This window comes from Nocardia sp. NPDC019219 (assembly GCF_040632645.1).
Taxonomy (GTDB): Bacteria; Actinomycetota; Actinomycetes; order Mycobacteriales; family Mycobacteriaceae; genus Nocardia; species Nocardia sputorum.
This window is the reverse complement of sequence record NZ_JBEYCG010000017.1, coordinates 1-57,671: the sequence shown is the minus strand read 5'-3', so window position 1 is coordinate 57,671 and position 57,671 is coordinate 1. Positions and strand designations below refer to the sequence as shown.

Sequence of the window (57,671 nt, the reverse complement as noted above, 5' to 3'; positions counted from 1 at the left end):
GGTGATGGACGTGATCGATCGGGTGCCGACCCTGCGCGAGCGGGCCGCGGGCCTGCGACAGGAGATGGTCGACGCGCGGTGGACGGCCCGGGCGTGGACCAGGGAACACGGCGCGGACATCCCGGAGGTCGCCGACTGGAGGTGGCCGTACCAACGGACGTGAGCCTGCGACCGCGGCGACGCCCGTACGATCGACCGTATGGAAAGTGGCCCGCAGATCGCCGAGATCACCGACAAGCGTCTGCTGCGTGGTGCGCGAACGCGCGCCACCGTGCTGCGCCAGGCGGTCGACATCGCCTCACTGGACGGATTGGAAGGCCTGAGCTTCGGCAGGCTCGCCACCGACACGGGGCTGAGCAAGGCGGGCATCCAGACCCTGTTCCGCACGAAGGAAGCGCTGCAGCTGGCCGCGGTCGACTACGCGCGCGACCGGTTCGTGGAAGCGGTGGTCGAACCGGTCGGCTCCGCGCCGCGCGGCGTCGCACGCCTGCGCGCCTTGGTGGACCACTGGATCGTCTACGCCACGACGCCGCTGTTCGCGGGCGGCTGCTTCCGGGTCGCGACCATGGCCGAGCACGACAGCAAGCCGGGACCGGTTCGCGACGCCCTCATCCGCGATCAGCGGACGTGGGTGCGGCTGCTGGCGCGCGAACTGCGCGCGGCGGCGTCCGCCGGTGAGATCGGCGAGCTGGATGCCGATCTGACCGCATTCCAGATCGATGCGGTGCTGTGCGCGACCAATATCGCACTGCGGATCGGCGATCCGGATGCCGCCGACCGCGCCCGCCGCATCGTCGAGGGCTTCTTGCGACCGTCCTGACCACGCTTGATGCCTTCCGGGTATGACGCGCACCCAATTGTGAATACGGCCAGGGCATTCGGAAATCTCGGACAGAACGAGCCGCGACCTTGTATCTTGCGGATAACGCGTTCGACGCGTTTCGGTAGCAACTCCCCCATCCGTCGCCGTTGCCGGAGGGCGCGCAGAAGGGCGGTTCCCCATGAACCACACAGCCGGGGCGACCGGGATGGAAATCCTAGGTGCGATCTTGATGGTGGCCTGGATGGTCGTCATGTGGGCGGCGGTCGGCGTGCTCGTCGTCGCGTTGCGTAAACCGCTGCGCCCATGGATGTTCCGCACCGCGCTCGGCGTGATCGCACTGGGCGTGGTCGCCCAGATCGGTCACTTCCAGGAGCACGTGGCACAGGTCGGCTATTGGATCCAGCATCCGAACTCGCCCGCCTGGATGACCCCGTGGGGCACCGGCCTGGCCAACGGGTTCGGTCAGGTCAACCACATGAAGCCGGCGCTCGGGATGGAGATCCTGCACCTGGTCGGCAATTTCCACTTCCTCGCCGGACTGGTCGGCGTCGCCCTGGTGACCCACCACGCCTTGGAGAGCAAGGCGCGCAAATGGGGTCGCATGGGCGTGCTGATGCAAGGCATCCACGGACTCGAGCACCTCGCGCTCACCCTGACGGTCGCGTTCGGCACCAAGGCGATCGGACTGTCGACCATCTTCGGTCTGCTGGATCCCGGGCCCGGCGCGGCGACCTACCGCATCTGGTGGCACTTCTTGGCCAACGTGATCGGCACGAGCATCTTCGCCATGGCGCTGTACTACCTGTGGCGCGAGCGCGCGGTGATCGAAGCCCCGTTCCGCGAGCCCGCCGCCGCGAAGCCGAGTCGGGTATCCGCGGCCAAGGATCCGGTGGCTCCGGCATACGCGGCGGTCACCGAAGCCTGATCGCGAGACCGATCCCGCACCTTCGCCGCGGCGCACGACGGCGTCGGAAGGACGGACCGAGACTTCCCACATCGCCCGCCGCGGTTCGCACAGGACCGTAGCGGCACATTCAGCGAAAGGGCGTCCGCCAGACGGCGGGCGCCCTTTCGCTATGCCATGCCCGGAGAACGCGCCGCGGCATGCCTGGCATCAGAGGCAGATGGCCTCCCGCCGCCGGAAGTCTCCACGGTCATGTCGGCCGCCACGAAGGAGGCGTGCGTACGTCGACGGGCCACCAGCGCGAGGTCATCGCCCAGCAACGAGTCACGCCGACAAGTCATCCGCGCCTCTCGAGCATCCCGCCCTCCGGCCGCGACCGCGCGCCAACGGGCCACAGTCCGCACCGGCCGGTAGCGCAGCCTGCGTCACAGTCGGCGGGAATCGGTATCACTGCGAACTCTCGCATCGGTCTCGCCTGCGCCGATCACACGCGCTCGCCTGCGCGACGACTCGAGCTCAGCGCATTTCCCGCCGCACTGCCACCGCTATGGCGGGGACATCGAGGCTGGTGACGGCCGCAGACCGCACAAAGACACAGAGCATCCTTCCCAACTGCGGGAAAGTGCTCGACAAGACATCGACCCGTCGATTAATGTGACGTTATCCAACGGCACGATAGATAGGGACCCGCCGATCGGACCACACCGGACCGATCTCCGATCCCGAGGTGGCGAGATGAACGGACGCGAACGATGACCGGCATCACGCCGCACCAGCGACGGACACAGACCTGGCTCGTCCGCCCGCTGATCGTGAGCGCGATAGCGGCCACGCCGGAAACCCCGGCACCGGTCGAAGCGCTGGCCGGGCCCGACGCGACCGTCGCGGCACCGCGCCCCGCAGACCCGGGCCGCCACGGATACGACAGGCCGGGCTCTTCCCATCCCGACGACCGGGACCGAGCCGACCGGCACCGCCCCGCGGAAGACACCTCCGCGACGGATGCCGCCCCGATCCCTTCCCCGCCCCCAGCTCGCGCGGCAACCCCGACCATCGACGTTCGCCGCACCGCCGCCGCTCGAACCGTGCTGCCGCGCACGGCTCGAAATCCGAACGGAGACTTACGATGACCGCCACCACCCACTCCGCCGCACGGCGACTGTTCGCCTGTGCCGCGATCGTCGGCATGCTCACCGCGGGCGCCGCCGGTATCGCGGGCGCCGAGTCGCACTCGAACCCCTCCGACCCGCGCAACGGCACCGGGGACACCAACGGCTGGCACCACATCGATCCGATGGGTTACAACCACCGCGACAGCGACCCGCGCCGCGCGGACGAGCACGACGACGCCATCCGCGACTACCACCAGCGCCAGAGCCGGCCCGCACCGGCCGACACCCCCACGGGCGACACCTCCGTCAGCCCCAGCTGGTCGCGCGTCGGCCGCCCGGACGGCAGTGGCTACACCGTCTGCCGCCCGCAGGCCCGCTGGTGCCAGTGATCGCCGGATCGGCTCGCTCACTCGCACCCACGACCTTCCGTGACGTCCTCCGGGACTGACCATACCGCTACTCAGCGGCACATTACTTGAAGCATCACCATCCCGGAAATCCACTCCGGCCGGGATAGCGCACGAAAGAGAAAAGCACATGTTTAAGATCAACGGGCTTCGCCGGACGACCGCGTGTAACGACAAGCGCGGCGGTACGGCACGGACGCTCACCCTGCTGGCGGCGGCAGCGGTGGCGGCGGGCGGCCTGAGCCTCGGCGCGGGCACCGCCGAGGCTCAGGGCGCTGCCTGCCTCTGGGCCGGTGGCGCCTACGGCCAGGGCACCACGGTCGTCGCGGGCGGCTGGGCCTTCAGCTGCGGAACCGACGCGGTCGGCGCGCCCTACTGGCACCGCGGCAACGCCGTGCGACAGGCCAGCACCGTCCCCAACCCGGGCGCCTACGCCCACCCCGCGGGCCTGTTCAGCCCCGGCGCACGCCAGTACGGCACGGAATACAACGACTACTGCGTCGGAAGCCAGCTCATCGAGGGTTCCGAGGATGTCTACCAGGTGGTCTCGGACGGCCGCGGCTCCCTGTGGTGGAAGGCCGCCGGCTCGATCGACCAGTGGTCCTTCGACCCCGGCACCGGGCCGCAGCGGTCCTGGCGGTCGTCGAGCCTGTGCTACGACGGCTCCCTGACCTGACCCGACCTCGCTCCCGCACGCCCGTAACCGTCGCGACGGCTACGGGCGTGTTCGCGTTCGCGCGGGCCGCCGCTCGGATTCCAGCTTGATCCGCTCCGCGAGGTGGTCCGGGACGTGCCGGCCGATGTCGGCCCTGGTGGCCGCCATCAGCTTCCGGCGCACGGACGCCACCTGGGCGTCGACGGTCCGGATGGAGCTACCCCGGCGCGCGGCGATAGCGCTGTTGGCCCAGCCGGCCGCGGCCAGCACGGCGACCTCCCGTTCCGCCGGCGTCAGCTCGTCCCAGCGCGAGGCCGTCGGCCTGGTCTGCGGACGCGGGCTGGGCAGCTGGTCGACCGGCAACCTGCCCAGCAGCAGCAACTGCAGTTCGTCGCGTTCGGGACGCAGGCGGGCGCCGCGCTGAACCGCCGCCGAGTGGGCCTGCTCGCCGATGACCGCGGTAACCGCCGCGACAGCTCGAGCGGTGCCGCGCGCCACCAGCGTCACCCGGTCGGCGACGATGCCCATCGAACGGTGCAGCGTGGCGATCCCGCCTTGCAGATGGGCGATCTCGGTGGCGGCGGCGATCGCTTCGGCGCTCCCGGTGTCGCCCGCCTCGAGCCGGGCGGACAGGAGGTAGGTCAGCGCCATCATGATGAAATGCGCGACCCAGCCCGCCGTCCAGGTGTCCCCCGTGACCAGCAGGCGTTCCAGGGTGGACTGCCCGAGCTTCACCGCTTCCCGTGGATCGCCGTGCCGGGAGACCGCGATCATCCAGGCCAGTTCCGCCCAGGAGGTCGCCCAGCCCGCGTCGGAGGCGACGGCCCGGTCCAGATGTTCTCGCGCGGCCGCGAGCGCGACATCCGCGTCACCGAGGTTCGCGTAGGTGAGTGCCTCGAACAGTTCACTGCGCTGCTCTCCGGCGCGGTCGCCCAAGGCGGCGAATTTCTCGCGCGCTCTGGACAACACGTCGACCGCGCGCAGGTCGAGATGGATCAGCAGCAGTTCCAGACCCCAGGTGAACTCCACCGCGGCGGGCAGGCCCGCATCGATCGCCGTCATCTCCCGCCAGCGGTGCCGCAGCTCCGGATCGAGGCACTCCGCGGCACATTCGTCCAGTAGTTGCGCGGTGTAGGCGTGCCTGCCCTGCCAGATGGCGATCCAGCCGACCAGCGCGGTCGCGTTGATCCGCAGCCGGGTCGGCGGCGGATCGACCTGTGCGGTAACTTCCAGGGCCTGTTCGGTCAGGCTGGTGATGGCCCGGTTCGACCCGGTGATGAACGGCACGCGCAACGCCATCAGCGTCGCGGCGGTCTCCAGCCCGACCACGGCCTCCTCCGGGTCGGCGAGGCTGGTCTCGACGGCGATGAGGATGTTGTCCCAGGCCGCACGCGCCCAGTCGATCCACTCCTGCTCCCGCGGGCCGTACCAGGTGGCCGGGCCGGCGGCGACGCGATCGCGGTAGTGCCGCCGATGCCGGGCCAGCAAGCGCGCCTCGTCCAGGTGGTCACCGCGCGTGGCCAGTCGGTCGCGCACGAACACCCGGACGCTCTCCAGCAGGTAATAGCGCACCGTGGCCGCGGTGAGATGGACCGAAAGCAGCGACCGTTCGACCAGGCGCTCGAGCAGTACCTCGATCCGCTCGGCGGGCAGCGCCGCGTCCGCGCACACCGCGACGATCGCGTCCACCTCGGCTCCGCCGCACTGCGTCTCGTCGTTCTCGGCGTCGCAGCCGGTGGCGAACACCGACAAGCGGTCCAGCAGCAACTGCTCCGGCGCGGTGCACAGGCCGTAGGACCAGGCGATCACGTCACGCACGCTGCGATGCCGCTCGCCGACGCCGCCTCTGGCTCCGTGCGTCCACTGCAGGCGCCGATCGGCGGTGTCGCCGGACAACTCGCGCAGCACGATGGCCGGTGGCCGGTGCAGCAGCCGCGCCGCGGCCAGGCGGATGAACAGCGGGTTGTTGTCGACGTGCCCGCAGATCCGGGTGGCGATGGCGAGTTGGCCGGGATCCTCGGGAATCGGCCGTCCGGTGCGCTCGGCTCGCCGCCGGAACAGCTCGAGGGCGTGCACGCTGGACAGCGGCGGCACGGTAACCAGATGCTCGTCGATCCAGCCGATCGGCTCCCGGCTGGTCGCGACGATGGTCAGGCCGGGCACCTCCTGCAGCAGGCCGACGACGAGCGGGCCCACCCCGCCCAGCACGTGTTCGCAGTTGTCCAGCACCAGGATCGTGCGGTGCGTGCCGTCGTCGGTGAAGATCTCCAGCAAGCCGTCCCACGCGGAGCGGCCCACGATGCCGTTCTTCTCGACGGACAAGAGCACTTCCTCGGCGACCGCCCCGGTCTCCGCGCCTGCCGCGAGCCGGGCCAGGCGGGTCCAGTACACCGTGTGCCGCGCCGCGCCGCGATACCGCCGCACGGCTTCGACCGCCAGCGTCGTCTTGCCGATGCCGCCGGGCCCGACCAGGGTGATCAGCCTGGCGTTCGACGAGTCCAGCAACGCGTGGATCCGCCGCAGTTCGGCCTGCCTGCCCACGAACTCACCCAGCGCGGCGGGGCCGTTGCCACCGCCGCCGTTCACCTCCGACATGCCGACGCACCTACCGATCCGGAAAACCACCGCTCGAGCAGCCTAATGGGCGCGAGGAGACCTCCCTCTGCGGCCACGGCTGGGCCGCCGCTCGGATTCGTAGCGGACCCGGTCGGCGAGGTCGTCGGGGATGTGGGCCGCGATCTCGGCGCGGGAGGCGATCATGAGCTTCTGCCGGATGGCGGCGACCTGCGCGTCGACCGTCCGGATGGAACTGCGCCGACGGCCGGCGATGGCGCTGTTGGGCCAGCCCGCCGCCGCGAAGACGGCGACATCGCGTTCGGCCTCCGACAGGTCGTTCCAGCGCGAGGCGGGCCGTCGCGACACGGGCCGGGAAGCGGCCGGTCGGTCCGGCCGCCGGGCCGTCTGCCCCTGCTCCGGGGTCGGGGTGGGACACCACAGCGCGTCCAGCTCGGGGCGCAGTCGCGTCCGGCGTTCGGCGGCGGCGTAGGCCCGATCGCCGAGTACCGCGCGGGCGAGTTCGGCGGCGCCGCGCAGCTCGGCGGCGATCAGCGGAACCCGGTCGACGGAGATCCCCATCGAACGCTGCCGCGCCTTGAAACCACCGATCAAGTAGGCGATCTCGGTCGCGACGTCGGCGCACGCGGCGGGATCACTCCCGTCGGCCCGCCGCGCGACGAGTATCTGGGCCAGCGCGACGATGTGCGCGCCCACCGCCCAGCTCGCCGTCCAGGTGTCCCGCTCGCCGCGGTAGCGGGTGAGCACACCGTGGGTCAGCGTCAGGGCCTCGGCGGCCGACCCGTGCTTGGCCAGCGCCACCGCGCGCGCGATCTCGGCCCAGGCCAGCGACAACGTCGAGCCGGTCGACATCGACCGCTCCAGGAATCGCGCGGTGTGCTCCAACGCCTGCCGCCGGTCGCCGACGAGGGCGGAACAGAACGCCGCGAAGACCTCGCTGCGTTCGGCGCCGATGCGATCGCCCTGGTCGGCGAACTTGCGGCGGGCCCGGGTGAGGACGGTGATCGCGCGTGGATCGCCGTATACGAGCATCAGCTCGAGTCCCCACATCCACTCGACCGGAGCCGGCAGACCGAAATCCGTGTCGGTGTACCGTGGGCCCGCCCCCGGAGGGAGGGCGGCGCGACCGGCGAGCAGTTGCGGGATGTGCTCGGTCCGTCCCTGCCACAGCGAGATCCAGCCGAGCAGTGCGGTGGCCAGGTCGGCGAGCCCGGAGGGACCGAGTCCGGACGCCCGGGTGGCTTCCAGCGCGCGCTCGGTCAACCGGGTGAGCGCGCCCGCACCGGACTTGACGTACGGCACCTTCATCGACAGCAGAACGGTGGCGATCTCCAGCGCGACCACGGCCTCCGCCGGGTCCGACAAGCCGGATTCGATGGCGAGCACCATGTCGTTCCAGGCCGACCGCGCCCACGCCAACCATGCCTGATCCTGCGGGCCGAGCCAGATGGCCTGCCCGGCGACCACCTTGTCCCGGAAGTACCTGCGGTGCCGCGCGGCGAGCCGGTCGGCCTCGCCGCGATCCCGTCGGCGCAGCCGGTCCCGGGCGAACACGCGGACGCTCTGCACCAGGTACCAGCTGACCGTGGTGGCGGTGAGATGCGCCGACAACAGCGACTGCTCGGTAAGCCGCTCCAGCAGGCGCTCGATCTCGCTCGCGGGCAAGGTGTCATCGGCGCACACCGCGATCGCGGCGTCGAGGTCGATACCGCCGCGCAGCGACTCGTCGTCGGTCTCGTATCCGGCGGCGAAGACCGACAGCCGCTCGAGCAGCAACTGCTCCGGCGCGCTGCACAGATCGAAGGACCAGGCCACCACGTCGTAGACACCGCGGTGGCGCTGCTCGGCGCCCGCCCGTGCCCCGTGGTTCCAGTACAGGCGTTTGTCGTCCGCGTCGCCGGTGAGTTCGCGCAACACCATGGCCGGCGGCTGGTGCCGCAGGCGTGCCGCGGCCAGGCGGACGAACAGCGGATTGTGGTCGACCCGCAGGCAGATCCGCGCGGCGACGTCCATCGGCTCGCGCTCGTCCGGGATCGCGCGGCCGATGAGCTGGGCCCGCTGCCGGAACAATTCGAGCGACTGCCGCGGCGACAGCGGCGGTACGGGCAGGATGTACTCGTCGGCCCAGCCGATCGGTTCGCGGCTGGTGGCCAGGATGGTGAGCCCCGGTGCGGCTTCCAGCAACTCGGCGATCATCGCCGCGACCGCGCCGAGCAGGTGTTCGCAGTTGTCCAGCACCAGCACGGCGCGCTCGGTGGAGCGGTCTCCGCTGCTGAAGGTGCGCACCAGCGCGCTGTGGGTCGGCGGTGCGTCCAGGTCGGCGCGCACGGCCGACTGCATCACATCCTGCGCGGTGGCGGTGCTGTCGGCCTCCAGTCCGGCCAGGCGCGCCCAGTACACCGGCCTGCGCAGGGTGCGCGCGCCACGGCGCAACGCCTCCGCGGCTAATCGCGTCTTCCCGATCCCACCTGGGCCGACCAGGGTGATCAGGCGGGCGCCGCCGTCCAGCAGCGTGCCCAGCCGGTCCAATTCCGTTTCCCGGCCGATGAATTCACTGGTGGATGCAGGCAGCACGTCGCCACGTGCCTGAACCAGGGACATAAAACGAAAGTTAGCCGACGACGCGGCAACGCGCTCGACAATCACAGGTTACGGCGTGGTCAAGCCCCCGTTTACCTGGGCAACGGACCCCGTTTCGCGGTTCCCCGCGCCGGTTGCTACCTGGCGGAGGCCATCTGCTGGTAGTGCATCTGGACCACGGCGCTGTCGAAGGTCATCACGTCGACCAGTTGCAGCCCCGAGACCACCGCGGGCGTCGGGAACAGCGGAATCCCGCCACCGAGCAGGATGGGATGCACGAACAGCCGGTACTCATCGATCAGGTCGTGCTTCATGAACTCCGAGGCCGTCTCCGCGCCGCCGAACAGGACCATGTCGCAGCCCGGCTGGGCGCGTAACGCGGTGATCTCCTCGACGAGGTCCTCCCTGACCACGCGCGTGTTCCAGCTCGCGGTGGACAGGGTGCGGGAGAACACCAATTTGGGCGTCTGTTTCCAGCATCGCGCGAAATTCACGTAGAACTCCGAGATCGCGGGATCCACGTCGGCGGTCGGCCAGAACGACGCCATGATCTCGTAGGTCTTGCGGCCGTAGAGGAACAGGTCGGCCGAGCGTAATTCGTCGAGGAACGACTCGCACAGTTCCTCGTCCACCACCGGCCAGTGGATCTCCTGATCCGGCCCCTCCGCGAAGCCGTCGAGCGACATCTGCATCCACAGTGTCACGCTTCCCATGTGCCCACACCCATCTGCTGCCCTTGTGCGACTTCCAGATTGTCGGGGGGAGCGACACTTCGGCGCATCGGTAGGTTGCCTGAGACATACCTAAGTAGGCGAGCGTAGGTAGGTTCGCGGCGCCGCGAACGCGCGCCGGATGTCGCCCAATATACCGTTGAACAACGGCACGTTACTGCTACGTATCACCAACTATGGGAATCTGAAACGTAAACACTTCGACCAGGCGGGATACGCGCCGCGCGATCAGCCCTCCGGCAACGCGTCGCTGAGCTCGGCGTCCTGGTCGAGATACCTTGCGACGAGCCGGTTCACGAGTTCGGCAGCGGTCTCCGCGGGGATGGCCTTGGTCGCCGCCAACCGCTGCGCGAGTTCGGCGGACTGTGCCGGGCCGCGATCGGACGCCTGAAACGACGCCCAAACGGTTCGCCGGAACAGGTCCACGTAACGCCGGGCGATGCGCTCCGCGTCCGCGCGCAGCTTCTCCAGCTCGCCGAGCACCTCGTCGGCCGGGACGCCGGCGGCGGTCAGCTGATCGAGGCTGTGCGCCAGGCGGCGATCCGCGATCCGGTAGGTCGCCGCGTCGACGGGCTCGTACAGACCCGCGGCGACGACCCGGGCCAGGCCGTTGGGCACGTCGCGATAGAGCTCGGCCAGTTCGGTCGCCGCGATCGTGTCGCCCGCGTCGACGACGGGCGCCTCGGTCACATCCGGTTCGGCGACGCCGAGGATGTCTCCGAGATCGTCGCCGCGATCCCAGGCGTTGAGCAATTCCTTGATGCCGTTGAGTTTGATCCCGCGGTCCAGCAACCTGCTGATGGTCCGCACCCGATTGAGGTGGTCGGCGCCGTAGAACCCGGTACGCCCCTTCACCTGCGGGGGCGGCAGCACACCGCGTTCGTGATAGACGCGCAGGCTGCGCACGGTCGTACCGGCCTCCCGCGCCAGCTCGTCGATCGTGTACTCCACACCCGCAGTCATACCTCAAGGAAACCACATCGCAACACGGAGCGACCGCCGGTGCGCGGCCATTGCCGGGGCGACCGACCGGTCTCCAGCGACATAACAGCAAACATCGGCGGCGCGGGGCGGAAACAGCTCGCCACGCACACCCGCCGACCGCTTCTTCCCGCCCCTGGAAATCCCCTCGGTGCCCGGTTCCGCCGTCGCGCCTATCCTTCCGGCATGGGTGAATCCGCGGGCACTCCGGCCGGTCTCGCCGACCGCGAACGCGCGATGCGCGAGCTGACCCACCATCTGGGCACGGGCCGGCTGAGCCTGGCCGAGTTCGACGAACTGAGCGCGGCGGTCGCCGCCGCGACCACCAAGACGCAGCTGGCGGAACTGTTCGCCGACCTGCCCGGCAGCACACCACCCCCCGCCGAGATCACCCCGGTCAACCCGCTGCCTCGCCTGGTCGTCCTGGCCGGCGCGGCGGTGGTCTTCTCGGTGGTGCTCGCGGTGACCACCGGCAACTGGCTGTGGCTGCTGGTGATCCTGGCCGCGCCAGCCCTTTTCATGTTCACCGCGCGCACGACCTGAGACCGGTCACCACCTCGACTTCGGCCGGACGTAGTTGGCCAGGTCGACCAAGCGGTAGCGGTGCAGCCGATGCGGGGCGATCCGGGCCAGCGCGCGCAGGCTCGACTCCAGTCCGCGTTGCAGGCCCAGCAGGGTGAACGGGAAACCGAGCAGGGTCGCGTCCGGATCGGCCGCCGCGCCGCCCGCTCGCACCCACTCCAGCGCCGCGCCGACCACGATGACCTGGAGTTGCAGCGCCCGCGGTTCGTCCGGCGCGGCGTCCAGCCGCGCGGCCGCCTCGAGCAGGTCGGCCTCGGTGGTCTCCGGGATGGGTTGCGAGACCAGCAGCAGACATCCCGTCATGCGCGCCACGCTCTGGTACCGCGACGCCTCCGGCACCTGATCCAGGACTTCCACCGCCTCCAGCAAACCGCCGTCGGCGGCGAGCCTGCGGGCCAGGCCGAAAGCCGCGCTCACCAAGCCGTGATTGGTCCGCCACACCGTGCGGTAGTACTCCTCGGCGAGCCGATGCCAGCGGTCACCCGCGGCGTCCCCGAGATGCTGGAGGGTCAGCTCCGCGGTGGCCGCCAGCGCCAGGGCCGGGGCGATCTCACCGGGCAGCATGCCGTGCACCAGGTCGAAGTACTCGTAGGCGCGTTCGTACTGCCCGTCCAGTAGGGCCGCGACGGCCGAATACCACTCCAGCCGCCAATCCGTGCCGTAGTCCGGCCGCAGGTCGGCGAGCCGATCGCAGGCCGGCACCACCTCGCCCAGGTCCAGGTGGGCGCGGACCGCGGTCAGCGTGCCCTCCAGTTCGAACGTCTCCGGCTCCGGAATGGTCCCGGAGACGATCCGGTCGGCGGTGCGGCGCAGCGCGTCCAGCGCGTGCCTGGGATCGCCGTGCAGCAGCGTGGACAGCAGATCGGCGCTGGGGTCCTCGCCGTCGATCAGCGGCACCGGCAGGGCCGCGACGACGCTCGGCGCGTCCAGCGCGGGCAGGCGGTGCCGGCCGTCGGTCATCCCGTCGGTCTGCCCGATCAACGTCTCGATGCCGAAATCGCCGCGCATGGCACCGAATTCGAGCGACGCCTGCGGATGTTCCTTACCGGTGTCGTAGGCGAGCACCATGCGCAGGACGCCGGCGAGCTGGCCGTACATCGCGTAGGCGGTCGGGAAGCGACGTTTGGGATCCGGATCGGTGGCACGGCACAGCAATCGGTACAGCGCCGGATAGTCGCGCAACAGCGGCTCGTCGTCCGGCGACGGGATGCCGGGCAGCTGGTGTCCGTCGGCGTTCTTGGGCATGTCCAGCACCAGCGCGGCCAGCGTTCGTCCGACGGTATAGATGTCCGAGGCGACGGTGGGCCCGGTCTCGGTGATCTCGGGCGCTTGATAACCCGGGGTGCCGTAGATGCTGCCGTAGGACTCCATCGCGGCCACCGCGCCGAGATCGATCAGCTTGACCTCGTCCTCGCTGACCATGATGTTGTCGGGCTTGAGATCGTTGTAGGCCAGCCCGAACGAGTGCAGATAGTCCAGCGCGGGCAGGATCTCCATCATGAAGGCGATCGCCTCGGAGACCGGAATCCGTTCCGGCGCACGCAGATCCAGCATCCGCTTGAGCGAACGCCCGCCGACGTACTCCATGACGATGTAACCGTCGGCCACGTCGCGCCCGGAACGGTGCTTGACGAAGTTGTGGATCTTGACGATGCCGGGATACGCCACCTCCGAGAGGAATTGGCGTTCGGCGAGGGCGACGACATGCGCCTCGAAGTCGAGCGGGTTCTGCAACCCCTTCAGCACCACCCAGCGATCGCTGACGTTGCGATCGACCGCCAGGTAGATCCATCCGAGTCCGCCGTGGGCCAGGCAACCCTGGACTTCGTACTGGTCGGCGACCATCTCCCCCGGCTGCAGCAGCGGCCGGAAGTTGAACGGGGAGGCGCAACGGCCGCACTCACCCTCCACGGCGCCGGGCCCCGCCGCGGTGGTGCGGCCGACCGGCTGCTGGCATTTCCAGCAGAACCGCTTGTGCTCGGGCACTTCCGGGTTCTGCATCACCGCGGTGCGCGGATCGAGCGGGCTCACCTTGGGCATCGACACCAGCCCACCGCCCAATCTTCGCCCGCTCGGGCGCGAGCGTGCGCTGCGCCCGGAATCCGATTCGGACTCGAGTGCGCCGAGCAGCAGCCGCTCAGCGGTGCCGATGGTTTCCTCGCCCCCGTCGTCGCGGCCGGTCGGCGGCCCGCCGTCGCTGGGCACCGAGTCGACGGCGACGCCACGGCGTTTGTCGACCGTCCGCGGTGTCGACCACGGATTGGGAAGTCGCGGGGGCACCTCGGTCTTGAGCAGGTGCCGAGTTGCCCAGGGGTGAGAAGTTCGCCGAGGCACCTCGGTGCCGCGCATGCGCCGATTCGCCCATGGATGCGCAAGTGGACGGTCGGATGCGCTGGGGTGCTCCGGCATACGAACCTCTCAGACCCGCCGTTGAATCGCGGTTTCATTCTGGTCCGCCGCCTGTCGATGCGCGCGTGTATTGTTCCCGGCATTGGGAATAGTTCCGCCCCGGGCGAACGGCCCGGGGCGGATACTGCCTTACTCTTCGTCGTCGGGCTTGTCGAGGATCACCACCGGGTCGGCCGTCGCGCGGAGCGGCCGCTCGGCCAGGACCGGGAACTGGCCGGTGATGCCCTGGCGGATCTCCGCGATCTGCAGCACTCGCTTACGGGCGAGGAACCAGCCGCCCACCAGCGCGGGAACCATGATGACCAGCATCGCGATCACCGCACCGCGCTGCACGTGGTCGTCGCTGAACGCCATCAGCAAGACCACGGTGGCCAGGAACACCAGCGTCGCGAAGCTCGTGTACGGCGCGCCGATCAGCCGGAACGACGGACGCTCCGCGCGGCCGGTGCGCGACCAGCGCCACAGCTGCAACTGGCAGACCACGATCGCGGTCCAGGCGAAGATGGTGCCCAGCGCCGACATGTTCAGCACGATCTCGAAGGCCTGCTCCGGCACGACCGCGTTCAGGCCGACGCCGATGAGCGCGACCGCGCCGGTGGCCAGGATGCCGACGTAGGGCACGCCGCCACGGGACATCCGCGCCGCGATGGTCGGCGCGCTGCCGTTCATCGACATCGAGCGCAGGATGCGGCCGGTCGAGTACAGGCCGGCGTTCAGGCTGGAGAACGCCGCGGTCAGCACGACCAGGTTCATCACCGAGCCCGCGCCTTCCACACCCAGCCGCGAGAAGAAGGTGACGAAGGGGCTCTCGCCGTTCTTGAACGCGGTGTAGGGCAGCAGCAGCGCCAGCAGGACCAGCGAACCCACGTAGAACAGCGCGATCCGGGCGATCACCGAGTTGATCGCGCGCGGCATGATCTTCTCCGGGTTCTCCGCCTCACCGGCCGCGGTGCCGACGAGTTCCACTGCGGCATAGGCGAAGACGACACCGGTGGTGACCAGCACCAGCGGGAGCAAACCGGTCGGGAACAGCCCGCCGTGGTCGGCGATGACGCTCGGCCCGGTGACCTGGCCATCGATCTTGAAGCGGCCCGCGAGGAATACCGTGCCCACGATCAGGAAGGTGACCAGCGCGATCACCTTGATCAGCGCGGCCCAGAACTCGAGTTCGCCGAACCACTTCACCGACACGAGGTTGATGCTCACCACGACCGCGAGGGAGACCAGGGCGATCAGCCACTGCGGGATCGCCTCGAACGCTCCCCAGTAATGGACATATGTCGCGATGGCGGTGATGTCTACGATCCCGGTCATGCACCAGTGGAAGAAGTACATCCACCCGACCGCGAAGGCCAGTTTCTCGCCGTAGAACTCGCGGGCGTAGGAGACGAACGATCCCGAGGAGGGGCGATGCAGCACCAGCTCACCGAGCGCCCGCAGGATGAAGAACACGAACACGCCGCAGATGGCGTACACGAGGAACAGACCAGGGCCCGCGCTGGCCAGCCGGCCACCCGCGCCGAGGAACAGGCCGGTGCCGATCGCCCCACCGATCGCGATCATCTGCAGCTGACGCGGGCGCAGCGACTTGTGGTAGCCCGAGTCCTCGTCTTCGAGCGCGGCAGCCTGCGCGGGCGCATCCGCTGGTGGTCGAACTGTGGTCATGGCGATGGCCTTTCAGGTGACGGCGATCATAACTTCGCTCAATGTACCGTTAGATAGCGGCACGTTCAATAGCGAGTCGCGACTTGTAACACGCTGGACATCAAAGACTTTGGAAAAACAGCGTCCGAGCAGCGGCGATCGGCGCGGGAGTCGTTGATCGCGCCACCGCATATCGGTACGCTCAATGTGACAAATAGGACGATGAGGGAGCGCAGATGGCCTGGTTCGAGCGGGAATTCATCGCGGTCCCCGAGGACCGCAAGAACCAGCTGGTCTACAAGTGGCCGGATGTCAACATCCGCCGCTACAGCCGCGCGCTGGTCAACGCCGACCAGCTCGCCCTCTTCGTCAAATCCGGGCGCGTGGTGGCCGCGATGGGCCCGGGCCGCCACCGCATCGACGCCGACGAGCTGCCCGTGCTCGGCGCGCTCGTCGACACCCTCACCGGCGGCAACTACTACCGCGCCGAACTGTATTTCGTCTCCACGCGGGAGTTCCCGGGAATCCGTTTCGGCGGCCGGCTGGACGACATCCTCGACCCGGTCAGCGAGCAGGTGGTGACACTGCGCGTCTTCGGCGAATTCGCCCTGACCGTGCGCGACCCGGCCGAGCTGCTCACCGCGCTCGCGGGCACCGCCGATCTCACCGACCAGGACCGGGTGCAGAACTGGTGCGCCGACTTGCTGCTCAAATCCATGAAGATCGCGGTGACCCAAGGGGTCGCGCGCGGCGACTGGCCCGTGCTCGGGCTCTCGGCGCAGCTGCAGCCGATCGAGCACGCGGTGATGCGCCAGACCAACACCGCGCTCTACGAATACGGGCTGCGCATCCCGCGCATGGGCAACTTCGACATAAGCCTGGCGCCGGAGGACGCCGACCGGCTGAAACGACTGGCCAAGGACGTCAAGTACATCCGCCTCACCGGTGATTTCCAGCGCTACGCCGCCGGCGAGCTCGCACTCGGCGCGAGCCAGGGCTTCGCACGCGGCCACCACGGTATGGAAGGTGGATTCCTGGGAGCGGCATTGAGTCTGAACGCCATCGGCCATCAGGTCGGCCACTCCCCCGCGCCGCAACCACCCGCCGCGGCGCCGGAGACCGCCCAGACGACCTGCGCCGCCTGCCAGGCCGCTAATCCGGCGGGCGCCAAGTTCTGCATGAACTGCGGGGCGCGTCTCGCACCGCAGCCACGGCACTGCCCGAGCTGCGGCGCCCCGTCGACGCCCGCCGCCAAGTTCTGCGGCGACTGTGGAACGCCGATGCCCGGAGGCTGACGCCGAGCGCCTGCCTCCGGGCATCGTGCGGCCGGATCAGCCCGCGACCGTCGGCGCCAAGGCCGTCGATTCGCCGCCACTCACCATGCCGCGAACCTGCCGCGCCGCCACCGACAGCGCTGCGAGATCATGGGTCTCGGCGGCGAAGATCTGCGCCAGCGACGCGCCCGCGCGGGCCAGCCGCGACCGGTTGGTCGACTCCCAGTACGCGATCTTCTCGGCGGTGCTGTCCTGCGGCTCGCTCGCGGTCAGCACGTCGAGGGTCAGCGATCGCAGCGAATCGTAGAGGTCCTCGCGGACCGCGAGGCGCGCCAGTGCCCGCCACCGCCCGCCGCGCTCCAGCTTGCCGACCGCGGTCAGCAGCCGTTCGATCTGGAAGTGCTCGTTGAGCGCGTAGTACAGCACCGCGACCTCCGCGGCGTCGCGCTCGGCGATGTCGGCCAGGTCGATCACGTCCAGCAGCGGGAAGCGATGGATCAGCCCGAACGCCTCCTCGGCCAGCTCCCGCGGCGCGCCACGGGCGATCGAGCGCCGCGAACGCTCGGCGAGATCGTCGGTGAGGTAACCGGTCAGCCACGTGGGCACCTGACCGGACAGGGCGCGCACGCCGTCGCGGTACCTGGCGATGTCCGCGCCGATCGCGATCGGCTGCGGCCGGTTGGACAGCAGCCAGCGCGACGCCCGGTCCAAGGTGCGCTTGGTCTCCAGCTCCAGCTCGTTGCGCGCCGCCGTGGACATCGGCGTCTCCCGGATGCGCTGCCAGAGCGTGTGCAGATCGAAGATCTCCACCGCGGCCTTGTAGGCGCGCACCGCGTCGTCGGTGGTCGCCCCGGCCTCTTCCGCGAGCCGGAACGCGTAGGTGATCCCGCCGTAGTCCACCATCTCGTTGACCACGACGGTGGCCACGATCTCCCGCCGCAGCGGGTGCCTGCCGATCGCGGCGGCGAACCGCTCCCGCAGCGGGGCGGGGAAGTAGGCGGGCAGCACCGACGCGAACGCCGCGCTGTCGAGCAGATCGCCGGCCAGCAGGTCGGCCTTCAGCGAGAGCTTCACATGCGCCATGAGATTCGCCAGTTCGGGCGAGGTCAGCCCGGTCCCATCGGCGGCGCGGCGGGCCAGCTCCGCCTCGGTCGGCAGCGCCTCCAGTTCGCGGTCCAGACCGCGCCGCTGCTCGAGGTCGTTGATCAGCCTGGCGTGCACGCCCGACATGCCCGCCGCGTCGGCCCGCGACATCCCGAGCCGGAAGTTCTGCGAGATGTTGTCGCGCAGCACGAGATCGGAGACTTCGTCGGTCATCGAGGCCAGCAGCGGATTGCGCTCGGCGACGGGCAGCTCGCCGCTGGAGACGACGGCGTCGAGCAGGATCTTGATGTTGACCTCGTGGTCGGAGCAGTCCACGCCCGCCGAGTTGTCCAGCGCGTCGGTGTTCATGCGTCCGCCGTTGCGGCAGAACTCGATGCGGCCAAGCGCCGTCGCGCCCAGGTTGCCGCCCTCACCGATCACCTTGACCCGCAACTGGTCGGCGTTCACCCGGACCGAGTCGTTGGACTTGTCGCCCACGTCGGCGTTGGTTTCGGTGCTCGCCTTGACGTAGGTGCCGATACCGCCGTTCCACAGCAGATCGACCGGGGCCAGCAGGATGGCCTTGATCATCTCCGGCGGGGACAAGGTGGTCACGCTCGCGGGCAGGTCGAGTGCCGCGCGCACCTCCGGCGTCACCGGAATCGCTTTGGCGGAGCGGTCGTAGACGCCGCCGCCGGGGCTGATCAGCGAGGTGTCGTAATCCGCCCACGACGACCTGGGCAACGCGAACATCCGCTGCCGCTCCCGATAGGAACGCGCCGCATCCGGATCCGGGTCCAGGAAGATGTGGCGGTGGTCGAACGCGGCCACCAGGCGAATGTGCTCCGACAGCAGCATGCCGTTGCCGAACACGTCACCACTCATGTCACCGACGCCCACGACGGTGAAGTCTTGGCTCTGAGTGTCGATCTCCATCTCGCGGAAGTGCCGCTTCACACTCTCCCACGCGCCCTTGGCGGTGATGCCCATGGCTTTGTGGTCGTAGCCGGCCGAACCGCCGGAGGCGAAGGCGTCACCGAGCCAGAAGCCGTAGCTTTGCGCCACGTCGTTGGCGATGTCGGAGAACGTCGCGGTGCCCTTGTCGGCGGCCACGACCAGGTAGGTGTCGTCACCGTCCCGGCGCACCACCTGTGCGGGCGGAAGCACTTCGCCGGTAGCGCGGTCGACGTTGTCGGTGATGTCCAGCAGGCCGGAGATGAACGTGCGATAGCAAGCGACGCCTTCCGCGCCGAGCGCCTGCCGGTCCGCGGCCGGATCACCGGTGGGAGTCGGCGGTTGCTTGACCACGAAGCCGCCTTTGGCGCCCACCGGCACGATCACGGCGTTCTTCACCGCCTGCGCTTTGACCAAGCCCAAGATCTCGGTGCGGAAGTCCTCCAACCGGTCCGACCAGCGCAAGCCGCCACGCGCCACCGAACCGAAGCGCAGATGCACGCCTTCCACCCGCGGCGAGTACACGAAGATCTCGAATTGCGGCTTGGGCTTCGGCAACTCGGCGATGGCGTGCGGATTCAGCTTGACCGACAGGTAGTCCAGCCTGGCACCCGCCTCGTCACGCCGGTAGTAGTTCGTCCGCAAGGTCGCCTCGATCAGCCCGAACAGTGCGCGCAGGATGCGGTCGGTGTCCAGGCTGACCACCGCGTCGATCTCGCTCTGCACCCGCGCGGCGATCTCCGCTGCCCGGTCGGTGGCCTCCGTACCGACGCCGTCCGGGTCGAAGTACGCGGCGAACAGGTCGATGCACGACCGCGCGGTCGCCGGATGCGTGAGCAGCACACGGGTGATGTTTCCGAAGGTGTAGGCGAATCCGGCCTGTTGGAGATACTTCGCGTAGGCACGCAGCAAGGCCACCTCGCGCCAGTGCAGACCGGCGCGCAGCACCAGTTCGTTCAGGCCGTCGACTTCGGCGCGGCCGAACCACATCGCGGTCACCGCGTCCGGAAAGCGCCGCCGCGCACTGGTCTCCGGCAGCGACGTGGCGTCGACGGAGTGCGCCAGTTGCGCCGAGGGCTCGGCGGCCAGTGCTTCCCGCAGCGGCGCCGCGGTCACCCGGAGTCCGAAGTCGTAGATCCAGCGGTCCGGCCGGTCCGCCAGCACGATGCGGTAGGGCCGCTCGTCGACCACCTCCACGCCGAGGCTGTGCAGCACCGGAAGCACCCGGCTCAGCGAGACACCCTCGCCCGCCACGTACAGCGTGAAGCGCCATTCGGCGGAAGCGGAGTCGCCCTGGCGGTAGAGATCGGTGTCGATCGCGCCGTCGGCCAGCCGCTCGAGCCTGCGCAGATCGCTGAGCGCGTGCGCGGGCTCGTGCTCCTGCTGGTAGCTGGCCGGGAAGGCCGCGGCGTACTCGGTGACCAGCGCCTGCGGCACGTCGGACGCACCCGCGGCCTCGGCGACCAGGCGGTCGCCCCACGTCCACGTCGTCGCCAGCAGCAGCTCCTGGATCCGCTCGCGATTCTCCTCGGAGATGTCGGCGGCGTCGGCGCCCGGCTTGCGGTGCACGGTGAAGTACACGACGGCCAGCTCCGATTCGGTGGCGCGGGCCGAGTACGCGATCTGCTCGGCGTCGAACTGCTCGCGCAGGATCTCGCCCATGCGCACACGAACTTCGGTGGAGTAGCGGTCGCGCGGCATGTAGACCAGGCAGTAGATGGTGTCGCTGCGCGAATCGCGCCGGATGAACAGCCGCACCTGCCGCCGCAGCCCGAGATTCATGACGGCGGAGACGGTTTCGAACAGCCTGCGGGCGTCGGTGGAGAACAGCTCCACTCGCGGGAACGACTGCATCATCTCCAGCATGGCCTGCCCGGAGAACGAGTCGAGGCCGAAGCCCGCCCATTCGATGACCTGCAGCACGCGCCGGGAGATGACCGGGATGTCGAGGATGTTCTCGTGCAGGCCCGCGACGGTGAAGGTGCCGACGAAGACGTGCTCGCCCTTGACCATCTTGACGGTGTCGCCCCAGGCCGCCCGGCCGCTCGGGTCGCTCGCGCCGTAATCGGCCACGCTGATGAAATACAGGTCCCGCGATCCCGGCAGCAGCGAATCGACCGAGCCGTTGGCCATCCGCAGCACCGTGCGCTTCGCGCCCACCACGGGCACGCTGATGTCCGCGTCGGCGCCGTTGCCGAGGATGCCGAGCCCGGTGCCGGGCAGCTGCCACGGCTCGAAGTCGGCGTTCGCGCTGGGCGCGGAGCGGCGGAAGTGGTAGTAGCCGTAGCCGAGTGGGGTGAAGTGCCCGTCGGACAGCCAGCGCAACAGCCCGGCGGTTTGCGGGATCTCCGCGTCACCGGCCCACTGCGCGGCCTGATCGAGCTGATCGGCAACGGTATTGAGCACCTCGACCATGGTCGGTGTGTCGTCGGCCACGCGCCGCAGGTCGGCCAGCAGCGGCGGCAAGGCTTGTTCGATCCGGTCCACCAGTTCGTCGGACAGGCCCGCGCCCAGCTGCACGTGGATCCACGATTCGCGCAGCGTCCGCCCGTCGGCCTCCCCCGCAGGCTCGGCCACGCCGTCCCGGGGCGCGATGGACAGCACCCGTCCGTCGGCGTCCCGCGAGACGTCGAAGACCGGGTGCACGACTTCGGTGACCGTCGCGCCCAGGCGGCGCAGCGCCGCGGTCACCGAATCGACCAGCAACGGCATGTCGTCGTTGACGATCTGGATCGCGGCGCCGACCCCGGCGCTGTCGTCCGGCCGGTAGACCCTCGTGGTCGCCGAACCGGGCGCGCGGGTGGCCGCCAGCTCCAAGTGCTGCCGGAAGATCCGCTCGGCCCGGTCCGTGATCGCCGACGTCGAGGATCCCGGCTGGATCCACCGGAAATATGCCGCCTCCAGATCGGTCGGATCATCGCGGAACCGCTTCGGTGAAATCGTCTGCTGGGTGGTTGCCACCATCGATCCGTTGCCTTCCCGAGAACTGCGCTCGTACGTGTTTCGTACTTCAAATAACGTACCGCTGGATAACGGCACAATCAACAGTGTAACAATAATCTGCCAGGACGAACATGGGTTACGCCGTCCGGATCAGGGATTTTCCGGGGCTCAGTGGAACGACCGCGGTGACGTCAGCGGACCAGTCCTGCTCGCGACAAGAAGGTCTGGGCACCGGCTCGACCGGCGAAGGTGCCCGTCTCCAACCGCAGACCCGTCCGAGTGTCCGCGTACCAGACGGTTGCCGAGGGGCCGATCGCCGCGTAGACGGGACCGTCGACGAGGGCCGCTCCACCCGCGCCGCGCCATCGAGAGATGCTGTCGGCCAAGCGATCCTGCGCTAGCACCTCGACGTAGAAGGTCAGGTCGCGGCCGCCGGCGATATTGCCGAACAACATCGGGTCGGTGGCGGCGATGACGCACTTCTCCCGCTGCCCGCCCGAGTCGAGCGGTTGACAGATCGCCGAGGTGCGCAGCAGATCCGGCATGGCTCGCACCGGCGCCGTTCCCTGCACCGTCGACGGCAGGGACAGCGAACAGGAACGCACGCCCCAGACCGCGGCGAGGACCATCAGCAACGCGAGCACCCCGACGGCCTGCCACTGCCAGCGCGGATATGCCTTGTCCACGAATCTCTTCGCCTCGCCGCCCGCTTTCTCGGCGACTTCGGCGACCTGGGCGGGCAGCTTCTCCGCGACGGACTTCACCTTGTCCACGGCCGTGTGCAGCGGCGCTCCGCAGTGCGCGCAGCGCGCATCGGCGCCGGTGTTGCGGTGCGAGCAGTACTGGCAGACCAGTTCGGGCAGTGTGGACACCTCAGCGCCCCGTGATGACGATCGAGGAGATCGCGGTGGTGTTGATCGTCGAATCGCCCTTGGACTCCAGCACGGTCAGCACGATTTTCGAGGCGCTCACCGCGGGCTCGATCTTGGTCACCACCAGGGTCCGCTGGTCGAGGGTCGGCTGCGTGTAGACGGTCTTGGTGCTGTCGTCGAACATGTACGAAACCCGGCTGACCGTGCGGTATTTAGCCCACTGATCCGTGCCGTCCGCGCTGATGTGATCCCAGCCGGGCACGATGCCGATCGAATCGATCTGATAGGTCTTGCCCAGATCGATGGTGATGACCTGACCGTCGACCTTATAGGCCCGCACACACGACCACGCCTTGCCGGTCTGCCCGCCGAAGGCGTCCATCGCCGAGGTGCTGCCCGGCGGGCACTTCGAGTCCGCGGACTTCACCTGGATCATCGAACTCGCCGGTGGCGCGGGCGAAGTCGACGGCGCGGCGGAACTCGGCGGCGGCGTGACGACCAGCACCTGGCTGGCCGAGGTGTTCTCCTGGCCGCCCGTAGTGATCAGCAGCAGCACCAGCAGCACGGCGAGCACCGCGGCGACGATCAGCGCGACCCTGGGTTTGCGCAGCTGGACGAGCGCGTCCTTCGCCATCTGCTGCGCGGGGGCGAGCCGGGTGGCCGATGGCGTCGACGGACGCTCCGGCTCCGGTTCCGGCGTGGCCTCCGCGTTCGATCTCGCGGCGACCGATGAGTAGTCGTTCGCGAAATCCATCGCCGGGGTGGAATCCTGCGCCTGCCCGTTCAGCAGCGCCAGAATTCGTTCGCTGGCCTTCGGGCCGTCACCGGTGCGGCGCCGCGGCGCGGCCTCTCGCGGCTGCGAGTCGAAATCCGGCAAACCGACCGACGGGACGCTGATCGCCGCGCTGTCGACCGGTTCGGCGCCGCCGCCGAAATCCGCGGCGACGGTGGACGGCGTCGCGGAAGACCCGAGTGAAGGATCGGCGAGCAATGCGTCGAGGACCGCACCTCGATGACGGAGAAAGACATCTCCCGGGTCCTCGGCGGGCATGACCCGGATCGTATCCGGACCGAGTCACCCGCCGAGTCGTCGCTATTCCCGCTGGAGAGAACAGCCGACCGGGCGGATCAGCGCTTCTTCTCCTCGGTCACGAAGTACTCCGGCGGCACGTCGAACACCCGCGCCAGCGCGATCACCAGGTCCAAGCGCGGGATCGCGTCACCGTGGATCAGCCGGTACAAACCCGACTGCGACACCGGCACGTCCGGGTAGGCCAATTCCAGGTGCTGCGCCAGCGAGTAGAGCGTCAGCGACCGCGTCGATCCGTCCTCGGTCGAGACGACGGATTCCGCGATCAGCTCCGACAACCGGCTGGAGAAAATCGCCGCCGCGGCCTGTCTGGGAGTTAGCGCGTCCCCGGCGTCCGGATGAGGGAGATCGCCGCCATCGGAATGGGTGTCCGCTACCACGGTGATAGACATTAACCGACCGCTCCCATCAGCTCACGCGACGGCCACCGGGTTGCGGAGGTGCAACCACGGGTCCGGATGCCTGCGCGGGATGCGCGGGCGGACCGTCGACAGTATCGAAATATCGTGTTTCGCCTCTCGGCTCGATGAGGTCAACCCGCACCGTGCGCATCGGGATGCTCACGTCCACCGCGGTTGCGCTGACCTGGTTGATCGCGAGATCGACCGCACGCCTGCGCGGACCGCCGGGCTCGCTGATGGTGACCGTCGTGTGCGCCCTGGACGCACGTGGCGGCAGGTGGTCGAAGACCGCGATGGTGGCCGGGGGCTCCGCCTCCGCGTCGTGGCCGCCGGTGTGCCCGTCGCCCGGGTCGGCCAAGCGCATCGAGCGCGGGTCGCCGACCGCGGTCACCAGCTGGCGCCAGCTGTCCGGCCGCGCCGAGTGGATCTCCACGTCCGCGCCGACCACCATCGCCCGCAGAATGATCTGCTGGGCTACCGGCAGCATGGCGTGCACATCGATGGTGCGCCTGCGCGGGTTGTACCGGGCCGGGTCGAACAGCGGCAGCGCCAGGGTGTGGCGCGGCTGACCACTGATCGCACCGAGGATCTGCCCATTCGGGCCGATCGCGATGGCCAGGTCGGTGACGAGTTCGTCGGGTGCGATGTCGGCGCCGGACTCGAAGCCGCGCAGGGCGCGGACGGACGCGCCGGTGGGCAACGACGCCAGCAAGGCGGTGGACTGGTCGCCGCCCAGGAGTCGCAGATAGTCCGGCGGGTCGGTGGTGACCGCGGGGCCGATGAACCGGACGATGGCACGCGGACCCGCCATGTCGTCGGTCAGGCTCACCACGAGGGTGGTGCGGCCGCGGTTCCACGTCCAGCAGTCGTCCAGGCTCACCCCGCTCAGGCGGGTCCAGTCGATCAGGAAGCTGGTCACGCACCGTCCCGGCACCGACGACTCCAGATTGCTCCAGGTTTCCCGGAGGTCGGAGAGCTCGACGCCCGCGTGCAGCAGGCGCGTCGCGTCCTGCAGGGCGGCGGCGGGCAGCGCGTGCGCGGCGATCCCCCGCTCGCGCAGCCGCCCAGCGATGCGATGCGTGGCGCTGGCCAGCGCTTTGGGCGCGACCACCGCGCACGGCCCGCGTTTGCTGAGCGCCGCCAGATTGCGTTCTTGGTCGAGCCGCACCACCAACCAGGTCAGCCGGTCACCGACCACCGGGTGGGTACCGATCAGCTGGTCGTACAGCATGCTGTAGCTGCCGCTGGAGCGGACCCGTTGACCGGTGGTGACGATGTCGATGTCGACCGAGATGCCGAATTGGTCCAGCATCGGAAGCAGCGCGTCCACCGGGATGGTGTCCTCGGTGTAGAGGGTCCGCTCGGCGATGACGGTGGGCAGGTCAAGGTTGGGCGCGAGCTGGATCATCGCGATCAGCGTGTCGCCGGCCTCGTTGACGCCACAGACTCCCGCGGCGACCTGCACGTCCCGGATCCGCGCCGGCTGCGTGCGTTCGCGCGCCCGCGCGGTGCGGCCGGTGCGGTAGGCCACCCAGTCGAGCAGCCAGCGCATGCCGGTTCGTTCGTTCACCCGAACGGTCACCGTCACGACCAGGACCGTGACCACCACCGCGCTCACCCACCACGGGGTCTTTGCCGACAGGCCCGCCAGCAGCGGGCTGCCGACGACGACGAAGGCGGCGAACGGACCACGCTCGACGCCGGCGACCCGTACGCTCGGAAAGCTCACCGGCGCCTCCGCGTCCCGGAGTTGAGATGGCTTCCGGCGAGGCCGAGCAGCACGGCCGCGAGGATGACGACGGTCGCGGTGATCGCGGGCCGCAGATCCTTCGCGCGTGGCGGAGCGGGCATCGGCAGTTCCGAGGACCGGAACAGGCCCGCGGGTTGCTGCGGCGGTGTGCGGTAGCTGAGGGCGGCGAGCGGGTCGATCACGCCCGCGCCCACGATGTTGTCGATGCCGCGGGCCGGCGCGTGTGCGCTGGCCTGCAGGCGGGAAGCGATCTCGCGCGGGGTCTCGTTGGGGAACCGCGAACGCAACAAGGCGGCTACCCCGCTGACGTATGCCGCGGCGAAGGACGCGCCGCCGACGGGCACCAGTTTGTCCGGTTCGCCGACGCCGTTGATCAGGCCACCGCCGCCGGGGCCGAGCGATTCGATGCCGGTCCCCGGTGCGGCCACCGAAACCCAGGGGCCGGTGAGCGAATCCGGCATGGGAGCGCCGGTCGCGGTGGTGAATCCCACGGTGAGCACGTCGGGGCCGAACCAACCCGGCGTGGAGATGGTCTTCACGTCGCGCCAGTTGCGCGGGTCGCTCGGGCGCGCCGGATCGATGTCCGGATTCTGCGCGCAGTTGGCGGCTCCCCCCGCGTTCCCCGCCCCGGCCACGATGAGCGCACCGCGCACGTGGACGGCATGGCCGATGGCCGCCGACAGCATGGACTGGTCGACCTGTGCGTCCACCGGCATACAGGTCGGCAGCGACACGGTGATCACTCCGGCGCCCTGATTCGCGGCGCGCGTGATCGCCCGGGCCAGCGTCCTGATCTCGACGGCGATCCGCTGGCTGGGATCGGAACTCGGCCGTTCGGGACTGAACGCGCCGGAACGCGTGCGGATGGAGATGATCCGCGCGTCCGGCGCCACCCCGGTGAACCCGTCCGTGGCATCGGAGGCGGCGCCGATGATGCCCGCGACCAGCGTGCCGTGCGCATCGCAGTCCGACAGGCCGTCGCCGCCTGGCGCGAGGTAGTCGCCGCCGCCGACCAGGTTGGGCAGGCGCGACTGGGGCTGCACCCCCGTGTCGATGACGGCGACGGTCACTCCGGCGCCCCGGCTCAGCGCCCTGGCGCGGCGCAGATCCAGCGCCAGTTCCGGCGGCGGAGTGCGGCTGAGGTCGCTGTCGGGCAGGACACCTGCGGCCAGGCAGCCTTTCTGCTGCTTCATCGGCTCCTCGGGGCCCGGCGGGTCGTCCGCGGGCGGCGCGCCGACCACGACCTGGGGCGGTTCCAGCGCGACCGCCGGAGCGGCGGTCACTGCCAGCATCACCCCGGCCAGGACCGCCACAGCGGCACTGCCGACCTTCATCAGATCCCTCGCATCGCGGTGTAGACGCCCATGATCCAGAAGGCGATCACCGGAACCACCAGGATGAGCGCGTATTCCACCAGATCGATGACCCGGCGGGTGACCGGCGAGAGCCGCTTTCCCGGCAACCGGAACGCCGCGACACAAGCAGCGCAGGCCGCCGTCGCGACGACGAGTCCGACCACGAGGCGGGCGACCGGGGTCTCGTAGGCGCCGACCAAGCTGAAACCGACGCCGCACACGGTCACGGCGGACCCGGCGATCAGCGCGATCGCCTGGACCCGGTCCGGATGCCAGCGCGCGCGCATCGCCAGCAGGCCGCCGATCGCGGCGGCCATGACGATCTCGCGGATGCCGCCGGGGCTGGTCACGGCCGAGACCACCGCGGAGACCGCGAGCACCGTGGAGATCGCCGCGATCAGGCCGCGCAGACTGGTCACCGCCAGCCGGGCGCGGCTCTCGATACCGGCTTCGGCGGCATGGCGCTGCTGCTCGCCGACCGCGGTGTGCTCGTCCCCCTCGCGCACCGTCTCCGCGTCGAAGATGTCGGTCAGCGTCGTCGGTGAGACCTCGTTGCCGGGGTCCGGCAGATCGGGCGGCCGGATGCGCGCGATCACCACGGCCAACCGTGGCGCCATGGTCAGCAGCACGATTCCGACGAACACCGCGCCACCCGCGACCTGCTCGACGGACAGATCCGCGTAGGTCAGCGGCAAGGCCGCCGCGGTCAGCGTCGCGCCGAGCACCGTCACCGCCATCAGCGTGGCGATGCCCACGCCGCTCACCCGCATCATGGTGGCTGCGGCCACCGCCGCCACCACGGCCCCGGCCGCCAGATTGGCGGCCGCGAACGGGCCCGGCTGACCGTAGGCCGGTGGCACCAGCATCGCGCCGCCCGCGAACAACAGCGGCGTCGCCGACAACGACAAACCCAGGGTGACCATGGCCGGCGCGTTGCGGCGGCGGGCCAGTGCGGCCCCCGCCCAGCACAGCCCGCCGAGCAGCAGGGCGGGCAGCCCGCACCACAGGGCCGAACCGGTCATGGTCCACGACCAAGCCAGCATCGCGGCCACCGCCGAGGCCCCGATGCCCAGCACGGTCAGCCCGACGATCGCGGCGGTGTTCGCGTCGAACTCGGCGAACTCGCGCTCGTTGATCAAGGCGAGCGCGTCGGTGATGTCCTCGACCACCGGCGTGAACACCTCCGCCGACTCGACGACCGACAGCATCAGTATCGTGCCGTCGGTGACGTCGTGGTCGGCGAGGCTGCGCCAGCGCGGAATCGGCAGCTCACCCGGACGGGCCAGGCTCCACTGTCCTTGCGGCGGCGTGAAATCGACGCTCTCGTCATCGATCGCCGAGGCCAGCACGACCAGCAGATCATCGATGAACGTCTCGATGGTGAACTTGGTCGGCACCACCACGTCGACCTGATAGGTGGAGACCATCACGGCGATCCGAGCCCGGGCGACCTCCGCCGACGGCTGCGTCCCGGCAGGCGCGGGCGCGACGGCAGTACTCATCGCCACCCTCCGCGGTCACCGGAGTTGTCGGCGCCGCTGGAGAGGTATCCAGGGAATCCATCGGCCAGCCAAGCGGCCAGCTCTTCGAACGCGAGCACCGTCTCCTTCTCCAACAACCGCAGGTCGATCTCGCCGCCTTCGGCCAGATGCGCGTCATAGGGCAGCACGCAGGTGGGGCGCTGCGCGGTCTCGAACAGCTTCTCGATCGCGTCCACGTCGACGGTCGGCTTCAGCGGCTGGTGATGGACGATGCCGACGATCGACTTCGCGATCAGGTGTTGCAGACCGTGCGAACTCAACCAGTTCAAGGTGGCCACCGCGCCGGTCACGCCGCCGACGGTCGCCGGGGTGACGACCACGACGGCGTCGCTGGTCTGCAGTACCGTCGCCGTCGCCGAATCCAGCACACCGGTCCCGCAGTCGACCACCAGCAGATTGAAGTGCTTGCGCAGCACCTCCACGGCGATGCTGTACTCGCGGCCCGACAGCGCCTCGGTGGCCTCGGTGCTCCACGGCGACGCGATCACGGCGAGGTCGGAGGAGTTGATCGAGGTGAACGACTGCACCGCGGAGAACGCGTCGAGATTCTGCGCCTGCGCCAGATCGCGCAGGGTCAGGCCGTACGGGTGCCTGCAGGTGCGGGTGGAGAGGTCGCCGAAGTCCGGATTGGCGTCGATCGCGACCACCCGGTCCGGGCGCAGGCCCGCGAAGGTCGAGCCGAGCGCCGCCACGGTGGTGGTGCGGCCGACGCCGCCCTTCACGCTGATCACCGCGATCTGATACGTCGTGGTGAGCTGGCGCCGGATGCGCGCTTTGCGGTCCTCGGCGCGCTGTTCCGCAGGCGATAGCCCGAGATTGAAGCCGACCTTGTTGAGCGCGCCGCGCATACCGGAGCTGGAGCGCAGCTGCGCGCGTTTCGCGGCGGAGATGTCGGCGAGCAGTTCGATCGAGCTGAGCGCGGCGGGCAGCACCTCGATGCGCGGCGTCGGCTCGTAGGCGGAGTGATCGACGCGCTCGGGGACCCAGGGCGTGGCCGATCCAGAAGACCACTGCTGATTCGCGGATGTCGGGTCGGTGCGCGCGATGGCCTGGGACGGCGTAGCGGCGGCATGGTCGGCACGGTACTGCTCGGCGGACTGCTGCTGTGCCGAATGCTGTTGCGCTGATTGCTGCGCAGCCGCGGGTGGGGCGGCCGAATAGCCCGGCGAGGGGGCGCTCGGCGGCGGCGGAGCGACGTTGGTCTGCATCGGTGGCGTGTTCGCCTGTGGTGTCGGCGCATTCGCCTGCCGAGGTGGCGGGCCCGCGGCGGCAGGAGGTGTCACCGCCTGCGGGGAGCGGGAATCGGGTTCTCCCGCGGACGGCCGCGGCTCGCGCGGCGCGCCGACCGGTGGTTCGACGTGGGTGAACTTGTCGGCGTCCTGGTTCTTCTCGGCGGCGGGGCCCGGTGCGACAGCCGCGTCGGTCAGCTCGTTCGTCGGTGCGAAGTACGCGTCGTAACCGCCGCGAGCGCGCGCGGACTCGGCCTCATGACCGTTTCTGCTCGGTGCTCGGTTCATTTCCGTCGTCCTCTCGACAAACACGGTCCGACGTTCAGCTCGTTCTGCTGGTGTCGAACCAACTTCGACCGGGCAGCAGGTCGATCAGCGCCCCGATACCCGACCGCAAGGCCGCATCATCGCCCGGCGCATATCTCGCCCACTTCCGTCCGTCCATCGCGACGCTCGGCGTCACGATGAATCGCCCCGACAGCGTATCCACCACGTTCACGCTGGATACGGATTGCGCGGAGCTGCCGTCGTGGTGCTCGATGATCACCACTTCGGCCCGTCGGACCACCTCGTCCAGCACCCGGCTCAGCACCGCGGCGGCGTGCGGTTCCGCCCCGAGTTCTACCAGGGCGCGCCGCCGTTCGTCCTGGTCGTCGGGAATCTCGCCGAATTGCTCCACCGTCGCGGCGACCGGCTCGAACTGCAACACCGGCGCCGGACCGAGCGCGGCCAGGACGGCGGCGGGCAAGGTGTCGAGCTGGTCGTCCTGCTGGAATACCGACTGGATGACGACATGATCGTCGGAGCGCACCGCGAGTACATGGGTCTCGCCCGCGCGCACCAGTGACATCCGCAGCATTCCTTTCGGCTCGCCGTCCAAGCCGGTGTCCAGGATCCGTACCGCCATTTCCACGTCCGGCCGGTACAGGCACTGCAGCCAATGCTCGACGACCGGGTGCACGCGTCCGTCCTCGAGCACGCCCACTTCGGTGAGCTGCTCGGCGACCACGGCATATACCCGATCCCGATCCTCGATGCGGTAGATGTTCGGCAACAGCGCCAATACCGGCGGATAGGACTCGAAACCGACCAGATGCTGTAACAGCAGGGCGGCATCGACATTCAGGTCGATTGCGACCGGATCGTCTTCCACACCTTCCTCGAATGCATTGATCATCTCCTTCGACTGGATATCGACCTCGGTGCGCTTCACCGAGGACGTTCTGCGGAGGCGAGGACCGCTTCGTCTTCGTTGTCGTTTCGCTCGATAATGCCCACCGCCGGCACCGATTCGAGCATCGGCTCGTCTCGGCCGTCCCGGTCCTCGTACTCGATTACCCCGATGACGGGAGGTTGCTCGAGTACCGGGACATCCTGCGGTTCGCCCGGGACGAATACCTTCGACGACCTCTTCTCGTCGTCGCGGCGTCGTCGCATTCGAGCCTTGGGCGCGACCGCACCGCGCGGCGGTCCCTTCCGGGCCATCGGCCCGGATCCCGCTTGCTGCGGCATGGCGCCGAATGCCCGTCCGGCTCCTGGATTCCAGCTGGCGGGCAACCGGAAACCGGTCGCGGCGCCCGGCATCGATCCGAGGCCGCCGCGGGCCATATTGAGCGCGACGAGACTCCCGGCCCCACCACTCAACGCGGCCAACGTCGGCGAGCTCTGCGACGTGCCGTACAACCAGGACTGGTCCGTGGCTCCGTCTCCCATGCCGTTCATTCCCGAATCCCCGGACCAGCCATTGGCGTTCGGGTCCGGCGACAATTGCTCGGGATTGGTGGCGGGGTCCAGCGTATCCGCCGGCTGGGTCGGATCCGCAGGCTGAGTGGGATCCGTCGGCTGGGTCGTATCACTGGGTTGCGTGGTATCGCCGCCGGGTTTTTGATCGCCCGTCCCGGTGTTGTCCGATCCGGTCGACCCATCGCCCGTCGACGTGTTCGATATATCCGTCTGCTGGGTGAAGTCGCTACCGTTGTAGTCGGTCGGGTTGTCGTAGGACACGTTTTGCGTCTGCGGGCCCGGCCCTGGTCCGCCGGTCACAATCGGCGGCGCCTCGAGCGGTGGCGGCAATGCGGCCAGTGTGGGCACCAGCGCGTTGGCGTAAGCTCCCATCACACCTAGCGCAGCCCCTCTGAGCGCGAGCAACTCGGCTTCGGCTTCGAGTAGGGCCGCCCCGCTCAACGGCCCGAAGCCGCCGCCGAGCGCGATACCCTCTTGGACCCGGACCTGGGCGGCCTTGGCGGCGAGGACCGCCATGGCGGCCTTCGCCGCGGTGGAGATATCAGCCGCTCGGTCCAGCAACTGGCCGGTCGCCTCAGCCACTGCCGCCTGCTCACGCAACCATGCCGCATGTTTCCGGAACGCCGCCTGCGCCTGGTCGGCGGTGAGCGCTTGGAACGTCGCACTCATCTGGAGCATCGAACTGTCGGTGTTGGCCGCGGCGGCGTTCAATCGCGCGGCCATTGCCGTATAAACCTTGGCGGTCGCCCGCGTCGTGGCGACCCCATCGCCGGCGAGCACCGGGGCGATGATCCCCTCCGGCCCCAGCGCGCCGAGTACCACAGCAAGCATCTCGTCAGCTTTCGCTCGCGCTGTCCGCGTCTAGAACGCGGCTACTCTGCTGATCACCTGGGCATGGCCGATCACGTCGCCGGCTGCGAAAGCGGCACCTATCTCCGGTAGAGCGACCGCACCATCGGTGCCGAGGGCGATTCCGTTTGCCGTGGTGGGGAAGAACAACCCCGCCTGCTTGGCGCAGGCGACGGGGATGAGCGCGCTCACGTCATCGAGACCCGGCGGGGCCGGGACAGCGGCGGGAGCGGCCGCACCCAGCATCAGCATCAGATCCTCCGCGCTGACGCCCAGTTGCGAAGCGATAACCGGGAGATGATCCCAATCGACAGCGAGATGCATGGAAGTCTCCTAACGACCAGTACCCACTCTTGGCGAGTAGTACATCGACATCGAGCGGTGCAATCAGAACGTTAGGCTATTCCCAGAGATGGGGATGCGGCGCGGAACTCGTACTCGCCCTGCCGATCACCTCCCTCGGCGCCTGCAGAAGACACTTGGCACACGAGTGGACGCGTCACGTGACATGAGTCGTCCGCCCATACCGCCAACCGGCATCCCGGACATGCGATCGCCCTCGACGATGTTCGCGAACGAATTCGTCGAGGGCGATTGCATTCGATTTCCGACCGGCTGCGGCACCGGCACAACCCGAGCGCCGCGTCCGTGCTCGATCGACAATCCCCGGACCGGAGATGGCGATCTCGGCTACTACATAGCCCCGCCGGTTCCGATCTGCGAGAACCGCATCGCCTGACCCGTATCGACGACACGGAACTCACCGTCGATGCCGGACACGACCTTCGTGGCCGCCTTGAGATCGGTCAGTGCCGAGTTGTACTGTTCGATCAACTTCATGATGCGAACCTGCAGGGCATAGTTCTCACTACCGGCGTCACCCTGGAAGTTCTCCGCGAGCAGCTTGGCGAGCGCGTCCCGCTCGCCCGCGTCGATGGTCATGTCGCTGAGCACCTTGTCGGTCCGGATGACCAGGCCCTCAACCGCATCGTAATCATTCTTCAAAGCCATTTTTCGAAACCTTTCCCGGTTGCATTCTGGCGTGAACCGCGAATCAGAAATTCATGTTGTATTTGTTGACCTGCGCCGCGTTTTCTTGGTCTTTGCTATCGAAGTTCGCGCCGGCGGAATTCAGCACGTCGACGATCTCCATGAAGGTCTGGTGCAGCTTGCCGCCCTTGTCGAGAGCACCCTGCATGGCCGTCTGAATGGCGTTTCCGGTTGCGCCCTGAACGGCGGGCGCATACTCCATCTTGATGCCTTCGAGAATACCCAAGTGGTTTCGGAAGGTGTCGGCGTGCGTGAAGAACTTCTTCGCGGCTGCGGTGATCTCGGCCGGGTCGCCGGTGTATCCGGTTGCCATATCTATTCCTATCCTGTAGGCGTTTACCATGCCTCGGACGGATTCGCCGAGGACGTTGACAGCGTGTGTGCCGAAAGCGTCGATGCGCGACTCAGGCCATCGACCGCCTCGGCCACACCGATTACCGGGGGTTTCTCCAGTACCGGCACCTCCTGGGTTTCTCCGGGAACGACTGCCGCCGCCGGATCTCGGATTCCCGTCGTTTCGGTGACGTCCCGATGCGGGGCGGTAGCACCGTGCGGTCCGTAGCCTCCCGGCAGAACGGCGGCGCCCTCACCGACTTCCAATGGCGTCCGGAATGGGTCGGTCGCGGCCTCCCGCACGTCCGGCGGCGCGATGCCGAGATCCGGGAGTGCCATGGTGAGACTCCAATCGAGCGTGACTACCAGCTCGGATCGAGCGGCTGCTAAGGAAAACGGTAATTTATTCCCAACCTTGGGATGGGCGCCCAAGTCACATCTGCTGGGGCACCCAGGCCACCTGGACGAGATCTCGGCGAGAAGACATGGGCTCCACGAAGATTCCCCGGCCCGGCGGCTGCTTGGTGGGGCGCACATCGCCGATCAGGATGCCGTCGAGCTTCGAGCCGTCCATGATCAGACCCGAGGAATTGAGGTTTTTCATCTGGCCGATCACGTTGTCGTACAACGCCGTGTCCGCTTGGGCGATGTTGCGCGCCGCGATGACGTGCAAGCCGGTATCGCGACCGTCGACGATGATCTCCTTCAACGGTTCCAGCGGATTCATCCCGCCACGTTGCACCACCATGTGGTAGTCGTCGATCACGACGAAGACCTCGGGCCCGGACCACCAGGAGCGCTCCGCGAGCTGTCTGGGCGTCACGTTCTCCGGTGGGCGCCGCGAGCGCATCTTCTCCACCAGCGCCGGCAGCGCCTCCCGCACATCCCGCTCGCTGGTCACATGGCCGATGAGCATCTCCTGCGGCACCGTCTCCAAATGCCTGCGCCGGTAGTCGATCAGCAACACGCGCGCCTGCGACGGGTCGTACTGGCGTCGAATGGATTCCAGCAGTGCGGCCAGGGTGGTGGACTTCCCCGATCCCGTCGAGCCGAGCACGATGAAATGGGTCGACACACTGAAATCGATCGTCGCCGGGCTGAGATCGGATTCCCGGACGCCGAACGGCACGACCAGTCGCTGAGCGAGCGTTTGCGGCACCGGCCATCCGGCACGCACTTCGTCCATGCCCACCTGTGGCGGCAGCAATTTCACCTGCGGCGCACGCCTGCCCGGATAGCGCTGCGTGATCTCGGCGGCCGCGGCGGCGAGGCCCTCGGCGGCCGAATTCGGATCGCCCACCCCATCGATGCGAGGCAATGCCGTGAGCATGTGCAGGCCCTCGGTCGAGATACAGCGACCCGGCCGATTGGCGGGGATCGCCGCGACAACGTTCCGGTGGGTATTGAACGTCGTATCGGCCAGGTCACCCAGCCGCATCTCGACGCGGGTCTGCATCAGGTCCTTGATCGCGGGGCGAATCGCGATCCAGCGCGAACTGCTGACCACCAGGTGGATGCCGTAGTTCAAGCCCTGGAGGGCGATCGACTCCATCACCGGGGTGTATTCGTCGTAGTACGGACCGTTCGTACCGAACCCGACGTCCCATCCGTCGATGACCAGGAAGACGTCACCGTAGGGATCGCGATCCTGCCACGGCGGCGTGCCCCCGCCGTCGCGCAGCGTGCGGAACTTCCGGATCGAGTCGATGCCGAACTCGGTGAACATCGACTGCCTGCTCTCGAGCAGGTTCGTCACCAACGCGATCGTGCGCCGGATGCGGTCGCCGTCCCGAGCCGCGGCGACCGATCCCACGTGCGGGAGGTTCGTCAGCGCCGCCAAGCCGCCGCCGGAGAAGTCCAGGCAGTAGAACTGCACCTGTTCGGGGGTGTGGGTCAGCGCCGCCGACAGGATGAAGGACTGTAGCGCAGTCGATTTGCCGGACTGCGTACCGCCGACGATGGCCATGTGCCCGCCCGCGCCCGACATGTCGACCGACCAGACGTCCTGACGCTGCTGCCGTGGCTTGTCGACCAGCGCGACCGGCATCTGCAACGCTCCCTGCGGCACCGCGCGGATCATCCGCTCCAGGGTCGGCGGCGTAACCAGCGGCGGCAGCCACATCTTGTGGGCGGGCTGGCCGTGCCGAGCCAACTGCTGCAACACCGCTTCCATCACCGTGATCGACTCGCCGTCGGCGGCCTCGGGCGTCTCCTGCGCCACCATCGGCTCGACCACAGCGGGCCGGGTGTCGGCGATGTGGCCGGTGGTGAAGCGCTGCGGCGGCCGGTATCCGCCACCGGGTCGTCGCGCGCGCTGCGCGGAGGCCGCGGAGACCTGCGCGGGCGGAGTGTATTTCTCGCCCACATACGCGGCTTGGAAGCGCTGGAGGTCACCGGAGCCGACTCGCAGGTAACCAGACCCCGGCTTTTTCGGCAGGTGGTAGGCGTCCGCGGTACCGATCGCGTCACGTGAGTCACTGGTTTGGTTGGTTCGCAGGGCAACTCGGTAGGAGAGGTGCGCTTCCAACTCGCCCATGCGGTTGGCGGGTACCTTCTGCGACGCGAGCAGCAGGTGGATGCGCAGTGATCGGCCCAACCGGCCGATGGCCACGAAGAGCTTCGAAAAGTTCGGATGCTGCTCGAGCAGTTCGGCGAACTCGTCCAGGATGATCAGCAGTGTCGGCAGCGGTCGCAGGTCCGCGCCCTGCTCCCGGGCACGCTCGTAATCGGCGACGCTGGCGAAATTGCCCGCGTCGCGCAGAATTCGCTGCCGCCGCGCCATTTCACCGTTGATGACGTCTTCCATACGGGTGACCAGGTCGGCTTCCTCTTCCATGTTCGTCACGATGGCCGTCACATGCGACAGCCGTTCGAAACCGAGGAAGGTCGCGCCACCTTTGAAGTCGACGAGCAGCAGGTTCAAGACATCCGGCGAATGGGTCGCCACCGCGGAGAGCACCAGGGTGCGCAGGAATTCCGATTTACCCGATCCGGTCGCGCCGATGCACATGCCGTGCGGGCCCATGCCTTCTTCGGCCGATTCCTTGATGTCGAGATAGACGAGGCTGCCGGCCGGATCGTGTCCGAACGGAATATTCAACCGGGCCCGATCCTCGTCGCGCCGCCGGACCCACGCCTGCTCGACACGGATGTTGCCGGGGTCGGCGATGCCGACCATCTCCTCCCACGACGTCCCACCGCTGGCCTGCTCGGCGGCCACCGCTTCGACCACCGTGGACAACCGGTACGGCGAGAGGCTGCGCGCCATCGCCGTCATCGCCGCTGTGGACAGCGAGTCGGCCACGCCGACCCGACGCAGCCCGCGCACGGTCACCTCGTTCAGCGATCCGTCCTCGGACACGGCGAAACGCAGCGCGCGCGGCAGATTCTGCTCCGTGGCCCCCAGCCGTAGCCACGTGCAACCATCGATGCCGGAGATGTCACGGTCGCTCGCGGGCCCGGCCACGTCGACGATCAGCAAGTAGTGCGTGCGGTCCAGGGTGGGCTGCGAATTGGCGGAGAACGGACCGCGATTGAGCCCGGCGAGCACCTTGGTGCGGAGCTCCGCGACGGTGCGGTACACCATCCGGCTGGAGCCGATCGCGTCGTTGTCGCTGGGATGCTGGCTGTGCGGCAACCACTTCAGCCAGGACCATTCCGGCGCGTCCGGGTCGGACAGCACCGCGGCGACCGCCACCTGGTCCGGTCCGTGCAGCACCGCCACCTCGGCGATCATCGCGCGGACCAACCCGGCCACGAGTTCCGGATCGCCGTCGATGCCGACTTGCGGCGCCGACAGCAGATTGATCGCGACCGGCATTCCGCCGACCGTGGAATAGGCCTTGGCGAAGCGAGTCAGCTCGACGACGCCGACCGGGTCCAGATCGGAGGTGGGCGCGGCTTCCGGAACGATCACGCGCACCTGGTTGGCGATGCGCCCGCGACCGACCCGCACGCGCAGGAACTGCGGGCTCGCGACCTGCACCTCCCACATCCGCTTGCCGCCGATCAGCCGGGCGATCTCGTCCGGGCCGGGATGGGTGTAGCGCAGGAAGGCATGGAGTTCGGCTTCCGCCGCGTGCACCGTCTTGCGGTTGTCGGTGATGCTGCGCAGGTAATCCTTGCGTTCCTCGTTCAAGCCGGCCGCGCCGCCGCTGGAGTTGCCCGCGAACGCGCCGCCCATCATGCCGAACATCGACACCAGCATCATGGCGGGGAACATGAGCATCATCGGGTTCATGGCTCCGCCGCCGCGGAACATCATGACCATCATGCCGCACATGGCGGCGACCATGACCACGGGCATGATCATCCGCATCCGCGACGGCGGGACCGGCTTGGGCAGCTCGGTCGGTGGTTGCAGCCGCAGCTCGGTCACCGCGGGGGCCTTGGGGCCGCGCACCATCCGGGCGGGTCGTACGAACCGGCGAGTCGTGGTCACTGCGTACCACCGAGCCCGGCGACGATCTTGTTGTTCGGGATTCCGTCGTGTTGGATGCGAGCTTCCTTCTGGGACAGGGCGGGCCCGACCGCGAACAGCGAGATGATGCTCCACGGCGCGGGAACCGGTGTACGCATCCCGAGCGCGGTCAGGGTGGGATCGGTGCCCCCGCCGTTCGGATCGGTGATGATGCCGTAGCGCACCCCGCTGTCGGAGACCCAGTAGAGCGATTCGCGCAGCGGCGATCCCGGTTCGGCGCCGGTCACCTGCACGAAACGCCCGGTGTCCCTCGGCAGGTACGCCGCGTCCGCGGTGGTGCCGCGCGAAGCGGAGGAGGTCACCAGATCGACCGCGCGGCCCTGCTCGTCCTGCGTGAGCGGCAACTGCCTGCCCACCAGCAGTTCGGTGGTCGCGTTCGGATCGTTCCCGGAGCGCGACCAGTGCAAGCACGTGACGCCGGACCGTTCCGGGTCGACGAGGCGAATGGGACGGGTCGGGTAGGTCGCGGTGCCAGGCCACTGTCCAGGGCGCAGATTCGCCGCGATCACGTTGGGTCCTACGGTGCGAGTGGTCACCGAGCCTTGGGCGTCCGCATTGCGAACCATCGCCGCCAGCACCGAACTGATCCGCACCAGCCCGGACTGGGAGACGAGGTAGTACGAAACGCCCTGATCCGGTGTCGACACGGTGACCACCGACCCGACCGGTGTGGTGAAGCCGTTGTTGAGCGAGATGGTCTCGCCCTTGCCCGGCACGTCGGGGACCCGGAGCGGCGGCGCTTCGGGAATCGCGTTGACCAAGCCCTTGGAGGCCGCCATCACCGGAGCGGTCGAGTCGATGCCGAGCGCCATGGCCACCGCGGTGTTCGCGAGATCGATCGCGGCGCGCACCACGCCTTTCTCGGCGTCCGCGTACACCAGCCAGGTCGTGGTGTCGTCGCGTAGCAGGCGGGCCTCGCCGTCACCCAGCGGGCGGTTGGCGTCGCCGTCGATGGTGAGCGGGCCGCCGATCGCCGTCGTCCGCACCGCGGAGCGACTCACGGTCGGCAGACCGGTCGCCGGGTTCACCGGCGCCGCCGCACCCGTGCGCGCCGTATCGCACACCGTCCACGAGGAATCCTTCTCGTTGTTGTCGACGATGCTGCCGGGCGCACCGGGAATGCCGACCCACGGCCCACGCGGATATTTCGACAGCTCGTCCCGGGACACCTGCACCGGATTGTCGGGGGAACCGACGATGAGCCGAGCCGACGTCAGGTTCAGCGCGGGGAACAGCCGGTTGTTCAGGCGCACGAACAGCGCCCCGGTGTCCTTCTCCGCGACGATCTTCGAATCTCCCACTTTCTTGGCGGGTTTGAAGAACGCCAGCACGGCGGCGCCCGCGATGATCACGCAGGCGAGCGCGATGCCGATGGACAGCGCGGTCGAACGACCGCGCTGTGGGTCATCGATCATCGACGCGTCTCGGCGGACCAGCGCGTGCTCGATCCGTCGCAGCAGAAAACGCCAGCCGGAAATCTGGTGTTTGGTCACAACCCGGAAGCGCGCCACCGGTTCTCGTTCCTTCCGCCGCCCTCACCAAACCGTAACCAGCGGTCACAGCATGAATACGACCGCTATTCCCAACACCGGGGATAGCGGACCAGCGGACGCCTCACACCCGCGTGCTCGGCGCCAAACCCTCCAGCGCCGCGGTGACGTCGAACGCGTCGATCGTCATGAGCTCCTCGTCGCTCATCGCGGCGATATCGGCGTTCTCCCTGGTGAAGCGATAATCACGCTCGGCTTCGGCGGCCTCGACCACGTTGCGCACGAAACGGCCGTTGCCGGCCAGATCGATCAGCCGCCTGCCGTTCTTGGTCTGTCCCGCCAGCTCCTCGCACCTCAGGCGCAACACCTCCCGCGCCTGCTCGGACAGGATCGAGTCCTTCTTCCGCGCGATGTGTTCGGCGATCTGCACCAGTTCGTCGGCGTCGTAACTGGCGAAACGGATGCGCTTGGTGAAACGGGAGGCGAGGCCGTCGTTGGACGCCAGGAACCGGTCGATCTGGTCCTCGTATCCCGCGATGATCACGACGAGCTTGTCGCGATCGTTCTCCATGCGAGCCAGCAGCGTGTCGACCGCCTCCTTGCCGAACGCGTCCCCGCCGGAAAGGCCTTCCTGGATCAGCGTGTACGCCTCGTCGATGAACAGCACCCCGCCGAGCGCCGAGTCGATCAGCGCGTTGGTCTTGGGCGCCGTATGGCCCAGGTGGGTGCCGACCATGTCGTTGCGGGAGACCTCGATGACCTCGGCGTTCTCCACGACACCCAGGCCGGCGAAGATCTTGGCGATCACCCGGGCGATGGTCGTCTTACCGGTGCCGGGCGGGCCGGAGAAGATCAGGTGCTGCGACTTCGAATCCACGGCGAGCCCGCGCTTGGCGCGCACCTGGTCCATCAGCACGCCGGACTTGAGCCGGTCGACCTGCTCCTTGACCGAATCCATGCCGATCTGCGCCTGCAGCAGATCGGAGGCTTCCGCGAGGAGACTCTCGCGCTCCGCGCGCGCCGCGCTGGCAGCCGCCTCGCGCGGATCGTCGCCCGTCTTGGGATCCCACCTGTTCGTCCGGGAGGCGATGAGTTCCGCGGTGACGACCTCGAATCGGTACGCTTTATCGCGCACCGCGCGCTGCCATTCCTCGCGGTCCGGCCAGAGGGCCGAGCCCTGCAGCCCTTTGAGAACCTTGTCGGCGGCGTCGTGATCACCGTTGTGCCGCATCAGCATGCCGAGCAGGAAGTGCGCATCGGCCCAGATGTAGGACAGACTGCCCGAGGAGCTGTCCTCCACGATTCGCTGCGCGCGCGGCATGGCTTCGCCGAAGCGGCCCAGGTGCGCGAGCGACTGCGCGGTCATCAGCTCCGCGGCGATGTCCAGCAGGCCGTCCTCCAGCACCGGCCGCGCGTTGCGCAACGCGAGCACCTCCGGCCATTGCTTCGTCCGGAAATACAGCGACATGCGCACGAAATCGGAGACGTCGTCGCGCGGGACCTCGTCGAGTATCGCCGCGGCTTCCTGCCACTCACCGCCTTCGGCGTACGAGCACGCCTGTGCGATGGCGATCTGATCGCGATCGGCCATCGCGACGCGCAGGCCGTACATGCCGATCTCGACCTGGCACCACAGGGCCCGGTCGACCAGACCCGCCCGCTGCTGGTCGCGGTAGAGGTTGTGCACCGAGCGGTAGGCGCCGTAGATCACCTCCGAGGTGACCTCCCCGGCCATGGCACGCCCGAGCCAGGCATCGCACATGTCCGGGTCGAGATCGGTGGCAGCCCGAAACGCCGCCGCCGCGTGCTGGTCGTTGCGCACGCCACCCGCGACCAACCCAAGATTCTGAACACCCGTGTAGAACGCGTCCTCGGCCGCTGACACTCGGACTTCCCTTCCGCCGATCTAGCCTGCTCGAACGATAGATTCCGGGGGTCACACCCAGGACTCGGTCACTTCCCATCCATGGGAAGCAATCGGGGCGGGCATCACGGCCGACCGACATGCCAATTTTGAACGTGCCGTCAGTTAACGGTATGTTCACCTCGGGGTCGGCAATCATCCGCCTGCAGACGGCCCCTTCGGCGGCGGCTGGCCAGCCGCGATCCGGTCCACCAGCCGCCGCGCAGCAGGCCGGAGCCCGAACGAAAATTTCTTGCCGCTATTTAGGTGCACGCTATTGAACGTTCCGACAGAAGAGGGTACTGTCTGAACACAGATCGTCAGTCCCTCATCCTGACGATCTGAACCCAATAAGCAACGGCCGGTGGCACCGGCAGGCCACCGGCCGTTGTGGGGGGAAGGACACCCCGGGCGGTAGCGTGTTCTTCTACGTCTACCACTCCGGCCACCTCCACTCCGCAACCCATTCCCGCGCTTGGGAATGGGTTTTCTTGTCGGAGTTCCTTTTTCGGTCGATGGCCCGTGACCCGCGCGCGAGGGCGGCAGGGTCCGTTCCGATCGCCCGTCAGCCGTGCGAAGGCGGCGAATCCGTGCGATCGGATGCCGGAGCCGTCACCCGCGCCGGCGCGGGTGACGCGTCGGCGAGACCGGTGCTGTTCGCTTCGGACTCCTTCTCCCGGACCAACCGCAGTGGCGGCCGCGTCGCCGGAGCGTGCACCACGGCCGGGACATCCCGGGTACGACGAGTTTTGGTCCACGGAGTGACCGCGGGCCTGCGCGCTTTCGACGTGGCCTTCGCCGGACGCTCGGACTTCGGTGGCGCGGGGTCCGGCCTGCCCGGCTGCGGCACGGCTCGGCCCCACGGGGTGGACGCCGCGCCCGGACTCTGCCGCGCAGGAGGCGGCACTCCCAGCGAATCTCCCAGGTCTGGGCCCGCCACTGCGGGCACGTCCGCTGCCCGCACACGGTCAGCGGGTCCAGCCGCTTCGGACGACCAGCCGGACCGGTGAGCCTCGGAGTCGACGACCTGCCGCGCCGCAACCTCGGACGCCGCGCCGCGGGCAGCGACCGGTCCGGCATCCGCTCCAGCGTGCGCGGACAGCGCGGATGGGCGCTCGACTCCTGCCGGTCGGTCCGCCGCGTTCACGTCCACACCGTTCGGTACGGGCCCCACTGCCGCAGTCCTTTTCGCGGACTCCCAGACAGACTCGCGAGGTTCGGACCCAGCCGGCGAGGGAGATCGCTCGCCGGTCGGGACCGGCGTACCTGCGCCGGCGGGGAATCCGTTTCGATCCACCGGCCGTTCCGCGGCGCCGGCCGCGTTCGGGGCATCGCGCAGCCCGACCGGGACGCGCGCGTCTTTTGGGGGTCCTTCGAGACCGGTGTTCGCCGCCGATGCGTTCGGACCGAAGGGCGGCACCGGCTGTTCGCCGCGCTGGAACGGATTTTCGCGCTCTCGCACGGCGGGACCATGCGGAGCGTTCGCGTCCGTCGCGGTGGGCGGCGCCGCGTCGAACGGTGTCGATGTCGTGAAATCGAGTGTCGAGACGTTCTCGGCGAATGTCGCCGCGTGCCGCATGATGTCGTCGGCGTGATCGTCGAGCACCTTCGCGAAGTGCTGCACCGCGTCGGGATCGATGCGCAGCGGCGCCGGCCGGCCCGACGACGGGATGTCGAGCGCGTCCCGGGTCGCGTCGTAGACGATCCCCTTGACCATGTCGTCGATGGCCTTTTCGAGCGGTTCGATCGCCTTGCCGATGACTTCGGCGACGATGTAGCCGATCAGATACTGCGCCATCTCCTCGCACAGCCTGCGAGCCGCCGCGGCGACCAGCGGCGCGGAGGGCGCCAGCGGCGGCGTGATCATCATCGAGGCATAGGCCGCGGCCAAGGCGGCGAGTTCGGCCAGCACGGCGACCTTCACCACAGTGATCACCGTCGCCGCGGCGTCGAGCGCTTGCCCCACGATCTTGCACGCGCTGTCGAGTTGCTGCATGTGGCTGGCGCTCATGCCCGCCCAGGTGGCGACCAGTTGCTGATAGGACTCACCCGAGTAGAAGGCGCCCATCTGATCGATCACGCCGGTCGCCGAGTCGTGCGTGTCCCGCACTTGGGCGGCGAAGGTGCGCACATGCCCGGCGAGGGCGCGGACATCGTCCTCGTTGATATCCGGGTAGGGGATGCCGCAGATGTTGAGAAACAGCGCGACCTCGCTGGGGATGTTTATGGCCACGCGATCCTCCCCCTGGTCACCGCGTCACAGCACCCGCACGACGACGGAGTTGCTGTCCATGCGCGACCACTTCACCGTCGAACCAGTGTAGGGCGCCTCGATGACCATGCCGTTGCCCGCGGCCAGCTGCACGTGCTCCGGCCCTCTGGTGCTGAAGGAGGAGCCTGGAAACACCAGGTCGCCGGGACGTACGTCGTCGGGGTGCACCCGGACCCCGCTGTAGATCTGCTCGTATGTGGTCCGGGGCAGCACCACTTCGCCGTTGCTCGCCTGGGCGATGGCGTACTGCGTGAGACCCGAGCAGTCGAATCCGCCGCCGCTCGGACCGCCCGCGCCGCCACCGCCCCACACGTAGGGGGTGCCGAGCCAGTTGCTCGCGGCCAGCACCGCGTTGCCGCCCCTGGTCCCGTCCGAGCGCACGGCGCTCTTGCGGCGCAGCCGGGACGAGGAGCTGGACCTGGAGCGCGTCCGTCGCCGCCTGCGTGGCGCCGTACCGTGCCTGGCCTGCCGGGTCGCCGGCGTCGCGGGCGGCATGATCTGCGCGGCCTGCTGCCGTGCGGCGGCGACATCGGCGTCGACCTGTTTGGTGGCATTCGAGATGGTGGTCTGTGCGGCATCCAGCAGCGCGGGCCCGCTGAAGCGGGTGTCGGCCACCGAAGCGATCGCCTGTATCCGGCTCTGGAAATCCGCGATGTGGTTGTTCAGACGACCGCGGCCGTTGACCGTTCCATCACCGGACTCGCCCACGGCTTTGCCGACGATGCTGTCCTTGCCCGCATGGGATTCCGCGATCGACATCTGCATGCCGTGCGCCTCGCCGTACCGTTGTAGCGCCACCGCCCCGGACTGGGGACGCAGATCGGCGGCGAGAGCCTGGGTGGTGGTCGCCGCCTGGCCGGCGGGCTGGCCGTCGCCGTACAGCGCGAGCAGCGATCGGAGTACTCCGTCCAGGTCGTTCGTCAGTGCCGGTGCCATTCGACCGACTCGCCATCGCTCATCACCGACCGCCTCTCACACTCTCCAGCTATTGTGTCGCCCGAACCGAATCGGTCGTATTCCCATCCGTGGGTGGGTAATCGAACTATGCGCCACTTCCCATAATCGGGAAGCCGAGACAATGGGTGTGACTTCTGGAAGGCGGTGGCGACGGTATGGCCCCAACGGCAGCGGAGACCAAAGCCAAAAAAGCATCGGCGCTGGCGTCCAGCCCTCTGGCCAGTGTGGCCTCCGAGGTCAAGCATTTCTGGCCGGTCGACCTGCATTGCCCGCCCGGAGCCTCGGAGGGGCTGCGCGCCTATATCGCGATGGCGGACACGGCCATTCAGACCGCCGTAGACCTACTCGGCCGCGGCATGACCACTCCCCCGCCGAAAGTCTCCGACCTGCTCGAGCCCGAATTCTACAAAGCGCTCGGCAAGGGCGAGGCGGACGACGAATACCGCAAGACGATCGACAAGGTCGAGGCCAGGCAACTGCAGTTGCTGCAGATGGACGACAAGGTGGTCAAGACCTCTGTCACGGTGGCCGCCGAACAAGTGTCGGCGCTGCGGTCCATCAAAACCATCGTGGCCGAGCTCAACACCAAGCTGAAGGCCGCGGGCACCGGCAAACTGAAGCCCGCGCAGGAGCTTCCGTTGCTCGAGGCGGTCGCCGCCGCCGTGGAGGCGGTGTACGACAAAGTCACCGCGATCGCCGACCTCAACGAGGATATGGCCAACGGCAAAGGGAACGGCAACTCGAACGGCGGCGGCCAGAACGCCGGGGGCGGCACGGCCGGTGGCACCAGCGGCGGCGGTGGCGGCGGTGACGGTGGCCTTTCCTCGCTGCTGCCGATGCTCGCGATGCTGCCGATGGCCGCGATGCCGCTGATCTCCCAGATACCTGAGATGTTGCAGAACGCCGAAGAGGACAAGGCGAAGAAGGCCGAGGAGAACCAGAATCACGGGGCCCCGGGTCAGCCCGGGCAGGCGCCGCCGCCCGGCAATCAAGGCCAGCCCGCGGCCGCGCCGCCGCAGGGCGATCCGAATGCGCAACCGGCCGCCGCGCAGCCGGCCGCCGCGCAGCCGGAAACCGCGCCGCCCGGCGGCATCACCGCGGCACCGGCAGCCAATACCGCGCCGCCCGCCGAGCAGGATGGAGCTCCGGCCGCTACCGCGTCACCCAGCGTGATCCCGGCTCGGCGGACCAGGGACGGTTCCGCGACCGCCCGGACGGGCAGCGAGACCGCTCAGGAGGCGGAGGCCGAGGGCGAACCGACTCCGGAAGAAACGCCCGTCATCGAGGCGTAGCCGCGTCGAGCCGCCGTCGGAGAGCACTCGAAGAGGTCGAGTCCGTCGGCGGGTTCGGCATGTCGAGGCTCGGCTGCCACGCTCACCGCGTGCATCGATCACCCGATCGGGTACCGGCAGCCCGGTAGCAACGTGGTGCCGCCGTGCGGATCGCCCGCTCTATCAACGCTGCCGAATCGGCGGCGGTGACCGTGCGCATGATGTGCGCTCTCGTACACGATTGCGGTACCCAGTAGCCGTCCGGGGCCGGAATCCCGCCGAACCTGGTGAACGGCCGCCACGCTCCGGTCAGTGTCCGTGGACCAGCCCGAGGCGATGTGTGGTCCCCAGGCAATGGCCCGACTCCCCGGAAGAACCCTCAGCGACAGACCTACCGACGTCCGGCACGCGGCGCGGCGGGATCGCACCCACCACGCCGCGCCCGGATCAATGAAATGACCTACGCTCGTGGCGCTTTCACGACTGCTCCGGAGGCGCCACCGGCGGCGGGGTCGAAGGCGCGGCCACGACGGTGGGCGGCGGTCCTCCGGCGACCTCCGGCGCGGTGACCGAAGGAACCACTGCGGGCGGGGCGACACGCTCGGGCTGCACGGCGGTGGACACCGGCGCCGGCGTCGAGACGAACTGTGGATGCAGCGTGACCTGTTCGTGGGCGTAGACGGCGTCGCGCAGGGTCTGCCTGCTCGTCTCGTTCGCCAGCAGCAGCACCAATTCGTTGCAACGCCGCTCGAAAACCATGCTACGCAAGGGGGATGCCCCTTCCAGCCGCAGCTGCCCGATCTCCACCCGGCCCACGTCGACCCGCTGCCCCAGCATCGAGGCCGCCAGGAGATCGTCGGCGTCCCGCAGTTCGTCCCACAGCTCGCGCGGCACCGGCCTTCCGGCTTGCAGCTCGGCGAGAATCCGTTCCCGGACCCGGCGCGAAGTCGCGGCTTCGACGGGCGCCGGTCCGGAGCGCCCGACCTGCCCGTGGGCGTCGAGGGCCAGTTCCACGCACCGCGATCGCACCTGCGCGTCGGGTACCGACGAGACTTGTTCCAGGCCGGCGATCGAACCGGCAAGGCCGAGCCGGTCGGCCGTATCCGGGGTGAACTCGCGCAGATCGACGTCATAGGACGGAGCGACGAGCCCCTCCATCGCGGCTTCACCGAAGCGGTTGCGCAACCCCGGATCGATCGGGCCGGAGGACACGAGGGCAGACAGACTCGCGTTCGCCTTCGCACCCCAGGCCAACCCGAATTCCGCCAGAACCCGGGCCGGATCGGTGACTCCTTCCCACGGCGATCCGGCGCCGTCGTCGGCGGCGAGCAACTCGTCCCAGTTCCACGGCGTGGAAACCTCACGTGGCAGGAACAATCCGGCGGGCAACCACCCGCGTCCTTCGTTCGACGTGATGAAGACACCCGTTCCACCGGGACCCCGCATCACCGAGACGGCCCAGGCCATGCCCACCGGGGAGTCCACCGCGGCGAGCACGCTCCCGAGCAGCGTCCTGGCCAGCACGAGATCGTCGTTCACCTGGCCGCCCACCACGTACGCGGGTTCGGCCTCCTTGTCCTTCGCCGACGCCACGGCGGCGGCGAACGGGCTCGCCACCGGCATCGGCATGGGCGGCAGGTCCGACCGGCCCGTCGCGCCGGTGGGCGGCTGCGTGGCGCCTCGATCGTCCGGGGCCCCGTTGAGCGGGCCGACCCCGGCGGGCGGCATGCCGGCCGCCGACGGCGCTGTCACGCCGGTGCTCGACGGGCCACCCGGTGTCGTCGTTCCCGTCGCGTTCGGCGTGCCGGTGCCGTTGGTGCTCACCGGGTCCGTCGACGCGGCGGTCGCGCCGGGCACGCCCGCTCCGGTCGGGGACGCCTCGCCGGGTTTGCCTTGCGAAGCGGCGAGCGGGTCGGTCTGCGTGGCGTCGGGGGCGGCCGAATCGCGACCGGAGGAAGCGGGACCGGCCGTCACCGGGCCGGCATCGGGCGACGAACCGGGCGTGGACACGGACGGTGTCGTGGGGCGGTCCGTGCCGAGCGGATCGGGCGAGCTTCCCGGCACCGGAGACGGTTGATCGGTGAGGCCGGCCACCTGCCGGATGTACTGGGCGAAATCGTCGTCGGATTGCTCGTAGGCGTCCGCGGACGCACGCAACGACTCCGCGGTGCGATCGTGTTCACTGGCCAGCGCCTCGCCCGCGCGCTGCCGTGCGTCGTAGTATCGCTCCAGCGCTTCATAGACCGGGTAGGCGATCTTGCCGTAGGTGGGCAGGAAGTTCGCCAGCCAATCCGTCGGCGGTTTGGCCCATTCCCTGGTGTCGGCGGCGACCCGACTGTGTTGGTCGGCCAGCTGACGCAAAACCGCAGGGTCGATTTCCATGCTGTTCGGCATGCTCGATCAGATCCTTTCCCACCACACGTCCCCCTATTGTCGATCCTTCCCAGGAATGGGGAGCGCGGTGCGGTCACCCGAATCTGCACTTGCGCAGCGGCATCGGGTGGCGACGCTTCTCGACGATGGCGGTGTCCAGCTACTGATCAGCGGCCTGGCCCCGCGGTGATGGTCGGGCGGCGCGGCGGAGCCGCGGCGGGCGCGGGAGCCGGTGCGACGAAGCCTGGATGACCCACGATCTGCGTGTGCGCGTACATCGCGTCGCGCAGCGCCTGTCGTGTCGCCGCCTCCGCCAGCAGCAGCACGAGTTCGTCGCAACGCCGTTCGAAGACCATGGCGCGCAGGCCGCTCATCTCCGACGCGTACCGGCCGTCACCTTGGTCGGCGCGCAACTCGCCCAGCGCGACCCGCGAGACATCGGCGCGCCGCGACAGCATCGTCGCGGTGAGCAGATCGTCGGCATCCCGGAGCTCCTCCCACCACTCCTGTGGCACTTCCCGGCGCTGCCGCAGCGCGCCGAGGATCCGCTCGCGTGCCGCGGGCGCTCCCAGCGCGGCCGGGGAACCCAGACCGGCGCTGCGCACCCGAACGTGCGCGTCGGAGGCCAATTCCCAGCATCGCAGCCCGATCTCCGACTCCGGCGTGGCCGCGGCCCGCTGCACCAGCGCCGGGGCCGCCACCAGTTCGAGGCGGTCGACCAGACTGGGTCGCGGCGCGCTGAAATCCATCGCCGACGAGGCGGCCACTTCCCCTTCGATCGGCACCTCGCCCAACTGCCGTCGCAGTTCGGCGTCGATCCCTTCGGAGGAGACGACGGCGGTCAGCCGAGCACCGGACTTGCGCCCCCAGGCGAGGCCGAACTCGGCCAGCACGCGCGCGGGGTCGGCGACGCCCTCCCACGCGCTTTCGGCCACCTCCCACACCCACGGCGTGGACATCTCACGCGGCAGGTACAACCCGGCGGGTATCCAGCCGCGTCCCTCGTTCGAGGTGACGAACGCGGTGATCCCGCTCTGGTGGCGCATCACCGACACCGCCCACCCGAGTCCGAGGACCGCGTCGCCGCCCGCGGCCAGGACGCCCGCGAGCAGCGTGCGGGCCAGCACCAGGTCCCCGTCCACTCGCGCGCCCAAAACGAACGCGGGAGCCGCCGCCGAGGTCATGGCCGCACCGACGACATTGCGCATCGAATCGTCGCTGTCGTCCGCCTCGTCCTTGCCCGCGTCCGCGCGCTGCTCGGTCCGCTCGGGCGGCTGTGTCTTGCCCACCGCGCCCGCGCCGGGGGGCGGTCCCGCGCTCACCGCCGTGACCTTGGGCGCGGCTGCCGGTCCGCGCGATTCGCCGGGTGGAACCGTGGTCTGCTTCGCCTGCACTTGCGGCGGAACCGAGCCCGCCTGTGCCGCTGGAGCGGAGACCGCCGGTCCGGACGGACTGCTCGGGGCCGCCGCCGCGGCGGCGGGCGCCGGTGCCGGTGGCGCCAGGTAACCCGGCGTCACCCCGGGCGGAGGAAGGACGAAGGGCGGTGCCACCGACGCCGCCGGGTCGGCCGCGGACACAGAGACATCGGTGATCCGCTCGGGTGCCGCGGCGTCGTGCGTTTCCGCCACCGAAGCGGTGGTGGAGCGGTCATGGGTTCCGGACTCGGCCTCGTCGGCCGAGACATCCGAGCCTCTTCCGTGCGGATCCTGCGCGTCCGAACCGGGCGCATCGTGGTCACCGCCGTCCGCAGGGGCTCCCTGATCCGATGCGATGGGCTCGGTATCCGTGAGCTGTCCGCGAGGCGGGCCGCCCGCGGCGGTCAAGCCGGGTCCCGCGTCGGAGGTTCCGCCGGGCGTATTGCTCACGGGGACGGTCGTCGTTCCGCCGGGCGGGTACTGGCCGGGCACCGGGCCCGTAGCCGGAGATTCGGTCGAAGTGTCCTGGCTCGTGCGGGGATCCGGCTGCCGCCCGACTTCGTCTCCGGGCGACGACGGGTCGGCGGTATCGACGACCGGCTGCTCGTCCACGTTCTCCGGGAACACCACAACGGGCGTATCGTCCTTCGGCCGATCGGTCCGCGGCGATCCGTTGTGCCGTGGATCGCCGGAGTGGTCGGTCGCGGGCCGGTGCTGTCCCCGGTCGTCTCCACCGTGGTCGTTTCCGCTGTGGTCGTGCGCATTACGATGGCCCGGCTCCCAGGGCCCCGGCTGTCCCAGCGCGTCGGCGATCAAGCCCAAACTGGGCAGCCCCTGGGGGCTGATCGAATTGAGCGCCGCCCGGACGACATCCTCCACGTCTTCCCTCGCGGCGGCGATCATTCCGGGAATCCGGCTGCGGATGGCCTGAGCGTCGGATTCGTCGTCCTCCGCCGCGGCCGCGCGCTTGGTCGCGTTGACCCGCGCCGTAGCCTCCTCGACGATGTCGAGGATCTTGTTGCGGGTCCGGTACACCAGGTCGGAGAAGTCCCGGAAAGTATCCGCCGCGGCCTCCAGCGCGTCGGCGAATGCCTGCGGGTTCATCCGCTGGCGCACCATATCGTCCTTGACCGGTTGCAGCCCGGCACTGGAACGGGCCCGTTCGTCGAATTCGCGTCGTCTGCGGTCTGCGTCGAGCAGGTCCAACGCCCCCGCACCGTCCCGCGCGAGACGTTCCAGCGCACTCCAGTCCCCCGGCGAGATCGCCGGCCAGTTGTCGCCGACGATGGCGTCCCAGTACGGACTGTCGCGCTCCGGTTCCATCAGCGAGTCAGACGAACTCGGTACGGCTGCGCACCGCCGCGGCGCCCGCACGATCGGCGTCACCGTGGGTGTACGACACTTGGGCGGTGACCGCTGTCGTCGCGTCCACACGGCGGCCGTTGGCCCGCACCGCACGCTCGAACGTGGTCTTGATCCACTGCGTGTGCGCCACCAGTCGCCGATCGATCTCCGATTCCGGTCGCCGTGGCGCGACGAAACCACCGCTGATCTGCTGGACTTGGCCGCCGACCGTGGTGATCGCGGTCCGGAACTTCTGCGCGGCGGCGACGACCTCGTGCGGATCGTCGGTATCGAATTTGTCGGTCATGTCGCTGTCCTGTCTCGCCGTTGCGGCGGTCGGCACTCAGGTGTCGCGTCGGAACTCGGCTTCCTCCATGGCGCGATACGACGCCTCGGTCGGAAGGTCGAACGAATCGATCGTGTAGGAGCGGGTGCCCTTGTACTCCATCTCCGCCCGCAGACCCACGCGCGACTTCGCGTGCGCCAGCCGCGCGAGCTTGACGATCTGCGACGCCAACCACTCGTCGCCGTTCTCGCGGGCGTCATCGGTGAGGTACAAGCCGATGATCTCGCCATCCCGGTCGCATCCGACGCCGACGGTGTGGTCGGGGTTGAACACCTCGTAGGTCATCTTCCGCCAGTCCGGCGCGACGGCTTCCCGCTCGTCGACCTCATCGACATCGTCGACGTCGTAATCGTCCATGTGGATCGGATGTATGTCGGTCATCGGCTGCTCTCCGAGAATCGTTCACCGGGCTGCGGATTGATCAAGTAGTCGGCGTCGTCGGTCATGGATTCCAGGCGCTCGGCAAGCGCGGACCAGGCGGCGTCCTCGATGCGCATGATCTGGCGCATCTGCCAGAACCGGGCCCCGAGGTACAACTCGCCGGTGCCGTCCGGGGCCACGTCGAGATGGTCGGGGCCTTCCGTGGCGGGGTTCAACGTCACCGCCGTCACCGGCGGCCGGGTGTCGTCGACGTTCACCAGCGTCGCGCCGCCGCCCGGGATGAAACTCTGCCGCAGCCTGGCACTGCTGCCGATCGCGACGCCGGCGCTGTTGGTGGTGATGGTGACCTCCGGATTCAACAGCAGTTGCAGCACCCACGAGCGGGCCGTCTGCTCAGGATGGTCGGCGTTGATCGCGATCGTCAACGTCGCGGCCAGGTCGATCACCAGGACCGCGTCGGTAGTGGTGACACCGGCGATCACCAGACGGCGGGCGGTGCCCGTCGGATACGGCAGGTCGTCGGCGGCCAGGGACACCACGTCCGCGCCGGCGCCGCCACCGGTGGCGGGATGCGCGGAGACGGTTCCGGTGGCGACATCGATCGTGTAGGCGACGATGATCTCCGAGATGCCGTCCGCCACCCCGGCCAGCCGGACCAGCCCCTCGTCGTGCAGCCACCGCACCGTATCCGCGACGGTGACCTCCGGTGCGGGCTCGGTCATCAGGCCTGCCCCGAAGCGGTGCCGACCGGCTCGTCGGCGTCGATGGGGTTCTCCATGACGCTCTGATACTGCCGCGCCGCGTCGGCGGTGCTCTCCCGGATCGCGGCCATGATCTCGGTGACCAGTTCGGGGCAGGTGAGCCGGTCGGCCGTGCCCGGCGCGAGGTAGAGATCGGTCAGCCTGCCCATCGCGTCGACCTCCGGGATGACCGCGCCGCTGGGCGACGGCCTGCGGGCGCGAATGTTGTCGATCTTCTCTCGCATCTCGGCGATCCGGTGCCGCAGATCCCGGGCGGCGTCCAAGGCCGCCTGCACGTCCGGGTGGATGGAACTCACGACGCCACCTCGCTGCGCTCACTCATGCGTTACCTCCGGGTTGGGAAGGGGTTTGATTGCTCGGCGCGGGCGTCGGCGGCGTCACGGTCGGGGCAATGGTCGGCCGTTCACCGATCACCGCTTCGGTGTGCGGCGTGTCGTCCACGTACATCAAGCGGTCGGGATGCCACGCCACGACGCGGTTGCGGTCGTTGTTGCCACCCGAGTTGCCCATGCCGGGCGCCATCGGCATGTACGGCATCATCGGCGATCCGCCGCGCGCGGCGGCGGCGTTGGCCGCCGACGACGTACCGAGAGGTTCGATCACCGGTGTGCGCGGCATGCCCGAACCCAGGCTGGCCGCGGCGGCCACCGGCAAGGCGCTCGCCGCCGCAACGGTTTCCGCTTCGACATCCGGGATGCCGAGGCCAGGACTGCCTGCGGGCATCCCGCTCGGGCTGCCCGTACCGAGTCCGCTGGGGATGCCGAGGTCGTCGTAACCGTAGTCGTCGAGGCCGTAGTCGTCGTAGGCGTCCGACGTATCCGACTGTCCGAGCTGACTCAGCGGCATCCCGGCCGAAGCCATCGCGCTCATCAGGGCGGGCAGCATCTGGGTCAACGCGCTGCTGTCACCGCTGCCGCTGCCCTTTCCAGCGCTTTCGCTGGTTCCTTCGCTCGCGCCCACCTTCGAGCCGACCTCGGTGGAGTAGCCGGTGATCGTCTCCGCCGAACGCGCGTTCTGCTCGTTGAACTTCGCCAGGGCGGCCTGGATGCCGACCTCGTTCTTGGAGCGCATCGCCGCGATGAGCTCCTTGCGCGCGGCGATGATCTCCTCCGGCGTGGGGTGTTTGGCTTTCGCGGTCCGGAATGCGTCGCTGTAGGTATCGATTCCGTCGGCCAGCATCCCGAGGCCGAGGCCGAGCTGGTCCAGCCACCCGCGGCGCTGGCCGAGCTCCGCTGCGGCCGCGGAGCCGACCGGTTCCCAGTTCTGCATCGACTTCGCCGCCGAGGTCACGCCCTCGATCGCCGCGAGATGCGGACCGCCGGCGAACTTGCGCAGCGCGTCCGCGAATCCCTTCGCCGCACCCGGTCCGGGGCCCGAGTGCAGCTGCTGCGCGAACGTCAACGGGTCGACCGCGCCGCCCGCGGCAGGGAACCGCAGACCGGGCGGGCGTCGTTGGCCGATCTCCTGCACTTCGCCGACCGGGTTGGCGAGGAGTTCACCGCCGCTGCCGTTGATGGTCCGAGCGCCGTCGTCGTCGGCCGCGGTGTAATCGGCGGCGGCCGCGCCGATGTTGTACGCGGTCCGCTGGATATCGGTGAGAACGCCCGCCATCCCGTTGAACAACGACGCGGCCTGCGCGTTGAGTTGCGGCACCGCGGCGGCGGAAATCGGGTCAGCCCCCGCGGGCACGACCCAACCCCCAGGCATCGCCGCGCCGGTATCGCGCGCCATCGCGGCGAGTTTCGACGCCGCAGCGACGAGTTCCTGCGGATCCACCTTCAGCGCCATCGCGACCTCCTCTCCTCATCTGCCGCACTGCTCGCGCGATCAGCCCGCGGGTGTCGCGACAACCGGCATTGCCGCGGCCGCGGACTGATCGGCCGACCCCGGCGTACCCGAGGGCGCGCCCCCGTCCGCCGGCGCGGTCACTTCAATGCCGTTCGGGTGCGCGAAGCCCTCGAAAGTGTTCGTCTCCGACGCGATCTCGGGCATCTTCGGGTCGAAGGGCTTCAGCTCGCCCTTGACGATGACCTCCAATGTGCCACCTTGGTCGGAAGGGAACACAACCAGGATCGCGGTCGAGTTCGTCCACGTGGCGACGTCGCCGGTCATCAGCTGGTAATCACCCACACGTTGGCCGATCTGCTTCTTGTCCGACCACTTCGCCGGCGTCTTCTCGTATGCCTTCTGCCCGTCGGTGCTCGCGTGGTTGCCGAACGCCGCGTCGAGGACTTGGGCGACCATGGCGGACACCTTCTGCGTACGTCCGTCGGGGAAGGTGTAGGTCACGCTGCCGTCCGCGTCCGGTGTTCGTCCGGGCGCGACCGCGGGCTGGGTGGACGTCGTGCCGGTGGGGGCCGTGGCGTGCTGCGTCGCCGGGGCCGTCGTGGACGGCTGCGCGACGGCGGGCTGGGCCGTGACCGGCGGCGCGACCGGCGGCGGGGCCACCGCATCGAGCTCGTCGTCGTAGCGGCTCGGGTCCAGGTCCCTGCGGCGACTGTTCAAGTCCTGGTCGGCCATGTTCCGCATCATCGCCTGCTGCATCATCATCGGCAGCATGGAACTCATCAGGTCCATGCCGGAGCCCATCGGTGACGTGGCGGGGGTCACCGGCACGCTCGGCGTGGTGGGTGTCGTCACGCCCGGCGTGGTCCCGCTGGGGTCGAGGCTGCTCGGCGTCTGGCCGGTCGAGCCGGGGCTGCCGGGGGTGTCCAGATCGGGCAGCGTCGTACTGGGACTCGTCGGATCGTCGAGACCGTCCAGGCCAGGGGGGAAGTCACTGTTGTCCACGGCGGGGGGGACAGTCGGGTCGGTGACACCGGGAGTCGTCGGCCAGTTCGATGTGTCGACGGGAGGCGGAGTGCCCGCCGGGTTGTTCGCCGCCGCCTCCAGCTTCTTTATCTGATCTTGTAGTTCCTTGATCATCTTGGTCTGATCATCGATGTCCCTGGCCACGCCGCTCTGCCCCTGCCTGACGGTATCTATCTCGGTAGCAAGGGAATCGTTGGCGGCCGTCACCCAAGTCAAGATGAAACTGTCGATCTGTATGCCCTGGGGCGGTGCGGTAGGCGCCATCGCCACAATTTTCTCGTCGATCACCTTGTTGGTCACCTGCTGTCCCGCCTCGGACCATTTTCCGGATTCTCGTATCGAGTTCACCAGTTCGGTGACGTTGCTGTTCAGGTCGCTGTACGACCGCTTCAGTTGCACCGCCACTTCCGCGTAGTTCGTGAAACTGCCGATATTCGCAGGGGCGACCTGTGGCACATCCGGGGCTTTGGGGGGATCACTCTTCGAATCTTTTCCGAGACTCTTCCAGATCCCATCGAAGTTTTGATACAGGCTCTTGAAGCAGGAATCGGTGAAAACCGAGAAGACCCATTCGGCCGGATAATTGCCCTCCTGGATCTTCTTCCGGTCGGGCATCAGCATCGGGTGCATGTCCACCATAGAACTGCCCCTCAGCTAGTGCTGAATGTTGTCGATGCATTGAGTGGCTTGGTCGGCAACGTCGCCGGATATGACTGCCCTTGTCCCGGGGCCGACCCCGGACCCCCGGAATGCCCGGCGCTCGAAAGACCGGCACCTACGCCGGCACCGGCCAACCAACCGCGAGCCGCATTCAAGGACGCGCCTCGCGCGGTCCATGCGGCTCCGACGTTCGCGGCCGGGTTTCGAACAGCCGGGTGAATCGCACCGTCGAGCATCCGCCTCGCCAGATTGCGCCCACCCAGCGTCGCGAACGCACCCCGGGCGGCACCACCGGCCCCGCCTCCGAGCAATGCCAAGGCGCCGGATTCGGCGCCATTACTCGCTGCCTCGCCCCAGTCGCCAGTGGCGAAGCCGTCCCACAGCGTCTCCGACAGGAAGGCCCCCGCCGAAGCGCCTAACGCGGTGCCGACGCCTGGAATGGGAATAAGCGACCCGACCGCGCCACCAGCAACGGTGGCAGTTGTGGTCAACGCGAACTTGGCGACATTCGTCCAAGGAATACCGAAGAAGCCCATGAGATCACCTCCCGGTTGCTAGGCGGCACGCCGGTGCGCGGCGGTCGACCGGTCATCACTTGCGTCCATTGCGGCCGACACCACCTGGGTCAGAGGCTCGCAAGGCTCGTGCCTCACCACGGCAAAGTCCGCCTTTCGATCGAACTCCCCATCGTCGAACGGAGCGGGTGTACGCGACGATCGACCATGAGTGAGACCTACTTTCGACGTCTTCATTGTCGAGGCTTCCCAACTGCGGGAAGCGCGGCGCTGGCAGAACCGGGGAGGCCGGTCCGGATCCATCTACACTGACATGCGCGAATTGTCCAGGCTGCCAGATCAGTTCACAGCGACTTGTGAGGACGGGTTGGATGAACGTCTGCGACCCATTGCTCGAACCTACCGCTCGGGCATCCTCCACCTGCCGACGGCACCGACAACCGGGGGACGATCATGACCTCTGCTGAAATCTGGCCCACCGAGGTCGAGGTAGCAGCGCAAGAGCCGGAAACGGCGGAAGATCAGCAGACCGGCCCGGCGACGCCGTGGTCGAGCCGGCCGGATCAGCAGCGGTCACGGCCGGGTACGGGCGTACCGGGACAACCGGCTGTTTCCGCTCCGCCGGGGCAAGTGGGCGCTCCGGCACCCGGTCAATCCAATGGCGCCGGGCAGTCGAATCCGTCCAACTCGCCGGGTGTTTCGGGTTCGCCTGTGCCTGGTCAGGTCGTGCCTGGTCAGGCGGGTCAGCCGGGTGGTGTGCCGGGTCAGCCTGGTGTGGGTGTGCCTGGTGGGCCGGTGCCGGGTGGTCCGGGTGGTGTGGTGG

General features: G+C 68.9%; 40 protein-coding genes (1 of these 40 running past the window's edge). 8 read left to right on the top strand and 32 right to left on the bottom strand.

Translation table 11 applies throughout. The annotated features are described in order from the left end of the window. The 5 genes from ABZ552_RS26850 to ABZ552_RS26830 form a co-directional block, all read left to right on the top strand. A protein-coding gene (locus tag ABZ552_RS26850; protein ID WP_357440548.1) for a phosphoketolase family protein crosses the window boundary here: on the top strand, positions 1-163 show its final stretch. The gene continues 2,306 nt to the left of window position 1, outside the view; the window shows 163 of its 2,469 coding nt (coding positions 2,307-2,469); its start codon lies off the left edge, out of view; the stop codon is at positions 161-163. A 36-nt stretch (positions 164-199) separates the two neighbouring features. Beyond that, positions 200-820, top strand: coding sequence for a TetR/AcrR family transcriptional regulator (locus ABZ552_RS26845; RefSeq protein WP_357440545.1), 621 nt, complete (start codon positions 200-202; stop codon positions 818-820). 181 nt (positions 821-1,001) lie between these two features. Next, complete coding sequence (locus ABZ552_RS26840; RefSeq protein ID WP_357440543.1) at positions 1,002-1,748, top strand: DUF6008 family protein; 747 nt, start codon at positions 1,002-1,004, stop codon at positions 1,746-1,748. A 1,105-nt stretch (positions 1,749-2,853) separates the two neighbouring features. Then, complete coding sequence (locus ABZ552_RS26835; protein WP_281874970.1) at positions 2,854-3,228, top strand: hypothetical protein; 375 nt, start codon at positions 2,854-2,856, stop codon at positions 3,226-3,228. Between the two features lie 148 nt (positions 3,229-3,376). Then, positions 3,377-3,922: a hypothetical protein gene (locus ABZ552_RS26830; RefSeq protein WP_281916882.1), complete on the top strand. Its 546-nt coding sequence runs from the start codon at positions 3,377-3,379 to the stop codon at positions 3,920-3,922. Between the two features lie 39 nt (positions 3,923-3,961). Here the strand turns inward: ABZ552_RS26830 and ABZ552_RS26825 are convergent, their stop codons facing one another. The 4 genes from ABZ552_RS26825 to ABZ552_RS26810 all read right to left on the bottom strand — a co-directional run bounded on the left by ABZ552_RS26825 (position 3,962) and on the right by ABZ552_RS26810 (position 10,749). Continuing rightward, the gene (locus ABZ552_RS26825) at positions 3,962-6,496 is read right to left on the bottom strand and encodes an AAA family ATPase (protein WP_357440539.1); all 2,535 of its coding nucleotides are present in this window, start codon (positions 6,494-6,496) and stop codon (positions 3,962-3,964) included. Between the two features lie 42 nt (positions 6,497-6,538). Next, entirely contained in the window at positions 6,539-9,076 is a 2,538-nt protein-coding gene (locus ABZ552_RS26820) for an AAA family ATPase (protein WP_357440536.1), read from the bottom strand. A gap of 116 nt (positions 9,077-9,192) precedes the next feature. Continuing rightward, positions 9,193-9,768, bottom strand: coding sequence for a dihydrofolate reductase family protein (locus tag ABZ552_RS26815; protein ID WP_281874974.1), 576 nt, complete (start codon positions 9,766-9,768; stop codon positions 9,193-9,195). 246 nt (positions 9,769-10,014) lie between these two features. Beyond that, positions 10,015-10,749: a MerR family transcriptional regulator gene (locus ABZ552_RS26810; RefSeq protein ID WP_281874975.1), complete on the bottom strand. Its 735-nt coding sequence runs from the start codon at positions 10,747-10,749 to the stop codon at positions 10,015-10,017. A 204-nt stretch (positions 10,750-10,953) separates the two neighbouring features. On the opposite strand from ABZ552_RS26810, the gene ABZ552_RS26805 reads away from it, so the two are divergent. Continuing rightward, the gene (locus ABZ552_RS26805; RefSeq protein ID WP_281874976.1) at positions 10,954-11,310 is read left to right on the top strand and encodes a DUF1707 domain-containing protein; all 357 of its coding nucleotides are present in this window, start codon (positions 10,954-10,956) and stop codon (positions 11,308-11,310) included. Between the two features lie 6 nt (positions 11,311-11,316). Here the strand turns inward: ABZ552_RS26805 and ABZ552_RS26800 are convergent, their stop codons facing one another. Next, positions 11,317-13,629: a serine/threonine-protein kinase gene (locus tag ABZ552_RS26800; RefSeq protein ID WP_281916880.1), complete on the bottom strand. Its 2,313-nt coding sequence runs from the start codon at positions 13,627-13,629 to the stop codon at positions 11,317-11,319. A 258-nt stretch (positions 13,630-13,887) separates the two neighbouring features. Then, the gene (locus tag ABZ552_RS26795) at positions 13,888-15,423 is read right to left on the bottom strand and encodes an amino acid permease (protein WP_281874978.1); all 1,536 of its coding nucleotides are present in this window, start codon (positions 15,421-15,423) and stop codon (positions 13,888-13,890) included. A gap of 215 nt (positions 15,424-15,638) precedes the next feature. On the opposite strand from ABZ552_RS26795, the gene ABZ552_RS26790 reads away from it, so the two are divergent. After that, positions 15,639-16,697, top strand: a complete 1,059-nt coding sequence (locus ABZ552_RS26790; RefSeq protein ID WP_281874979.1) for an SPFH domain-containing protein — start codon at positions 15,639-15,641, stop codon at positions 16,695-16,697. A gap of 36 nt (positions 16,698-16,733) precedes the next feature. Here ABZ552_RS26790 and ABZ552_RS26785 read toward each other — a convergent pair whose 3' ends face one another. The 18 genes from ABZ552_RS26785 to ABZ552_RS26700 form a co-directional block, all read right to left on the bottom strand. Next, complete coding sequence (locus ABZ552_RS26785; RefSeq protein WP_281916879.1) at positions 16,734-21,677, bottom strand: NAD-glutamate dehydrogenase; 4,944 nt, start codon at positions 21,675-21,677, stop codon at positions 16,734-16,736. Positions 21,678-21,847: 170 nt separating this feature from the next. Beyond that, positions 21,848-22,528 carry a hypothetical protein gene (locus ABZ552_RS26780; RefSeq protein ID WP_281874981.1) on the bottom strand — a complete coding sequence of 227 codons (681 nt, stop codon included), beginning with the start codon at positions 22,526-22,528 and terminating at the stop codon, positions 21,848-21,850. A 1-nt stretch (position 22,529) separates the two neighbouring features. Next, entirely contained in the window at positions 22,530-23,579 is a 1,050-nt protein-coding gene (locus ABZ552_RS26775) for a hypothetical protein (protein WP_281874983.1), read from the bottom strand. Positions 23,580-23,656: 77 nt separating this feature from the next. Further along, entirely contained in the window at positions 23,657-24,010 is a 354-nt protein-coding gene (locus tag ABZ552_RS26770; RefSeq protein WP_063024976.1) for a helix-turn-helix transcriptional regulator, read from the bottom strand. A gap of 16 nt (positions 24,011-24,026) precedes the next feature. Continuing rightward, positions 24,027-25,748, bottom strand: a complete 1,722-nt coding sequence (gene eccE, locus ABZ552_RS26765) for a type VII secretion protein EccE (RefSeq protein ID WP_281916877.1) — start codon at positions 25,746-25,748, stop codon at positions 24,027-24,029. Continuing rightward, the gene (gene mycP, locus ABZ552_RS26760; RefSeq protein ID WP_281874985.1) at positions 25,745-27,103 is read right to left on the bottom strand and encodes a type VII secretion-associated serine protease mycosin; all 1,359 of its coding nucleotides are present in this window, start codon (positions 27,101-27,103) and stop codon (positions 25,745-25,747) included. Before mycP ends, eccE begins: the two co-directional genes overlap by 4 nt. Then, positions 27,103-28,626 (bottom strand): type VII secretion integral membrane protein EccD, encoded by a 1,524-nt coding sequence (gene eccD / locus ABZ552_RS26755; protein ID WP_281874986.1) that lies wholly within the window; start codon positions 28,624-28,626, stop codon positions 27,103-27,105. Before eccD ends, mycP begins: the two co-directional genes overlap by 1 nt. Beyond that, positions 28,623-30,182, bottom strand: coding sequence for a MinD/ParA family protein (locus ABZ552_RS26750; protein WP_281874987.1), 1,560 nt, complete (start codon positions 30,180-30,182; stop codon positions 28,623-28,625). Before ABZ552_RS26750 ends, eccD begins: the two co-directional genes overlap by 4 nt. Positions 30,183-30,216: 34 nt before the next feature. After that, a complete protein-coding gene (locus ABZ552_RS26745) occupies positions 30,217-31,107 on the bottom strand; it encodes an ESX secretion-associated protein EspG (RefSeq protein WP_281874988.1) in 891 nt (296 codons plus the stop codon). Continuing rightward, positions 31,104-32,468, bottom strand: a complete 1,365-nt coding sequence (locus tag ABZ552_RS26740) for a PPE domain-containing protein (protein ID WP_281874990.1) — start codon at positions 32,466-32,468, stop codon at positions 31,104-31,106. The genes ABZ552_RS26745 and ABZ552_RS26740 overlap by 4 nt, the downstream gene beginning before the upstream one ends. A 30-nt stretch (positions 32,469-32,498) precedes the next feature. Continuing rightward, positions 32,499-32,810 carry a hypothetical protein gene (locus ABZ552_RS26735; protein WP_281874991.1) on the bottom strand — a complete coding sequence of 104 codons (312 nt, stop codon included), beginning with the start codon at positions 32,808-32,810 and terminating at the stop codon, positions 32,499-32,501. A gap of 369 nt (positions 32,811-33,179) precedes the next feature. Then, positions 33,180-33,497, bottom strand: a complete 318-nt coding sequence (locus ABZ552_RS26730; protein WP_281874992.1) for a hypothetical protein — start codon at positions 33,495-33,497, stop codon at positions 33,180-33,182. 43 nt (positions 33,498-33,540) lie between these two features. Next, the gene (locus ABZ552_RS26725) at positions 33,541-33,849 is read right to left on the bottom strand and encodes a hypothetical protein (protein WP_281874993.1); all 309 of its coding nucleotides are present in this window, start codon (positions 33,847-33,849) and stop codon (positions 33,541-33,543) included. A 453-nt stretch (positions 33,850-34,302) separates the two neighbouring features. Next, the gene (eccCa, locus tag ABZ552_RS26720; protein WP_357440522.1) at positions 34,303-38,310 is read right to left on the bottom strand and encodes a type VII secretion protein EccCa; all 4,008 of its coding nucleotides are present in this window, start codon (positions 38,308-38,310) and stop codon (positions 34,303-34,305) included. After that, positions 38,307-39,860, bottom strand: coding sequence for a type VII secretion protein EccB (eccB, locus tag ABZ552_RS26715; protein ID WP_281874995.1), 1,554 nt, complete (start codon positions 39,858-39,860; stop codon positions 38,307-38,309). The genes eccCa and eccB overlap by 4 nt, the downstream gene beginning before the upstream one ends. Positions 39,861-39,963: 103 nt before the next feature. Then, positions 39,964-41,724 (bottom strand): type VII secretion AAA-ATPase EccA, encoded by a 1,761-nt coding sequence (eccA, locus tag ABZ552_RS26710; RefSeq protein ID WP_281874996.1) that lies wholly within the window; start codon positions 41,722-41,724, stop codon positions 39,964-39,966. A gap of 583 nt (positions 41,725-42,307) precedes the next feature. Then, entirely contained in the window at positions 42,308-43,975 is a 1,668-nt protein-coding gene (locus tag ABZ552_RS26705; RefSeq protein ID WP_281874997.1) for a hypothetical protein, read from the bottom strand. Between the two features lie 24 nt (positions 43,976-43,999). Next, positions 44,000-44,950, bottom strand: a complete 951-nt coding sequence (locus tag ABZ552_RS26700; protein WP_281874999.1) for an NlpC/P60 family protein — start codon at positions 44,948-44,950, stop codon at positions 44,000-44,002. Positions 44,951-45,126: 176 nt separating this feature from the next. Between ABZ552_RS26700 and ABZ552_RS26695 the strand changes: the two genes are divergently transcribed. Continuing rightward, positions 45,127-46,263 carry a hypothetical protein gene (locus ABZ552_RS26695; protein ID WP_281916873.1) on the top strand — a complete coding sequence of 379 codons (1,137 nt, stop codon included), beginning with the start codon at positions 45,127-45,129 and terminating at the stop codon, positions 46,261-46,263. 456 nt (positions 46,264-46,719) lie between these two features. Here ABZ552_RS26695 and ABZ552_RS26690 read toward each other — a convergent pair whose 3' ends face one another. The 8 genes from ABZ552_RS26690 to ABZ552_RS26655 all read right to left on the bottom strand — a co-directional run bounded on the left by ABZ552_RS26690 (position 46,720) and on the right by ABZ552_RS26655 (position 56,312). Then, complete coding sequence (locus ABZ552_RS26690; protein ID WP_281875001.1) at positions 46,720-48,636, bottom strand: type VII secretion target; 1,917 nt, start codon at positions 48,634-48,636, stop codon at positions 46,720-46,722. A 146-nt stretch (positions 48,637-48,782) separates the two neighbouring features. After that, complete coding sequence (locus tag ABZ552_RS26685; RefSeq protein WP_281875002.1) at positions 48,783-51,353, bottom strand: hypothetical protein; 2,571 nt, start codon at positions 51,351-51,353, stop codon at positions 48,783-48,785. A 7-nt stretch (positions 51,354-51,360) separates the two neighbouring features. Then, positions 51,361-51,681: a hypothetical protein gene (locus ABZ552_RS26680; RefSeq protein ID WP_281875003.1), complete on the bottom strand. Its 321-nt coding sequence runs from the start codon at positions 51,679-51,681 to the stop codon at positions 51,361-51,363. 36 nt (positions 51,682-51,717) lie between these two features. Beyond that, complete coding sequence (locus ABZ552_RS26675) at positions 51,718-52,101, bottom strand: hypothetical protein (protein WP_281875004.1); 384 nt, start codon at positions 52,099-52,101, stop codon at positions 51,718-51,720. Then, complete coding sequence (locus tag ABZ552_RS26670) at positions 52,098-52,823, bottom strand: hypothetical protein (protein ID WP_281875005.1); 726 nt, start codon at positions 52,821-52,823, stop codon at positions 52,098-52,100. The genes ABZ552_RS26675 and ABZ552_RS26670 overlap by 4 nt, the downstream gene beginning before the upstream one ends. After that, on the bottom strand, positions 52,823-53,158 hold the full coding sequence (locus ABZ552_RS26665) for a YbaB/EbfC family nucleoid-associated protein (RefSeq protein ID WP_281875006.1): 336 nt from the start codon (positions 53,156-53,158) through the stop codon (positions 52,823-52,825). The genes ABZ552_RS26670 and ABZ552_RS26665 overlap by 1 nt, the downstream gene beginning before the upstream one ends. A gap of 22 nt (positions 53,159-53,180) precedes the next feature. Then, positions 53,181-54,650 carry a PPE domain-containing protein gene (locus ABZ552_RS26660; RefSeq protein ID WP_281875007.1) on the bottom strand — a complete coding sequence of 490 codons (1,470 nt, stop codon included), beginning with the start codon at positions 54,648-54,650 and terminating at the stop codon, positions 53,181-53,183. Positions 54,651-54,689: 39 nt separating this feature from the next. Further along, positions 54,690-56,312 (bottom strand): hypothetical protein, encoded by a 1,623-nt coding sequence (locus tag ABZ552_RS26655; protein WP_281875008.1) that lies wholly within the window; start codon positions 56,310-56,312, stop codon positions 54,690-54,692. Between the last annotated feature and the right edge of the window lie 1,359 nt (positions 56,313-57,671).

What these genes read in the sequence shown, in the direction of transcription:
- mycP (WP_281874985.1), bottom strand. Translation starts at nt 27,103, where the DNA reads ATGAAGGTCGGCAGTGCCGCTGTGGCGGTCCTGGCCGGGGTGATGCTG.
- ABZ552_RS26680 (WP_281875003.1), bottom strand. Translation starts at nt 51,681, where the DNA reads ATGACCGACAAATTCGATACCGACGATCCGCACGAGGTCGTCGCCGCC.
- ABZ552_RS26795 (WP_281874978.1), bottom strand. Translation starts at nt 15,423, where the DNA reads ATGACCACAGTTCGACCACCAGCGGATGCGCCCGCGCAGGCTGCCGCG.
- ABZ552_RS26805 (WP_281874976.1), top strand. Translation starts at nt 10,954, where the DNA reads ATGGGTGAATCCGCGGGCACTCCGGCCGGTCTCGCCGACCGCGAACGC.
- ABZ552_RS26685 (WP_281875002.1), bottom strand. Translation starts at nt 51,353, where the DNA reads ATGGAACCGGAGCGCGACAGTCCGTACTGGGACGCCATCGTCGGCGAC.
- ABZ552_RS26690 (WP_281875001.1), bottom strand. Translation starts at nt 48,636, where the DNA reads ATGCCGAACAGCATGGAAATCGACCCTGCGGTTTTGCGTCAGCTGGCC.
- ABZ552_RS26775 (WP_281874983.1), bottom strand. Translation starts at nt 23,579, where the DNA reads ATGCCCGCCGAGGACCCGGGAGATGTCTTTCTCCGTCATCGAGGTGCG.
- ABZ552_RS26790 (WP_281874979.1), top strand. Translation starts at nt 15,639, where the DNA reads ATGGCCTGGTTCGAGCGGGAATTCATCGCGGTCCCCGAGGACCGCAAG.
- ABZ552_RS26835 (WP_281874970.1), top strand. Translation starts at nt 2,854, where the DNA reads ATGACCGCCACCACCCACTCCGCCGCACGGCGACTGTTCGCCTGTGCC.
- ABZ552_RS26655 (WP_281875008.1), bottom strand. Translation starts at nt 56,312, where the DNA reads ATGGTGGACATGCACCCGATGCTGATGCCCGACCGGAAGAAGATCCAG.
- ABZ552_RS26825 (WP_357440539.1), bottom strand. Translation starts at nt 6,496, where the DNA reads ATGTCGGAGGTGAACGGCGGCGGTGGCAACGGCCCCGCCGCGCTGGGT.
- ABZ552_RS26840 (WP_357440543.1), top strand. Translation starts at nt 1,002, where the DNA reads ATGAACCACACAGCCGGGGCGACCGGGATGGAAATCCTAGGTGCGATC.
- ABZ552_RS26730 (WP_281874992.1), bottom strand. Translation starts at nt 33,497, where the DNA reads ATGGCTTTGAAGAATGATTACGATGCGGTTGAGGGCCTGGTCATCCGG.
- ABZ552_RS26815 (WP_281874974.1), bottom strand. Translation starts at nt 9,768, where the DNA reads ATGGGAAGCGTGACACTGTGGATGCAGATGTCGCTCGACGGCTTCGCG.
- ABZ552_RS26700 (WP_281874999.1), bottom strand. Translation starts at nt 44,950, where the DNA reads ATGGCACCGGCACTGACGAACGACCTGGACGGAGTACTCCGATCGCTG.
- ABZ552_RS26810 (WP_281874975.1), bottom strand. Translation starts at nt 10,749, where the DNA reads ATGACTGCGGGTGTGGAGTACACGATCGACGAGCTGGCGCGGGAGGCC.
- ABZ552_RS26725 (WP_281874993.1), bottom strand. Translation starts at nt 33,849, where the DNA reads ATGGCAACCGGATACACCGGCGACCCGGCCGAGATCACCGCAGCCGCG.
- ABZ552_RS26830 (WP_281916882.1), top strand. Translation starts at nt 3,377, where the DNA reads ATGTTTAAGATCAACGGGCTTCGCCGGACGACCGCGTGTAACGACAAG.
- ABZ552_RS26670 (WP_281875005.1), bottom strand. Translation starts at nt 52,823, where the DNA reads ATGACCGAGCCCGCACCGGAGGTCACCGTCGCGGATACGGTGCGGTGG.
- ABZ552_RS26770 (WP_063024976.1), bottom strand. Translation starts at nt 24,010, where the DNA reads ATGTCTATCACCGTGGTAGCGGACACCCATTCCGATGGCGGCGATCTC.
- ABZ552_RS26845 (WP_357440545.1), top strand. Translation starts at nt 200, where the DNA reads ATGGAAAGTGGCCCGCAGATCGCCGAGATCACCGACAAGCGTCTGCTG.
- ABZ552_RS26820 (WP_357440536.1), bottom strand. Translation starts at nt 9,076, where the DNA reads ATGTCCCTGGTTCAGGCACGTGGCGACGTGCTGCCTGCATCCACCAGT.
- ABZ552_RS26660 (WP_281875007.1), bottom strand. Translation starts at nt 54,650, where the DNA reads ATGGCGCTGAAGGTGGATCCGCAGGAACTCGTCGCTGCGGCGTCGAAA.
- ABZ552_RS26785 (WP_281916879.1), bottom strand. Translation starts at nt 21,677, where the DNA reads ATGGTGGCAACCACCCAGCAGACGATTTCACCGAAGCGGTTCCGCGAT.
- ABZ552_RS26735 (WP_281874991.1), bottom strand. Translation starts at nt 32,810, where the DNA reads ATGCATCTCGCTGTCGATTGGGATCATCTCCCGGTTATCGCTTCGCAA.
- eccD (WP_281874986.1), bottom strand. Translation starts at nt 28,626, where the DNA reads ATGAGTACTGCCGTCGCGCCCGCGCCTGCCGGGACGCAGCCGTCGGCG.
- ABZ552_RS26740 (WP_281874990.1), bottom strand. Translation starts at nt 32,468, where the DNA reads ATGCTTGCTGTGGTACTCGGCGCGCTGGGGCCGGAGGGGATCATCGCC.
- ABZ552_RS26750 (WP_281874987.1), bottom strand. Translation starts at nt 30,182, where the DNA reads ATGAACCGAGCACCGAGCAGAAACGGTCATGAGGCCGAGTCCGCGCGC.
- ABZ552_RS26695 (WP_281916873.1), top strand. Translation starts at nt 45,127, where the DNA reads ATGGCCCCAACGGCAGCGGAGACCAAAGCCAAAAAAGCATCGGCGCTG.
- ABZ552_RS26675 (WP_281875004.1), bottom strand. Translation starts at nt 52,101, where the DNA reads ATGACCGACATACATCCGATCCACATGGACGATTACGACGTCGACGAT.